The organism is endosymbiont GvMRE of Glomus versiforme, from assembly GCF_003546845.1.
Genome location: NZ_NWVA01000008.1, coordinates 1 through 49,586, shown reverse-complemented (window position 1 = coordinate 49,586; position 49,586 = coordinate 1). Strand labels below are relative to the sequence as shown.

Below are 49,586 nucleotides of genomic sequence, written 5' to 3'. Positions count from 1 at the left end.
CTACTACTTCACACCTTTCTTTAAGAGCAGTTTGTTTTACTTTTCAGAAAAAGTTTTCATGGACTTTTAGTCCTCAGGGTTTGGTTCTTTTAGAATGGTTTTCATCATTATTCATACAGATTTTTTTGTTTTTATATATTTATATTTTTAGGTTTTTATTTTAATTTTTTAGCACTACATTTATAATTTACTTATTAGTCAGTCATTTTCTTCTTTTTCTGCTTGTTGAAGGCTCTCAATACCATTTTTGCTTATATACCTTATCGTGTCACATTAATTAACAAGCCTTCGTGGGTCTCGTAAAATGCGAGACTTGGAGAGGGTTGTTTTTGAGTGGAACGCTAAGTGTTTTTGCTGATGAAAGTAAAAAATTTTTTTATGGATAAATCTTCCCAAATCAAACAAATCTTAACTAAAATTGAAATGCCTAAAATCATTGCTTGTTTAGAAACCAATCCTCAATCAAAAACTCTAAAACAAATTATTCGTTGCTCCCAAAGAGCCTGAGAAAGCAAAGACCCCGAGGAAGTTTTTCGTTTAGCAGTTAGAGTGGCTTATGCCTTGGATACTATTGTCAATAAGGCTGATTATGTTAAAAACGACAAAGACAAAAAATATTGCTTAGAAATTTCTCAAGAGTTATTTAAAGAAACAGTGGGGCAAAAGAAATAGTTGGTGTTTTGCTGATGACAAATTCTAGATTTCTCCTAATTCTTTTATTTTTCCCTCTTTTGCTGGCGTTTTTGCTCGGGTGAGTTATTTATTGAAAATTCTTTGGTAAAAAGCAAATCCAGCAACAAAAACAAAAAAAAGAATGAGTAAAAAAGACCCTAGCCCATATTAAAAACTTTTCTCCTGCTCGCTTGAAAAATAGACGCTGGCAAAATATTAAAAAGAAAAAGAGTAAAAGAAATGTAAAAAATAAAAATCGGTCAAAAAACAAAAAAACCACATAAAAATAATATATAAGGTATTAAAACCAAGGGCGAGCAATCAAATTATATGCCCCTAAAAACAAGTTCTAACATAAATAAAAAACAAAATTCTGGTTTTAAAGATAAGAAAGCTGAAGCCTTGTGGAAAGGTGAATGAGTTTCCGAATATCAAAAAATTAAAAAACCTAGTCGTAAAAAGTTCAGTTCTTTAAAAAATGTTAGTAATCTTAACTACTTATATTTAATTCCCAGCAATCACACCGAAGCATTAAAAGGTAAAAATTCAAGTAAATTAATGAAAGAAATAAAAAAAAGATGTCTTGTTTGCCAAAGATTTATTGAAATAAATTTTCGTTGTGCTTATTGTGGCAATCCTTTTCACGGCTTAGAAGAAAATTGAAACCAAAACAATCCTTGCTATACAGATGAAGCCTTGAGAAAATTTGCCAAAGAAGCGGTAGAATACTTGTTAAAAGACGATTACAAAAAAACTAATCTGAACTATGATAAAAATACTGTCAGAATAGATTACGAAACTAAAATAGAAGATTGAGGTTCATGAAGCTGAGAGGGTCAAACCGAAGAAGAATTCAAAAATAAAAATGTTCTTTGCTTGCCGATAAAAAGTTTGAGGAACAAAAGGGAATGTTTAGACACTGTGGCTCATGAAACTGCTCATGCTTCTTCTCAATGTTGAGATGCTAGAATAAAGCATTGAATTAAACCAAGCAAAAACTATTTATCTGGCCATCATCCAGTTTTTCAAAAAGTCTATCAAGAATATAAGCAAAAACTAAGAAAAAAATTTCCTGATTATAAATGAGATTAAAATTTATGTATATGACATTTATTAAGAATTATCAGTGTTCTTTTTGCCAAAAAAAATTCACCGACCAAGATATTCAGGAAAAGAATTATCAAATGAGTATTGTTGAAAATGTTAAAACTAGTAATGAAAAGTTAAAATGTGTAGGAGAAGGAGAGTTGAAAATAATTCACCGAGAATGTAAGGAAATAAAAAGAGAAGAATGAATCACAGAAGATAGCGAAGTCTTGGATCTTAGAGAGAGAAATACTTTATTGTTATTAAGATCTTACTATACATAAATGAGCATAAACAAAGAAATAATAGACAATTACAAAAGAAATGAAAGATGATTAGACTGGTTTCTAGAAAGACGCAAAACATTTTTACCAGGAGGTGAATTGGGTCGCGGAATACTTAACAAAGAACAAATAGAAGCAATAAAGATTTACTTCACCGAACAAGAACAAAAAATAATTAGTTGGGGGTTGTCTCACATTTACATGCTGGAAAAATTTCGTTGTAATTGCTTGAGGATAGCTCCGAATTTATCTTTAATTGATTTTCAAAAACTCTGCTATTCTTGATGAGGTTCTAATGAAAAAGGTATCAATCACAAAGACTTAGTAAACAAAGGAAGATTAAATTCAGAGCAATGAAAGGAACTAGACAAAATTTTAAAGGAAGAAGAAATCAAGAATAAAGTAAGAACTGCCGAAGACTTTTTTGAAATAAAATTAGAAGAGTGATTATCGCAAGAAGTGTCTGAACCCAAATTAAAAGATTATAAAGAAGAACATGACTTAGAAAAGAGAGCAGAAATTCTAAAAGAGCGAGATGTTGAACTAGAAAAATATCGCAAAGAAAGATTGAGCAAGCTCGAAAAATTTTATAAAAAAAACAAAGATGTTTTTCCCGAACTAAACAAATTTCTAGAAGAAAAAATTGCAGAAGAGAAAGAAGAAGTTAAGAATTGAGAAAAAACTATAAAAGAAACAAACTATTTAGAATGAAGTAAAAGAATAAGCGAGATTCCGACAATGGACAAAAAAAGCAAATAATCATAAGAACCAAAATTAAAAACTATATATAAAAAAGCAAAGCATTTTATATGTATATGCTAAATAAACTTGGTTATCAGCGTTATTTTGCTACTCCACAGCATTATTTAGATATTAGTTTTGCGGGCTTTAACCGAAACTATTAGCCATGAATTAAGCCATTATTTTCAGTTTGTTCAACACCAATTTTTTTCTTTTACTTCTAAGCTCACTATTATTATTATTGAGCATATTTAGAGTTATTATACCAAATTCTAAACGAAAAAAAGAGTTTCCAAAAACCTAGTCAGAAGCGAATATAAGATAAATGTAGAGGGAGAATTAATGAACAACTTTGTTGCCGACGTAAAAAGAGCAATTGAAGAAAAAAACCAAAAAGTTTCAACCTATCTCGAAAAGTCTAAATTAGGAAAAATTTCCCTTTTTCTTTGAACGTCAACCCCAACTGATTTGAGGTTTCATAAGATGGAAAATAATGCTCTTATCAATTTTCCTGACGACAACGAGTTCAATAAATTGCTGCTTACTTACACACTGTTTAAAAAAGTACTTTCAAAAGTAGGAAAAATAGATATAAAATTTGACTATTTAACCTTGTTTTTTGATACTGTGCAGATCGAAGAAGAAAAGAAAACAAAAATTATACAAAAAATCGCTGAAAAAAACATAGTCGACAACTCTTACAAATATGATGATTGCAGTATATCGTTCTTTAATAATGTTATTCAACAAAGCGATCAAGAGTTAGTAAGTAGCGAAAGAGGAGTCTATTCACTGCTAGGAAATCAAACTAACAATTATTCAATTTTAGTATGCTTAATTCCAGAAAAAATCGAAAGTTTTGTAACTAAAAAAATAAAAGACATCGAAGAAGAATTTACTAAAAAATATGAAAAATATGGGTCAATAGATTCTTGGATTATCGATGAACTAAGACTGAATAAAGCATTTGCTCATGCCTTTGAACTCAGTTATAAAGGAAAAATAGCTATACCAAAGCNGACGTAAAAAGAGCAATTGAAGAAAAAAACCAAAAAGTTTCAACCTATCTCGAAAAGTCTAAATTAGGAAAAATTTCCCTTTTTCTTTGAACGTCAACCCCAACTGATTTGAGGTTTCATAAGATGGAAAATAATGCTCTTATCAATTTTCCTGACGACAACGAGTTCAATAAATTGCTGCTTACTTACACACTGTTTAAAAAAGTACTTTCAAAAGTAGGAAAAATAGATATAAAATTTGACTATTTAACCTTGTTTTTTGATACTGTGCAGATCGAAGAAGAAAAGAAAACAAAAATTATACAAAAAATCGCTGAAAAAAACATAGTCGACAACTCTTACAAATATGATGATTGCAGTATATCGTTCTTTAATAATGTTATTCAACAAAGCGATCAAGAGTTAGTAAGTAGCGAAAGAGGAGTCTATTCACTGCTAGGAAATCAAACTAACAATTATTCAATTTTAGTATGCTTAATTCCAGAAAAAATCGAAAGTTTTGTAACTAAAAAAATAAAAGACATCGAAGAAGAATTTACTAAAAAATATGAAAAATATGGGTCAATAGATTCTTGGATTATCGATGAACTAAGACTGAATAAAGCATTTGCTCATGCCTTTGAACTCAGTTATAAAGGAAAAATAGCTATCCCAAAGCAGCCAACCACTTAAATAAAAATGCCGGCGACGCGGGGAACCGAAATAAGCGATTTTCCAAGCTAAGCAATTAGCAAACGAGCAAGAAAAGCAAATAATCATAAAAAATGCTTTAATTATTAAACGAGAAATATGAAAAAAGTCAATTCTTCGTGCCAAGCCCATTTATAAATTCTGGTATCAGCAAACTAATCAGTTGAAAAAGTATTTTTTACTTGATACTTATCAGAGCCACCGAGCCAAAATTATTAATGGTTTAGAAATAGGCAGTATCACCAGTTTTGTTTTAAATCAAGGGAATATTTACCAATTCTACTTAAATAATTACTAATAGGAACTAGTTAACATAGGAACTATTTTTGTTAAAAACAAGTTAAAACTATATATATGACTGAATTAAGACAAGTTGATAATAAGCAATTATTAAAAGAATTACAAAATCGTCTTCATAGTAAGCAGTTATCCGAAAAAGAAATAGCTGTTATATTGGAAGCAGAAGAATGAAAAAAGGCTTATCAATTAGCTGATGCAGATGAAGAAAGGCAAAAAGAAATTGCCGAATGAGATAGAATTCAAGCCGAGGATGAGGATTAATGAGTGAGAAAATAAACAAATTCAAAAGAGGAGAAATCTATTGAGTAAAATTTGATAAGAAAAGTGTCGGCACTGAAATCCGTAAACCTCGCCCAGCAGTGATTGTGAGTAATGATTGACAAAATGAAGTTAGCAAGAGAGTAATTGTTTTGCCATTTTCTACCAAAACTGAAAAAGTTTATTATCCAATTGAATTGCTAATCAAGACTGGGAAAATCATGTGTGACCAGGTGAAATCTATTGACAAGCAAAGACTGGGAAATAAATTAGGAGAATTAGACCCTGAAATTATGCTGAAAGTAGATGAAACTTTGATTAAACTTTTTGCTTTGCAATCTCAATTTAAATTATGAAAATAATTGCTTGCTTATCCCAAAAAGGTGGTGGAGGCAAATCTACTCTTGCCCGCTGTTTAGCAACAGAATTAACTAAACAAAAACAAAATATTTTACTAGTAGATTTAGATATCCAACAAAAAACTAGCCAAGAATGAAGCGAAAGGAGAAAACAACAAAACATTAAGCCTGCTGTCAATTGCCAGTCTTACCCTTTTTTTGACGAAAAATTAACTAAACTTCCCTATGACTATTTAATAATAGATGGTCCTGCTCGCATTAGTGAAGGAACTTTAAATATTGCCAAAGTGGCTAACTTAATAATTCAACCCGTTGGTGCTTCATTAGACGATTTAAATCCAGCGATAAGAGAATTCCATGCCTTAGTTAAAGCCAGGATAAATAAAAATAAACTATCCTTCGTAATTAATCGCATTAGTTCTACGGCAGAGGAAAAAGCCACTAGGAGCTATTTAGAAAAAGCAGGTTATTATGTTTTCTTTGTCTCTCTATCAGAGAAAATAAGTTATCGGGAAGCCCAAAATCAAGGATTAAGTATCAGTGAAGTAAAATATCCTCGTTTGAAAAATCAAGCCCAATTGTTAGTAAAAGAAATAATAAAGAAAATAGGAACTAGTTAACATAGGAACTATTTAAAATAATAATATATGACCCAAAAACAATTAAATTCCCATCTTAACCAAGACTTCATTTGTGATAACTGCCAAAGAAAATTCCACCAAACTACGGCTTATTCACCCCAACTCGGTGGTTTTTTAACGGAAACTTATTGCTCTAATTGTATAGAAACAACCGAGGAAAAACCAAAAAAGCAACCAATTAAAAGAAAAAAAACCAAAGATTTCGGCACCCCTCCCTTAGAAGTTAGTGAAAATTTACGCTCTTTGGAAATAGACAAAAGAACTTTACGGAAGACAGGAAGGACTAAACAATTTAATACTGGGGTAAGTGAAGAGTGATTAAAGAAATTAAAATCTATTGCTTACAAAGAAAGATTACACTATAACGAATTATTAGAAAAAGCCCTTAAATGCTATGAAAAGCATAGAGGAAAATAATTGAACTATTTTTTAGCAAAAAATTTTTCTCTTTCGCGTGCATATATTCATTTTACTTTACTTGCTTCAATTAGGATAAGTAATTGTTTTAGGGCAAACCCTAATTTGAGTTATTTTTCCTTTATATTTGAGTTCAAAGGCACAAAGCAAGTGCTTTGTTTAGTTTTGTTCAAGAATCTATTGGTTCATGCTTTTTATATTTTTTAGTAAGTTAATTAAAAAGGGTATTATGACTAATGATTGGAAAAATATAGATAAAGACTTTACTCCTGAGTTGCAAAAAGAATGAGAAGAAAAAGGATTTAATTATGAGCAAACCGGATGATGAATTGGTGCTGGTTTACAAATAGGTGATGCTAATTTTGCTTATTGACTAAAGGACACCGAGGGCAAAGATATTGAATGAGTATCAAATTACTTAAAATATGGAGACGAGCAAGAGTTAAGAAAAAAATACAAAAGTTATGGGAATAACAAAGAGACTGAGGAAATAAAACAAGAAATTCAGTATCGAAATATTCTTTTAATTGGAAGAACTGGTAATGGTAAATCAGCTTTGGCTAATGTTTTGGCTAACAAAGAAGGCGAGTTTGAAGAATTTTTTAAAGAGGGGCGTGGTAGTACCAGCGAAACGAGAAAAATAAATGATAAATTATTTGAAATAAATGGGATAAAATACCGAATAATTGATACACCAGGACTTGGCGATACGAAATTAACAAAGATTCAAACCTTACAAGAAATAGCCAAAGTGTATGACAAAGTTAAAGACGGACTGAGCCAAATTTTGTTCGTAAATAATGGTAAGTTTACACCAGAAGAAGTAGACACTTACAATACTTTAAAAGAAATCCTTTTTGATGAAAATATTACCAAATATACTACCATTATGCGGACCAATTTTGCTTATTTTGAGGATAAAACAGAATGCGAAAACGATATCCACGCACTACTTACTGAAAACAACAAAGCAATTGTCGAAATGATTGAATCTTGCGACAAGAGAATTATCCATGTTGACAATCCACCATTAAATATTATTGGAAAGAGATCGCGAGAGCAAAATAATCTTAATAAAGAAATCCGTAGCGATTCAAGAAAAATATTAATTAATCACCTAGCAAAATGTGATAAAATTTACAAACCAGAAAGCATCGAAATACTAAATAAGATAGAGCTGAAAGAAAGATATAAAGCCTTTGGCTTATGTGAAGAATGTAGTCAGACCAACACATGGTATCGTTGATGTAAATCGTGCAGTGCCCGCCATTTTACTGAGGAATTTGAAAATTGAAGTGGTGGTAATTCAGCAGTTGATAACTTTATTCAGTGATATCAATTAAATGCCATTAATAAATACGGAGTATTAGAATGAATCCCTTATGAGAAATTTCGGGACATTGAATACTTAGCCGAAGGTGGCTTTGGCAAGATTTACAAAGTAGCTGAGTGAGTTGACAGACAAATTAGTTATTGAAACATGAAAGATAATGATTGAGAAAGAGACAAGTTTTATCCGGATGGAGTTATTTTAAAGATTTTAACTAATTCGCAAAATATAACCGATGACTTTTTGCGGGAGGTGGCCTACTATAAACTTTTCAAGGATGAGTATGACGGAGTGGTCAAATGTTTTGGAATTTCTCAAGACCCGCAAACTAGTGATTATATCATGGTAATGGATTATATAAAAAATGGGGATTTGCGAAAATATTTAACTAATTATTACAAGAAACTAGACTTTTACAATAAACTCGGTCAGTCATATCATTTAGCGAAAGGGCTAAACAATATTCATCGCCAAGGGTTAGTTCATCGAGATTTTCATCCGGGCAATATATTAATTTCTAATAGTGATGTGTGCTTAATCACTGATTTAGGTTTATGTCGACCGGTTGACGAAAAAGACAAAGAAGAAAAAGTTTATGGTGTTCTTCCTTATGTGGCTCCAGAAGTTCTCCAAAGTAAAGCTCATACGCAAGCCGCAGATATTTATTCCTGAGGGATTGTAGTTTATGAATTATTTGCTGGTCGTGCTCCTTATCATGAACGTGCTGACGGGCAATTAGCCTTGAAAATATGCCAAGGACTTCGTCCTAACTTCGCTAATGTGCGGATGCCAAAATTATTAGAGAGTTTAATTAGACAATGCTGAGATGCTGACCCTTCAAAACGTCCTACTGCTAATAAATTATTCAAAATTATAAATATTTGGCTGAATGAAATAAAGAGCAAAAAGGATACTGAATTTTATCGTCAATATCAAGATGTTGAAGAACTAACTTCCCGACCAAATAGGGTTCTTGATTACCAAACTGATTCTCAAGCTATTTATACTAGCCGACTTTTAGATACTGATAATCTTCCCGAGCCCCAAAACAGTCAGGAAATTAACAAGCAATTTTACGAGTTATATACTTCGCAATATGACTTCAATTTAGAAGAAAAAGTTGAGGATTGGGCTGCTATTCATAATGATTTTGATAATGAAGATATCAGAGGCCTTTGGAGCAAAAGATTCATACAACAAGAGATTAAAGAATTATTCAAAGCCACTCCTTCGCTTAATCCTGCCCAAGATTATGAGTTTGTTCTCTGACTCGAAGATACCAAGAAACTAACTCTAAGCAATCCTTTAAGTAATGATAATTTAGAAAGGTTAAGAAATGAATACCAGAGAAGTCAGCAACAATCTCAAATTCTGCAATCACCCACTTACAATATTCCAGGAAACTGACCAGGTAAAAATTCCTAGAGTGAAGAACTATTGCAAAATTTTCTTTTTCACAAAATAGCAAATTGCCAGTTTTTACCCCAAAGCAACGAATCTCACTGGCACCAGCTTTTTTAATTCTACTCGATTATCAACTAGTTTCCTTAACAAAACTAAATATTGTTGCCTATTGGTTTCTAAGGGTAAAATCATTTTCCCGTCAGTTTTTAATTGTTCAACCAGCAAAGAAGGTATTTCTGAAGCTGCCGCAGTAACAATAATTTTGTCAAAAGGAGCAAATTCCTGCCAACCTAGTTTTCCGTCTCCTAGTTTGTATTTAATATTTTGGTAACCTAATTTATTTAATAATTTTTGGGCTTTTTTGCTTAATTCCGGATAAACTTCAATGGTGTATACTTTTTTCGCTAACTGAGCTAAAATTGCTGTTTGAAAACCGCTACCCCGACCTTTGGACTTCTTCGCCAGGTGTGATTGGTTTATGACAACGAGAACAAATCATATAAAATTTTTAAGCAGAGTTGGTTTTTTTTTACGAATAAAAATCATTATATAACTCTAAAACATGCTAAATAATAATGATACCTTTTGAATAGAACTAATTGAAACCAATAACCAGTTAGAGAAATTAAGCACTAAAATAGATGGTAAGCATTATGTCGGTTTCCTAGACTGACGCGAAAGAAAAGAGCTTGACGGCACGGTGAGAAAATGAAAAAGTGCTAACATGAGAGTGTGTAATTGAGAAAAATGTCAAACTTGTAATCCGCAAATAGAGGAAAAAGAGTTGTTTTAAATAATGCTGGTATTTGCCATTATTAATAAACAAACTTTTTCTTTGCTCCTAAAAATTAAATATATGTGGTGCTAAAACTACATATATAAATGAAGCAAAAGCGGTATTTGGTTTNTTTCAAGGATGAGTATGACGGAGTGGTCAAATGTTTTGGAATTTCTCAAGACCCGCAAACTAGTGATTATATCATGGTAATGGATTATATAAAAAATGGGGATTTGCGAAAATATTTAACTAATTATTACAAGAAACTAGACTTTTACAATAAACTCGGTCAGTCATATCATTTAGCGAAAGGGCTAAACAATATTCATCGCCAAGGGTTAGTTCATCGAGATTTTCATCCGGGCAATATATTAATTTCTAATAGTGATGTGTGCTTAATCACTGATTTAGGTTTATGTCGACCGGTTGACGAAAAAGACAAAGAAGAAAAAGTTTATGGTGTTCTTCCTTATGTGGCTCCAGAAGTTCTCCAAAGTAAAGCTCATACGCAAGCCGCAGATATTTATTCCTGAGGGATTGTAGTTTATGAATTATTTGCTGGTCGTGCTCCTTATCATGAACGTGCTGACGGGCAATTAGCCTTGAAAATATGCCAAGGACTTCGTCCTAACTTCGCTAATGTGCGGATGCCAAAATTATTAGAGAGTTTAATTAGACAATGCTGAGATGCTGACCCTTCAAAACGTCCTACTGCTAATAAATTATTCAAAATTATAAATATTTGGCTGAATGAAATAAAGAGCAAAAAGGATACTGAATTTTATCGTCAATATCAAGATGTTGAAGAACTAACTTCCCGACCAAATAGGGTTCTTGATTACCAAACTGATTCTCAAGCTATTTATACTAGCCGACTTTTAGATACTGATAATCTTCCCGAGCCCCAAAACAGTCAGGAAATTAACAAGCAATTTTACGAGTTATATACTTCGCAATATGACTTCAATTTAGAAGAAAAAGTTGAGGATTGGGCTGCTATTCATAATGATTTTGATAATGAAGATATCAGAGGCCTTTGGAGCAAAAGATTCATACAACAAGAGATTAAAGAATTATTCAAAGCCACTCCTTCGCTTAATCCTGCCCAAGATTATGAGTTTGTTCTCTGACTCGAAGATACCAAGAAACTAACTCTAAGCAATCCTTTAAGTAATGATAATTTAGAAAGGTTAAGAAATGAATACCAGAGAAGTCAGCAACAATCTCAAATTCTGCAATCACCCACTTACAATATTCCAGGAAACTGACCAGGTAAAAATTCCTAGAGTGAAGAACTATTGCAAAATTTTCTTTTTCACAAAATAGCAAATTGCCAGTTTTTACCCCAAAGCAACGAATCTCACTGGCACCAGCTTTTTTAATTCTACTCGATTATCAACTAGTTTCCTTAACAAAACTAAATATTGTTGCCTATTGGTTTCTAAGGGTAAAATCATTTTCCCGTCAGTTTTTAATTGTTCAACCAGCAAAGAAGGTATTTCTGAAGCTGCCGCAGTAACAATAATTTTGTCAAAAGGAGCAAATTCCTGCCAACCTAGTTTTCCGTCTCCTAGTTTGTATTTAATATTTTGGTAACCTAATTTATTTAATAATTTTTGGGCTTTTTTGCTTAATTCCGGATAAACTTCAATGGTGTATACTTTTTTCGCTAACTGAGCTAAAATTGCTGTTTGAAAACCGCTACCCCGACCTTTGGACTTCTTCGCCAGGTGTGATTGGTTTATGACAACGAGAACAAATCATATAAAATTTTTAAGCAGAGTTGGTTTTTTTTTACGAATAAAAATCATTATATAACTCTAAAACATGCTAAATAATAATGATACCTTTTGAATAGAACTAATTGAAACCAATAACCAGTTAGAGAAATTAAGCACTAAAATAGATGGTAAGCATTATGTCGGTTTCCTAGACTGACGCGAAAGAAAAGAGCTTGACGGCACGGTGAGAAAATGAAAAAGTGCTAACATGAGAGTGTGTAATTGAGAAAAATGTCAAACTTGTAATCCGCAAATAGAGGAAAAAGAGTTGTTTTAAATAATGCTGGTATTTGCCATTATTAATAAACAAACTTTTTCTTTGCTCCTAAAAATTAAATATATGTGGTGCTAAAACTACATATATAAATGAAGCAAAAGCGGTATTTGGTTTATTTTATCAGTGAAACATTTATTACTGATAAAGGTTATGAAATCTCTTTACGTATGAAACTTTGGCAATACATTGATAAAGTTCGACCTGAGTTTCCCCCGAAGGCTACAAAATGGAATGAATTGCTTTTAATTTAACTAAACCAAATAAAGAATTTGTTTTGTTGGATAATCATCCTGGTAAGTCGCCACATTATCATATCGACGATAAGAAAAAGCAAAAATTCTTTGCTTGAATTTCTCGTCCTGAAACCGAAAAAATGTTTTTAACTTTGGTGCGACAACACTTTGGTGATTTTGATTTTGAATTATAGTTATGAAAAAGTTTATTTTTAAATATGACCCACAAGCTTCCCCTCGTAGGATGTTTCAAGGTTTTTGAGAAGCAGTGGATACCGGCAAAAAACACATTCAACCAAAAAATTTAATGATTGCTAACCGTTTAGAAACCATTTATCGAGTAGCTAGTCAAGCCCGAATGGACTTATTAGCCTGTTTAGTAGCAGAGCAGCCCGCTAATATTCAAGAATTAGCCCAATTGCTTAATCGTGATTATGCTAATGTATGAAGAGATTGCCAAGCCCTAAACAGTTNTAGAAAAACAAATTAGGGAATTGGAACAAGGAAAAAAAAGCAAGAACCAAAAAAGGAAAATATTGTTTTATTGTCTATAAAAATAACTATTATGACACATAATTTTGAAGAATTTAGAAATTGACTTTTGGCTAAAATAGCAGAAAGTGAAGAAAATAAAAACCAAGCAGGAAGATACGAAGAATGATTACAAGTTTTAGAGAACGAAGATAACTGAAAAAAAGCTTGTTTAGGAAAAGCAAGAGAAAATCCACAAAAACCTTTAATTGGTTCCGGAATAGAGAAATTTATTTTTGAATGAATAAAAGAACAAGACCGGAAGACTATTAATTTATTAGCAGAGAAATTAGGAGAAATCCAAGCCCAAGGAGAAAATGTTGATAATTTAACTACTCAAATCCAAGAATTACAACAAAAACTTAACCAACAACAACAAAGCGAAGAAGTTTTTAGAAATAATATTGAAGATTTAACAAATCAACTAGACACTGCCAGGCAAGAATTTCAAGAAAAAATAGATAGACAAAAACAGGAATTGCAAAGTCAAATCAACCAATTAAATCAACAGAATATTTATCAACAAAATCAGCAGACTATTACTAATCTTAATAGTTCCCTAACTATTGCTAATAATACTAACGGTCAATTGCAAACAGAGAATCAATCTCTCCAAACTCAATTAGAGCAAACTAAAAAAGATAAAGAGAAAGTAGAGAAAGAACTAGTAGACTTAAAACAGGAGCACCAAGAATTACAAAACCAAGTCCAAGCCCTAATGGCAGAAATAAGTACTGGTTCGCAGCAAATGGCTTTTATACAGCAGAGGGAATAAACAATCAGCAGCAAGAGCAAAAAACTCACTAATCATAAAATAATTAAGGTTTCCAATAAATAGCCTTTATTTTTAACCAAAAAACCATTATGTAAAAACGCTAAAAAGGTTAACGCCCTTCCAATTAAAAGTGAATTGCTAACGCAGTGATTTGGTGAGTATTCTTTAAAATAATTCTTTTTCTTGGGTTGTTTGCCACTAAAAGGAAAATAGCGGCTGTTTAATAATTGAACTAGTTTCATAATTAATTCATGAGTGATGCCATGTTCTAAATGTTTATCACAGTGAGAACTAATGCAGAAATATTTAATTAAGTGGTCATTGACCATAATTTTTTGGTCTTCTAGCGGATAAAGAAAATAGGTAATTACTTCTTTTTTGGCTTTTTTGGGGCGATGTTTCTTTGCTCGTCATGGAATATAATGTTTTTTAAAGCAACAAAGCCTTTCTGCTTTAAATCAACCCCCTACTCTTATACTTTCTTCACCTCCCCTTATATTTACCTAACAATAACTGCTGAAATTCCCCATTTTCCCGCAAGCATTTATTACAAATCAACTTTTCCTCACCAACTTTATCAGTTCAAAAGCGTATTTGGTTGCGGTTTTTAACTCCTTTATCTTTTTGCTTACCAACTATCACTCCTTCACAAAAACTACACCAAGCAAAATAATTCTTGCTCGCGGTTTTCTTACTTCTCTGATAACTCAGCCCACTCTTAATTACTTGGTCGGTGATTTTCTTTTGCTGTTTTTTAGTCAAACGCTTCTTTTTCCAACCGCACCACAAGCAATTCACCGGCAATTGCTCATAAGCCGCCTTTCCCGGCTTATTCTCTAAACGATAAATCAAACACTTATGACACCGGGGACACAGCCACAAGTTAACTTCTCTATGTGCTAACTCACAGTTCTGTTTACAATAATAGCATAAGTTCAGTTTCGTTGGTCAGCCGCGTTCTTGCCAAAGTTTTTGATAACGAGGGGTTTCTGGGGGTTTTAGGTTCCAAAGTGAACTCACTGGCACCAATCTAATTTCTGGTGAACTGCATCACTGACAAGTAGGATATTTAGTAAATTTTACTACTTTTTTCATACTAAGCTTGCTTATTAGTAAGAGCTAACCAAAAAGATTTGAGCACACTTTCTCAAATTTCTGGTTTTATTTTCCCTAGTCTTTTGAGTAAACGCAGTTTTTTATCAACGGTGTGAATTCGATTAAGCAATATCCGGCTAGTTTCATTTAGTCCGGTTTCTTGATTAGCGATGATTGGGATCTCGAAAAATTGGACTTCTTCGGGAATTACTTCCTGGGTAGTAATAGTCGCCACAATTTTTTCTTCATAAGGATAAAGGCAAACTTTTCTGTGGCGATTGTTACTCAAATATCATTTATCAGAGAAATAAAAAAATTATCAAACTAACCTCTGAGTAATGTTAATTTTACTTCCAATATCCCCTCTTCACATACTCATTAAACAAATACTTCTTTCTAGTAGGCATGTTTTTTAAATAGTTGGCCAAGCATTCTCCACATAAAACTTTTTGTGGAATATTTAAGCCTCAAAAAGCAGGATTATTGCGGTTTTTAATGGTTCCATGCTTACCGGCTCCTTTTATTCTTTTTTCGCATTTTTCGCAGTAAGTATAACCATAATTATCATAGTCATAATAAGGAGTGCGAGGCTTATTACTTGCTTTGCACCTACACTTTTTTATTTTTTCTTCCTTTTCCCGTAAAGAATTAGTAAAAAGTTCATGTAATTCTTTTGCTTCTAGTTCTAAACAAGCACAATTGCTTAAATGTTGCTTGTCTTTAAGCCATTTTGTCGCACAATTAGCATTTACCGGTAAGCAATCATAAGCATCCAATCACTCGCTAATATTAATTCCTCAATGCTTTTGATGCCATTTTTGCTGTTCCGTTCAACTTAATGCTCCTGACGACCTGCCCCCAGTTTTCTTAATTAAACAATCACGGCAAACTAACTTGTTATTCACTAGCAAATCATAGCCGTCTACTTCTTTGCTGCCACACTTGTCGCACCCTGGATAATCACGCAAAAGTTTTAATTGCTGAATGCTGGCTTGCCATTCTTTCGCTTCTCGCTGATAAACTTGTTGGTAGTCGGCATATTCTTTTGCTTCCTCTGCTTCTCGCTGAAAATAACACGGACAACAGTAGCCTTGCCAGTCTCTAACACAGTTAGTCAGCAGTCCACAGGGTTTTCGCTGTCGACAACCCGCACAATAATAGCTTCTAAACTGATGCTTTTGCTTCCGATNTGCATCACTGACAAGTAGGATATTTAGTAAATTTTACTACTTTTTTCATACTAAGCTTGCTTATTAGTAAGAGCTAACCAAAAAGATTTGAGCACACTTTCTCAAATTTCTGGCTTTACTTTGCCTAGTCTTTTGAGTAAACGCAACTTTTTATCAACGGTGTGAATTCGATTAAGCAATATCCGGCTAGTTTCATTTAGTCCGGTTTCTTGATTAGCGATGATTGGGATCTCGAAAAATTGGACTTCTTCGGGAATTACTTCCTGGGTAGTAATAGTCGCCACAATTTTTTCTTCATAAGGATAAAGGCAAACTTTTCTGTGGCGATTGTTACTCAAATATCATTTATCAGAGAAATAAAAAAATTATCAAACTAACCTCTGAGTAATGTTAATTTTACTTCCAATATCCCCTCTTCACATACTCATTAAACAAATACTTCTTTCTAGTAGGCATGTTTTTTAAATAGTTGGCCAAGCATTCTCCACATAAAACTTTTTGTGGAATATTTAAGCCTCAAAAAGCAGGATTATTGCGGTTTTTAATGGTTCCATGCTTACCGGCTCCTTTTATTCTTTTTTCGCATTTTTCGCAGTAAGTATAACCATAATTATCATAGTCATAATAAGGAGTGCGAGGCTTATTACTTGCTTTGCACCTACACTTTTTTATTTTTTCTTCCTTTTCCCGTAAAGAATTAGTAAAAAGTTCATGTAATTCTTTTGCTTCTAGTTCTAAACAAGCACAATTGCTTAAATGTTGCTTGTCTTTAAGCCATTTTGTCGCACAATTAGCATTTACCGGTAAGCAATCATAAGCATCCAATCACTCGCTAATATTAATTCCTCAATGCTTTTGATGCCATTTTTGCTGTTCCGTTCAACTTAATGCTCCTGACGACCTGCCCCCAGTTTTCTTAATTAAACAATCACGGCAAACTAACTTGTTATTCACTAGCAAATCATAGCCGTCTACTTCTTTGCTGCCACACTTGTCGCACCCTGGATAATCACGCAAAAGTTTTAATTGCTGAATGCTGGCTTGCCATTCTTTCGCTTCTCGCTGATAAACTTGTTGGTAGTCGGCATATTCTTTTGCTTCCTCTGCTTCTCGCTGAAAATAACACGGACAACAGTAGCCTTGCCAGTCTCTAACACAGTTAGTCAGCAGTCCACAGGGTTTTCGCTGTCGACAACCCGCACAATAATAGCTTCTAAACTGATGCTTTTGCTTCCGATATTCTTTTCAATTCCATTCAGACATTGCTAATATAAAAATGTTTTTATAACCAGTAGGAGACTAAAATATCTTTATGGAGGTTAAAGCCTTGCTTAAATATTATCGCCAAGACGAGTTTTTAATGAGTTCAGGCAAGAAAATATTTATTGAAATTAAGTTGTGAAAGTTAGCAACCGATAAGCCTGAATTTCCCGAGGGTTATAAGTTTAAATGAATGGCTTTCAATCGTGATAATCCGCGGGAGATGATTCGATTTGACAATCATCGTGGCAAAGGTCCCCATTACCATGAAAATGGCACCGAGGTCTTTTTTATCTGAAAGTCTCGCCAGCATACTCAACAAATGTTTTACCAAATGATTATTAAAAAATTTGGTAATTTTATCCAAAAATTATAAATATGAAAGGGCGAACAAAAAATGAAGTTTTTATCTTCCGCTATGATCCAAATAGTTCTTTTGAGGGAATGTTTAAGGAGTTTTGAGCCGCAGTAGACGGAAAATCCCATTCCGTAGAGCCGCATATTGTTCGTTCTAGCAGCATTGAAGCTCTTTCAACTAATATGACTAAAAATCGTTTACGATTATTTGCTACTTTGGTCGAAAAAAAACCAACCAACTTGACTGAATTAGCTAATTTACTCCAAAAAGACTATGCTTTGGTGCGACGTGATGCTCACATTTTAGAGGGTATGGGCTTGATTAAATTAGAAAAAGTTAGCAAAGAAGCCTCCAATAAGCAAGGCAGTAAAGTTAAGTTTAATGAAATTAAGCCCATTGCTCTTTACCAGCGAATTATCTTTGATTTTCCGGTTTTTGAGGATAAAGTTTCGGCAGAAAAAACATTCTCAGACGGTCGTCGTTTGCGGGTTCCTGTTTAGTTAAGAATTTTTGCTTGCTGTTTTTTAGAAAGTTTTTTCGCTTTTTCTTTTCAGCACTTTTTTAAACTCACCAGAGTTAAAAACAAAACAACTTCTTTGACCTACTTTTCAAGGAGGATTAAAAACAATATTGCTTAACTTTAATGTTAATTTTACTTGTCAAGCATTTCCATAGCAAAAATAAGGACATATATGTATTTTTACCTCCCCCTATTGCGTAATTAAAAAAAAGTAACAAAAAAAATTTTCCTTAAAAAGCCTCTTTTTGCCTTAAATTGAAAGGATTTTAACCCTTTTTCTCACATTTTTCGCAACAATTTGCTCTTGGCAAGCAAAAGTTTGGACGGACAATTAATGATTTCACTTTTTATAAAAAAAATAATAAAATTTAATTACTTATTTAATTAATTGACCGGCGAAAGTTGGGAGGATTTGCCGACTAAAAGGAAACAAAAACGAGAAAAAACGAGGAGAAAAGAGGTCAGAAATTTCAATTTACTGTCCAAAAATGGGGGAAAAGCAAGGAAAAACAGCTGCAATTTTTCATTTTTGGGGAAATGTGGGGGAATTTTCTTTGGTTCTTTCTTTTAAAGGTCTATTTTTAATAGCAATTTTTGTTTAATAAATAAACTGCATTCTTAATCATTATGCCTCTATGCATTAAAAATAACTATATGACTGGACGCAACATAAATATTTATTTTCAAGAGGAAACCTACAACAAACTTCGTCAAACAATCGGAGCAAGGAAAATTAGCCATTTTGTCAACGTTACCATCGAGGAAAAACTACAAAAAATTCAACGACAAGCAAAAGAAACCTTAAAACAAAAAAAGATTGCTGGTTATCAAAGAGCAATGAAGAACAAAACACTACAAAAAGAGTTAGAAATTTACGATGAAGTAGTTGGAGATGGTCTAGAACAAAATGAATAAATCACTACTTTTTTCCCCGGAAGACAAGGCTTTTCCTAAACGCGGAGAGATTTGATTAACCGACTTCAACCGCTTAAAAGAAAAAGAAATTAACAAAATTCGTCCCTCTTTGGTAATTAGTGATAATATTCAAAATGAACTTGATCGGTGGATAGTAGTGGTGGCTATGACTACCGAAGATAGCGAAGACCTCCAACCATCGGAAGTTTTTATTAAAAATACTCCGAAAACAGGAATAGATCATCCCAGCAAACTTCAATTTCATTATCCTCGCACCATCGATAAAAAATTACGTTTGATAAAGCGTTTAGGAATAACTAGCAGAGAAATAATGACCCAAGCCAAAGCGGCTTGAGAAATGGCTTTTGCTGTGGAGGATTGATAAAAAAATTTAGCTAAGAAGAAAATTACCAGGAAATTTGTTGAGAGAACAAAAGTAAGTAATCAAAAAGCAAACTAGTCCGATAATTTAATAACTCACTTGAAGAAAAAGCATCCCCTTTCCCTCGACAAATATCATAAAGTTTTTTTTCAGTAATGTTTAATTTTTGAAAGGTGGGGTAGCTGGTTGAATAACTTGGGCTTGTGATTGATTTTGTTGGCTCTCTAATTCACCTTTAAGTCGTTGGTTTTCTCGTTCAAATTCAGCAATCTTGCCCTGTAATTCAGAAATTTGTTGGTCTTTTTCTTCTTTTAATCCTTTAATTGTGCTAATAAGAGTATATTCAGAACCATTATGTTCAACTTCTTCTTCCACTAAATCATAGTTAACTCAATTTTGGGCTAAAAGAGCATCCATTTCGCTTTCTAATTTAACCAACAATTTTTGCCATTCCGTCTTTTCTTTTTCGTGAGCGATTTGTCGTTGATTAATAACTTCATAATCACTTTCACTGATATTTATCTTGTCAAACTCTTGATTTTCTAAATTCTGAACTGTCCGCCTAGTCTTTTCAATTAATTGGTCTAATTGAACTACTTGTTTTTCTGAAGAGTTAATTTTTGTTCTTAGTCAACGAGCAAAATGAAGAGCCTCAGTAACTCCTTCTAGTCCTTGGCCAAAAATGTTTTTTAGGAAATGATTAAAAGTAATCACTGCTTCTCGCTTCTCAGTTGGTTCTTTTCTTAACTCTTTTTGTAAATCTTCATAAAGTCATTTTTCCATCTGCTCCCTAACTTCACGAGCTTCAACTAAATTGCGATAATATTCAATTTCATCATCTTGACGGGCTTCCCAAGCAATATAAGGAGCGGTTGCAAGAAAAGTAATTGCTTTAATAATTTGGGCCTTCATGATATTATGTTTTAATGCTTTTTTACAGTGATCTCCATTATGTGTTTTTTAAAATTAACTTTTGTTGTTTTTTCAATAAGTAATTCCTTGCCTAACTTCTTGTAAAGCACGACTGGTCAATTCCTCGTTGCTTAAATATTTTTTTAATTGTTGAACAATTAGTTCATTTTTCTTTTTTTCTTCTTCTAAGCTTGTTTGTAATTGGTCGATTTTTTGATCTTTTTGCTGATTAATGGTGATTTGATTTGCTAAACTCTCGCTAACTCAACGAAGTTTTCTTTGCTCTTCTTGATTTGCTCAAGCAGGAACAACTTTATACCGCCCATTCTGCTTTTTCAAGTCATCAATAATTCGATCTTTGACCTGGACTTGATTTGCGTAAACTTGCTGATTAACTCGAATTTGTCTTTGTAAATTTTCGACTTCTCTCTTCAAATTGGTTATATTGACTTGATTTTCTTGAACAACCCTTTGAAACTCAGCCTCTTTTGCCCTTAACTGAACTTCACTTTGATTTTGAGAAGATTGAGAATTAGCAAGTTGGCACTGAAGCTGCTGAATTTTGCTTTGCAGCTGGTCAAATTCTTGAGTCTTTTCTCAAAGTTGAGTTTGCAATTCAGAAAGCATTCGAACCTCAGTCTGATTTAAGTTTCGACACTCCTTAACCAATTCAACAAAATTCTCAGGAGGATTATGAAAATATCCAAGATAGAGTGACTGTCAACAATTTGTTTCATAATCTAAACTAAAATAATTTCTAGTTCCTTCTAATTCTAAGAATCTTTTAGCTCTTTCAGGAAAAAAAGACGCACCAACAATTACACCTTTCACCATCTCTTCGAATATTTTTTTTAACTGATCAGAAATTATAATTTCCATGTTGTTTCTTTGTCTTCTTTCCAATAAACCTTCTCATTCTTCTACTAATTCATTAATCTTCACCTGTGTTTCAGGTGAAGTAGTTTCATAAGAAAAATTTCCTTTATCTCTTATTCTTTTTGCCAATTCAAATTTATTATTGGGAAAACCTATTACCTCTTCCCCCTGTCAAATTCTGATTACCAACCTTGCTCAGTTTCCGAGGGAAGGAGAATTATAATGATTGATTGCTCCTTGTGCCATAGTAAGCGGATAAAGTTGAGCGTCTCTTTGAGCAAGTTCTAAAAATTTTTGCTCGATTTCTTGAATTCTAGGATTAGTCATTATTTACCTCCAACCTATTCGCTTCTTTCTTGATCATTAATAATTTTTCTTGTCGCAAATTTCGATGATTATATTTTAAGTTTTGATTTTCAGCAAAAGCACAATCGCTAATTTTGTCTTGTAAATTATGATCTTTTTTTGCCCTATTTATCAGACTCTGTCGTTTCACACTATTCATATATTTATAATTATTATTTTATTTTATTTCTTATTAATCAATAAATAAAAACACCAATAATGCCCATTCCGAGAGTAATTCCTGCTATTATTCAAATTGCGTTTGGTTTTTCAATCGGTTTTTTCTCATTTTTACTTAGTGATTGAGTATTCACAGATAACTGTTTGGATTCAATTATTTTATTTCTCTTTTCTTGAATAAAGTTTTTCATATGCTTCACAATTGCTTGACTGCTAGTCAACTCATTCATTTCAGAACGTAAACTTTGGCACTCTTCTGCAGATGCAACTCCCCTTAAACCCTTATCAATAATCTCTTCGCTAGCAAATTTCTTAACTTCTTCGACTGATTTAAATACTTTGCCTTCTCCTAACGTTTTTAATAAACTAAGAATTATGTCGATTTTTTCTTCAATTTTTTCCTCTTTTCCTATGACTGTATCAACTTTATTATCTAAATTATCAATACGATTTTTGAGAGCTTTAATTTCTTCTTTTAGTGATTCAGCATCATTATTATCATTCTTAACTGCTGGAAAAGAATCACCAGTTGAGTCAGGTTTTTCTGTAGAAGTTGGTAAATTTGTACCATCTTTTGAAAAGCTATCAGTTGATGAAGCAGGAAAATTAGAAGAAAAATTGTTTTTTCGCTCATTACTATCATCAAAATCAGTTGAACCAGAACTTGAAAAAGGCGAACCACCCGGAGAACCACCTATACTAGTCTCGCTACTACTACTACTGCCATTAACAGAATTAGTTGAGGAAGAGTTATTGTTTACATTTTGAGAATTTGGTTGGTAACTTTCTCTGTTGTCGCTGGATTGATAACTTTGCTGATTATTATTAAATGTTGAACCAGTAAAAGGTTGTTGTTGTTGTTGTTGTTGCGTTCCTTGTTCTTTTGCAACGGTGATTAAACGGATTAAGCGGTCTCGTTCGGCGTTAATGGCCGTTTCCACTGTGCCGTTGTTAATGGCGTCGGCTCAGTTAGCACGCTCTAAGACTGTATCTTTGTCTCGACCGTTAACTCGTCCGCCTATTTCGTTAGTGTTTCAAGTATTGTTAACCTCATTAATGGCCGCAACTTGAGCCTTTTCTAGATTAGTTTCTCCAATCCAATCAACTTCTACTCAAACATCATTGCTTTCATCAATTTTATCTTTAATAAATTCTCTTAACCTTAACTTGGCACCAGCTTCATAAACAATCCCTATTTTTTGCTCACCAATAATTTCTTTAAGGAATTCAAAAGAAAGTTTATCTCTAAATTTATTTTCATCTAATATTTCTTTGCTTTCTTTAAAAATAGTTGCTATTTCCTTTCATATTTTATCAGTATAAAGATTGTCGTTTCATTTTAAACTACCGATTTTTACTTCACTAAAACCACCTAATATTTTCTTTTTTTTTGAGATTTTTTTGCTTATATCAACCCAACTCTTAAATTTTTCAAAAATATCTTGGCTAGCAAAATGATTATTATCAATTAACTTCTTGGCATTTTTGATTTTATAGATTAGACTATTCGGATCGTTTTCGTCTCCCCAGGGATTATCAATAGACAATTTATCTAATTGCCTGGTCTTAACATTTTTGAGAAGTTTTTTGATTGTCGCCAGCTTAACAATCTTTATTTTTTTATTTAGATCAACTTTTTCTTTATTAGCATACTTTATTATTTCACTTAATTTATATTTTTTTTCTTTATTAGCAACAGAACTCATCGCTGAATCGCCAATAATTACAGGAACATTTGTTGCTGAAGTTTCAGGTTTTTCCTCATCATTTATTAAATTTGAATTAGGCAAAAAATTCTTTTTTTTTGCTTTGTCTCTTTGTTCGTCGACCAATGAACCATCTTTTGTGGAAGTTTCAGATGAAGAAAAGTCAAAATAATTATTATTTCTAATGTCTGGAAGAATTAGCGAATTATTACTTACATCTCCCTTACTTTCAATTGTTTGGCGATGATTACTTTCCCCTAATAGTTCTTTTAATTCATAATCTTCATCATTAAACAGTTTGATCGTTAGCAAGTCTTTTTCATTAGTAAAGCATGAATCTTTTTCTATTTTTAATCTATAAAGATGTTCGTTTTTTAAATTTTCAACTGGTGAGCCATCAAACCAGAATAATTCCCTGTTAACTTCGAATTGAAGATATTTAATCTTTAGCTCTCTAAGAAGAAGTTTTTGTAAGTCCCCACTAGGATAAATTTCATAAACAATAATACCTTCTTGACTGCTTAGTTGAAAACGCTTTTTTACCCGAAAATCAAATACTACTTTTTTGACTAAATTGTTTTCTTGTAAATTATTATCTTTATTTTGTTGTTGTTCCGTTTCTCTATTTCCCTTATTTGCTTTGTTTTTGTTTTTGTTAGTCTCATCAGAAAAGTTACTAAAAGTATTTTGAGTTTTTAATAATTCTCTTTCTTCTTCGATAGAAAATTTAAAGTCTTCTTTGTCGTCTAGACTTCAATCATTAAATTCTTTATCTTGCCGGTATCTTTCTAACAAAGCACGGGTAGCGGCTATTACATAAACTCCACAATCATAACCATTATTTTGCTGAGGCATCTTTTCTACTTTAAGATGATTTTCAATTTCTCCAGCTGAAATGCCCAGTTTAGCAAATATTTCTTTACAAAGAGGTTTAAAATAGGGAAAACTGGAATTACCATATGAATCATAATAGTGAAGAGTCTTTTTACTCTTTTCATAAACAAACAAAGACCAATGATTATTCTCTTTATTGGCAGGAAGAAAAACTAACTCATTTTCATTTAATCTTTTGTTGATTAAAGTATCGATTTTTCGTTCTTTCTCCTCTCGACTATTTCCACTTGCTAAATCTCCTAAATAAAGTGGATCCAATAAAAATACATTTCTTAATTCTCTGTTTTCCTTGAAGGAATCATAGGCTTTTTTTATGTCATCACCCATTAATCATCTATTATTCTCATTATTTGGTAAAGTTGAAACTGTTCTGCCTAGAAATGGAGTTGAATTGTTTATTTGTTCACTTTTTTCATTTTCAAAAGAGGGAATTTTTGGAATTGGTAACTTATTTACCGCGATAGTTTCCTGGATTTCTTTTTTTTCTCTGCAAGAAATTTCCTTTCTTAATATTGCTTTCTTACTTTCAGTTAATTTCTCAGCAGAGCTAACTTCTAATAATTCTTGGGTTTCAGAAGGCAAATCAGTAAAATCTTTTCCTAACTCTTTACTAATTTCCTGCTTAACCAAATCAACAAAACTAGTTAAAAGCTCTTGGGATTCTCGATCATTGTTTCCTCGACCTCTTTTTACACTGCTTAAATAATAAAAAATTTTATCAATTACTGTAGCTCGAATATCTTCCACCTCTAACTTACTATTTGCCCCGTTAATTTTTCTAGAATAATTTATCGGATCTTCACAGAAAACAACTTCACGGGCTCTTGTTAACTCTTTATCTTTGACAAAGACAGCATTGATAATTAGATTATCTAAATATTCAATGATTTTTTGCTTGTCTTCTTTATTAACATTAGAGGAAAATTTAGAAGATTCTGTTGATTTTTCTCCTAGCAGTTCTTCCTCTACTTCTGAATTCTCAGCATTAACTAATTTTAATTTACTAAATAAAGAACCCATTTCGTTTTCTTTTTCTCCAAGAACCTTCTCGATTACTTTTTGATTAACTGCTACATTCTTAGTTTTATTAACTGTTTTAATCATTAATTCTACTTCAATTTCGTAACTTTCTTTTTCTTTCAATGAACTAAGGAAGCCACTAAAATCAGTTAAATATTTATTAATCTTTTCTTTATCTTTGGAATTAAGAAGATCATTACCTTCCTCTATTCATTTATTTATTTTCTCTAATAATTTACTTTTTACTTTTTGTACTTCTTCTATTCTATCTAAAACTTCCCCAAAAAGATTTCATGATTTCTCCTTTAATTCTTTTATCTTTTCTTTGTCTTCCTCCAGCACTATTTCAATCAACAACTTATCAATTTTTCTAATGCAATTGACTTTTCCAGGCTCACTTAATTCCTCCTTGGTCAATTTTGGCTTAGCAGATAATAATTTTTCTTCAGCAGATTTCCTAGCACCGCCATCTAATCCTAACTCTTCAATTTTTTCTCAAAAAACTCGTCTTCAACCATTAGCTTCTCCGATAATTTTTAAATAATCTCTGACACGCTTAATTGCTTCATGCTGATAAATTTCACTAATACTTAAGCAAAAATCTTCTATTTTCATCAATTCATTTTCTTTTCAAAGTCTCGAATAATCCTCGTACTTTCAAATCTTTCCATAGTCAATTATTTCCTCCCAAGTTAAGTCACTAGATTTTAACTCTTCTTCCAAAACAAACTTGATCTTTCCCGCAAATTCCTTATTAACTCTAGATTTGCTCATTCTCCTCCATTGTTTCAAGTTTGAATAAAATCTTAAATAATCTGAATCTATTATCTTATCCTCTTCATCTAATTCCTCTAAACAAAGATCATATTTCATACTTTCTGCTTCATTTCTTAAAACTTTACGAGCATTCTCTAATTTTTTAAATAGTTCAGTATCACCTCCTGATTTATCAGGGTGATATTTAAGGGCAAGTTTTTTATACTGTTTTTCAATTTGCTCAGATGTAGCTCCTTCGGGAAGTTCGAGGGTATCATAAAACTCCTTTTTGTTATTTCTATTAGCTTCTTTAATAAGCCTTTTTTTATTATTATATATTTTTAAAAGAAAATTAACAAAACGCTCTCTCATTTTTTTTTCTGTTCACTCACCTTTTTTCTTCAACCAATTTACTCAATAATCCACTTTTTTTTCATCAGAAAGTTCTTCATACGGAAGATCATCTTTATTGCTTATTTCAAGGTTAATAAGTTCAGTTAAAAGTGGAAAATTAAAACTTTCCCTTATCTTTTTACGTAATAATTCTATTCTTTTATTGAGCAATAACTCTTCTTTTGAGTCATAAAGTTCTTGAGGATTACCTGTTTTTATTTCTCGCAATCTTTTTAAATATTCTTCTTGTTCATTATCGGATAAGGGGCTTTCCAACTTTTCTTTAACCTCTTCAAAAGTTTCCTTTTTATATTTAGTGCTTCTGATAGGATTTCCAATTTTGTTTTTTATTCAATCATCAATAAATGAAGAGTCTTTTTTTAGACCATAAAATAAATATAAATAGTTAAGTCAATTTCTAAATATTTCACTTTGTTCTGAAGAAGAATAAAATAATATTTCTTCAGTATTTGATCCATCCCTACTAATTATTTTTTTCACTTTTTCTACATTAGAGAAGATTGAAGAGACTGAATTTCTTAAACTTGCTAAATAATTGTATTTTTCTTGAAAAACTTCGAATCCTAGTTCTTCCTTGTACCTTTTTTCAAATTCGCCAAAAAACGAACTTCTTTCTTTTAAAGCCCAATTTTTTACTTCTTTTAAATCCATTAAGTCATTTAGATTTTTCGAGAGCGGATTTTCTTCTAATATTTCCTCTTTAAATTTTTCAATTTCTTCTTCAGAAACTCCAAAATTAACTTTGCAATTTATAGAAAAATCGGCAATCAATAACTCATAGGCTTCTTGAAACTCTTGGAATTTTTTTCGGCTTGCTGCCAAATTATCTTTTTCGGAATGATATTGAAAAAATAATTTTCGGTAAGCCCTCTTAATTTCAATTTCAGAAACACTCTTATTTTTGTCTAAGCCAAGTATTTTAAAGGCTTTGTTTTTTTCTTCTATTTTCATACCATTTATTTCTCCCCAATAAATTCCTGCTTATCAATAAAAAACTAACAAGCAGATTAAATCGTTTTATACTAACTGTTCCCCGGTGGAAAAGTAGTACGTGCCTCCATCTTTTCTCACTGAGTTTGACTATTTTCTAATTTAATTATTTCGGTTTGAAGTTGGCAAAGTTCTTCAACTTCCTCCTCACCAAGTTTGTCAACTAATTTACCTTTAATCTTTTGCAATCTATCTTGAGCTTGAGAGCAATGCTTCTGATTAGCACTTTTAGAAAAAATTAAAGCATTAAAACTTTCTTGATTACCTAAAAGTGTTTCTAGAAGAAATTCCTGGCTATCTCCTAATTTTCTCTTAGCCATAATCCTTAATGTTTCTAATTCATTCATTTTTGTTTGTAATTGGGTTTGAATAGTCTCTTGCAACCCACGTTTTTTAATCTTTGCTAATTCCTTACTTAACTCTTGGGCTTTTGTTCTTTCTTTACTTAATTCATTTTCAGTTTTTCTTTTTTCTTGAATAATCCTTTCTGACTCTCTGATACTAATTCTTTCGTTTTCTATTTTAGTTTTTTCAAATTGAAGGTTTTCAAGTCGAACTTGTAAGTTTTCAACAAGATTCTCCGCTTCCTCTTTTTTTTGGCGAAGTTTTTCATGCTTTTCAGGATTAAATCATTCATTCTCCATCCTGCTTTTTTCGAGCTGAATAACATTGAATCGTTCTCGCAATTGATCCATTTCTTTTTTAGAATTAACCAATTCTCTTCTTACCCCCTCGATTTCTTCTCTTTCCTTTTGTATATCTTTCTCAAGAACACTTATTTTCTCATCACTTTTTTCCTTTTTAGATTGAAGAATGCCGAATTTTTTTTGTAAATCAGAAAGTTCATTCTTGACAGTAAGCCAATTCTGATTAACTTTGTTGATAAGTTCTTTTTTTTCCTGTAGATCTTCTTTAAGCACACCTAAACTTTCATTATTATTTTCTCTTTCTTCTCAAAGTTCCTTAATGAATCAGGATGGTATAACTTCTTCAATTTCACAACTTCCATTATTAATACTCTGAACAATGTTAGAATCATCTTTTTCTAATTCCCCAGTAAAGGAAAATTGATAAATGTTTTTCCTAAATGAGTCTTTTCAATTAGTGTCTTCAAAAAAATTAGGAGAAAAAGACAAATTTTCTTCATTGCAGCCCACAACTACTCTAAATTTCTCACTATTAATTTCTTCATTTTCAATTTCTATACCTTCCCATTCGAGGATATATGTTTTTTTTGCATTCTCATTAGTCATAATATTATTATTTTTATATAATTCTTTTAATAATTTTAATTTGTTTTCTAATTCGTCAATTTCTCCAGTAAAGAAATCTAACACTTCTACCCTTTTATTAAGAGTGATTATTTCCTCACTTTGCCTAGTTAATTCACTTTGCAACTCTTCTAAATTATTTCCCAATAATTTTACCCTTTCTTTATGTCGCTCTTTTTCTCCCCAAACTCCTTTTATAAAATCACCAGTAGTAACGTCCTCAATCTGAAATTCCCCCTCTTTGATAGACTTAATAATATTAGATTCGTCTTTCTCTAGTTCTCCGGAAGACGAAAACTTATAAATTCTCCCCCTTTGAAAAAAATTTTTATATTTCGTGCTTGGAAAAAAGTCAGAATAAAAAAGCAAACTTTTTTCTTCACTTCCTGTAATAACTTTAAACAACTCACAATAGCCTGAATCATTGATATCTATTCCTTCTCACTCCAAGATGATAACTCTCGCTTCATTGTTATTATCATTAATTAACTCGTTTCGTAAACTATCTATCAGATGAATAAACTTTTGTTTTTCTTCTTGGGAAATCTCATTTGAAGTTCCAATTTTGGCTTTTAAGAAATTAACCCCATGTTTTAGTTGAAAATTCTCTTGTTTATATTTGAATTCTTTTCTTTCCAATCACCTTTTAGCTAAATTTACATTCTCTAATTCAATTTGGTAATTTTCTAAGTCTTTTTTTTGCTTAGATAAATTGCTTTCTATTTTTTGAATTTCAGTTGCTTTCTTTTGATTTTCTTTTACTAAACCTTTAACTTTATCATAATTTGCCTTATAAAGTTCCATTTGTTTTTTTAACGAAACAATATGGGATCGCAAATGGGGATATTTATTGGCTGGCTCTTTTTCCGCATTAACTAAATTATCATAAAAACTATTCCAATCAGTTCCGCCAACATAAATATCACCATCGTCTCCTCCTAGCAAACTAAAAAATCTGTTTCTTTTTGAATTAAGTTTTTCCACAGCAAATAATTTACTACCTCATGTTTTATCCCATAATTTTTTCTCTTCTTTATTAAAGTTATTCATTCTTAATTCTTCAATTTGATCCTTAAGGTCTTGTATGTGAATTTCATAGTCAATTTTAATTTGATTCTCAAGGTTTTGCGTCTTAATTTCATGGTCAACATTCAAACTACTAACAATTTTCCACGCTTCACCACTATTAAAATAAGATAATTCACGAAGATTTTCTAAACCATCTAAATCTTCTAGAGGATTGTTAAAGCAGAATAATGTTTTTAACTTTTCATTCTGGCTAACTTTCAATTCTTTTAACCGATTATTAGAACAAATTAAACTTTCTAAGTTAACTAATTCGCTAATTTCAAGTTTATTAATCTCATTATCATAAACATCAACTTCTTTTATCTGGGGACAACCATTAATGATTAAACCAGTTATTTTCTTGTTACCTGAGAAAGAAATTTTTTGCAAATTAGGAAAATCTTGGATAACTAAATCTCCTTCTAACTCTTCTCCATAAGCATTATTAATTTCTGTAATTTGTGTTCTTTCATTAAGTGGAAATTTTTCGTTTAATCATTCTTGGGCACTTTTCATATTTTTCAAATTTGTATTTATATTTTTATTACTGCTAGTATAAATTTTATTTATTATTTTTAATTTGTTGAGCAATTCTTGAAAACTGGGCTGTAACCTTTCTGAGCACCAACTACTACTATAGCGATCAAAAGCAGTTTGAGCAATGCTTAATTTTTCCTCTCAAGAAATGTTTTCTTTTAAAAAACCAAAACGACTTTCAAGATATCAACCAGCATAATTTTTTTTTGCCTTCTTTCATCATCCGTCGATTAACTCTTTTTCTTTCCTCATCATCACTTGATTCGTTTCAGAATTTTTCGTCCTCACCTGCTGCTCTTCATTTCGGCAATCTTGACAACGAACTTTTTCTCCAAGATAATAAACAAATTGAACTTCTTTCTGGCATTTATCACATTTTAACATAACTTTATTATTAAGCATATTTTTATAGTAAAAAAAATTTTTATGTTGCTTTTTTTAGTTTTTATACTTATTATGTATACGTGTACGCATCTCATAATTAGAACTAACCTAAACAAGAAAATTTTTATTGAAATAAAAAGCCAAAAAAGTTAAACAAAAATTATTTAAGTCGCAATTATTTTTTTGTCAATGGTCATTAAAAATAAATTATACTTTGACGAAAACTAACGAAAATTTATCAAATACAGAATCACCAGAGAATTTTTTCCCAGAAAGGGAGAATTACGCCCTTAAACCCAAAAATAAATCCCGTAGGTGAAAATACACTAAACCAGATATTCAAAAACAATGTTTAATTTGTGATAAGCAATTTAAAGTAAAATACAATCTAGCCCGTCAACAATACAGCCAAAAAAACAATTGAGGCTATTGAACCCAAAAAGAAAGTAATCAGCATAAATATCTCTGTGATGCTTGTTTAGTTAAAATCTTAAATGGCAAAAGATTTGATGCTTTTGATTGAATTCCTGCTAATAAGGCGGCTAATTTTAGGTCTTATTTAGCCAGGGGTGATTTTAAATTTAGTTAAAATCTCTTATATGAATAATGACGCACAACAACATTTAAACCAAATCACCCGTAAAGGACGCATTTATTACCTAGATATCAGCAATAGAGACCTAGCAGGAAACGCAGATTTAAGCGAATTCACCACTCTCCAAAGTTTCAATGTGGCAAATAATCATTTTGAGAACCTTGATTTTTTAAATAGTTTACCCAATAAAGATAAATTACAAAGCCTTAATCTTTTTGGTAATCAAATCCAAGAAATAGATTTTGCCAAGTTATTTACTGATTTTCCTAATTTAAAGCGAATCAATATCAGCAAAAATCCGGCTAGTGCGAAAAACTTAAACAACCTAACCAGCGAGCAGTTTAGCAAAATCATTGAAGGTATTAAAACCAAACAAATCCAACTTAATTGCTGAAAAGGCACTGTGCTAATGGATTTATTGGTTCATGCCAAAGAATTAGTTGGCAGAGGCAATACTAATCAACAAACCCAAGCTCATATGTCTTACTTGCAAGAAATAGTTAGTCAGCCGCAAAAAACAGAAGTTAAGGAAAAAACGACAGATAATAACCAAATTTCGCCCAAAAATTCCCATGTCAACACTTATCTATTAGTTGGCGGCTTAATTCTTTTTGGTTTAGCAGTATTAGGAATTGGCTACTGGCTAGGAAAAAGAAAAAATGCCACTAAAAACTTCCTTGCCAAGTAAAATATTAGTATAATCTTTTAACCAAAAAACCATTATGTGAGGGCTACGCCCATCTCTACGGGTCAAGGGTTTAACAAGAGTTAGTGAGAGTTTGTAAAAGCGTTTGCTAACTGAAAAAAAATCGTTAAATAAATACTGGGAAAGTATATTTTTATTTTTAAATATATGCTTTCTAATTTACAAGTTTTAAAGCAAATTCGCCAAAGAATTCAAACTATCCCAAACCAGCACGGAGAATTTAAACGTAAAGAACACTATTGTTGTTATCTTTTGTGCCAAAAAGCCGGTTTAAGAGTAAGTGAAGCAGTGAATTTCAATCTAAATCAAAAAACCCATAAAGGCTTATATAGTATCAAAACCAAAGGCAAGAAAAATCGTTATGTTTATGTTCCCAAAAAAGTCATTAGTGAACTTAAAAAATGTGAATGAAAACCCCAGCAAACTAATCGCTTCAACTTTTACCATTTCCTAAAAAGCATTAAAAAATCCCTAGAAATCCCTGCTAATACTGAACTAACTCCCCACACTTTGCGGAGAAGTTTTGCCACCTATCACGCAGAAGCAGGATTACCTTTACCATTACTCCAAAAACTTTTAGGCCACCAAAGCATTAGAACTACCGCTTTATATTGGATGAATATTTATGCCGAAGATGATGGAAACAACGACACTGAAAGCATTCTAGCAGGAAAACAATGACTAGAAAAATCCAAGCCGCCGCAACCTGAACCCGAAGAACCTATTAAAGTTAATTTAGACCAACCACCCATTCTATTTACACCAAATTTGCCACCATTCAGCCCAACCCAAACAGAGCCTTTAACCAAAATTCACCAACTAAAAAACCAATTAACCCAAATCCACCGAGAAAACAACAATTTAAAAGCAGAGAATAGTGATTTACAGCAGGATTTAAACAATTTAAGCGAACAAAACATTAACTTATGCCAGGAGTTAACTCAAACAACAGCCGAAAAACAGCAAATTCAGCAAAAATTAACTACTGCTAAGGAAACTATTAGCCAACTAACCCAAGATTTAGCCAACGAAAGAGAGAAAAGTGCTGTCACCGAGAATAATTTACTCACAGAAAAGCAAATCAACCAATCTCTCCAAGAGACTAACGCTAATTTAACGCAAAAAAATCAGGCTGACAAGCAAACTATCACCACCCTCCAAAATGCTTATCAAATCGCACTGAAAGATAAAGAAACCACTCAAAAACAGTTAAACCAACTCCTCATTGAAATCAAAAAAGCCGCCCAGCAGTTTCACCAATGGCAAAAACTCAACTATTACCAACAACCAGAAAGAGAACACCAAACATTAGAAGCAAAAATAATTCACCCACCACCATGAAAGAAAACTTAACTAACTGCTTTTATTGCCAGAATCTAAAAAACCTGCTTTCTGTCAGCAAAGGAAAATGTGCTTTTTGTGGTGTAGAAAGCAATCCACTTTATTTAGTTGCTTATCAGTCTCAACCCACTTTTTTCTGCTGTGGCTGTGCTTGATGACAGTTTCCTAGGAGTGAAAAAGAAAAAGCCGCAGAAAGCAAATGATATCAGGAATGGAAAAAAAATCTTTAAAATAACTTTATTTCTCTTTCCTAGCCAAATATATTTTTTTTCCTTTTGAACAATCAGAATCAAAGCATAAACGGTAAATTTTTCCTCCTAACTCAATTCCTTTTTTCGAGCAAGATTGACAAAAAGAGAGATAAGAACCTTTACTTTTTAGTTGGTATACATCTTTTGAAATTACTTTTTGACATTTATGGCAGGAGTATTTAGGCATTTATTTTTTGCCTCCTCAACTTTTCTTCTTTACAATCAACACAATAAGTAGGATAATCATTTAAATAATCTAAACTAGGAGCAGGAGAGAAAACTATACTTTTTTTAAATTTCTTTTGACATTTATCACAAATAAAGTTTACTTTTCAGAATTGGTTTAATTGAATTGGTTTTTTTGGTTTATTCTTTGAAAGCATGCTTTTCTTATAAACTTCCAATGCCTCCTCTAAAACTTCAATCATTAAGCATTCTTTTTCTGTCGCTAATTTCTTTAACTCTCTATGAAATTCAGGCTTCGCTTTTAAAGACAGTGGTTTCGTCCTGCCTGTAATTCTTTTATCACTTGGGGCTAATTCTGGGGCTTGTAAGTTTTGACTAGCTTCTTGGGGTGCTTCTCCCAAAACCTCTAAACTTCGTAATCTTTTAACTTTTTCTCACTTATTCATAAATATATTTTACAGATACCGCTTTATTTATGCCGCTTTCTATAAATAATCTAGCAGGCTATCAATTAACTTCTGGGCTTGCTGGGCTAGTTTCTTATATTTAACTTCGGTGATGGTCTTTCCTTCATTCTGGATTTGTTTATAGGAGGCTTTTTCCATTAGGTAGTAAGGAGAACAAGCATAACCAGTTTTTTTTAAGTAAGCTTGGATTACTTGGCTTTCAGTTTGATTAGAAAGACGCATAGGGATGAATAATAACTTTTTTTTGTCTATTCCNTAGCAGGAAACGCAGATTTAAGCGAATTCACCACTCTCCAAAGTTTCAATGTGGCAAATAATCATTTTGAGAACCTTGATTTTTTAAATAGTTTACCCAATAAAGATAAATTACAAAGCCTTAATCTTTTTGGTAATCAAATCCAAGAAATAGATTTTGCCAAGTTATTTACTGATTTTCCTAATTTAAAGCGAATCAATATCAGCAAAAATCCGGCTAGTGCGAAAAACTTAAACAACCTAACCAGCGAGCAGTTTAGCAAAATCATTGAAGGTATTAAAACCAAACAAATCCAACTTAATTGCTGAAAAGGCACTGTGCTAATGGATTTATTGGTTCATGCCAAAGAATTAGTTGGCAGAGGCAATACTAATCAACAAACCCAAGCTCATATGTCTTACTTGCAAGAAATAGTTAGTCAGCCGCAAAAAACAGAAGTTAAGGAAAAAACGACAGATAATAACCAAATTTCGCCCAAAAATTCCCATGTCAACACTTATCTATTAGTTGGCGGCTTAATTCTTTTTGGTTTAGCAGTATTAGGAATTGGCTACTGGCTAGGAAAAAGAAAAAATGCCACTAAAAACTTCCTTGCCAAGTAAAATATTAGTATAATCTTTTAACCAAAAAACCATTATGTGAGGGCTACGCCCATCTCTACGGGTCAAGGGTTTAACAAGAGTTAGTGAGAGTTTGTAAAAGCGTTTGCTAACTGAAAAAAAATCGTTAAATAAATACTGGGAAAGTATATTTTTATTTTTAAATATATGCTTTCTAATTTACAAGTTTTAAAGCAAATTCGCCAAAGAATTCAAACTATCCCAAACCAGCACGGAGAATTTAAACGTAAAGAACACTATTGTTGTTATCTTTTGTGCCAAAAAGCCGGTTTAAGAGTAAGTGAAGCAGTGAATTTCAATCTAAATCAAAAAACCCATAAAGGCTTATATAGTATCAAAACCAAAGGCAAGAAAAATCGTTATGTTTATGTTCCCAAAAAAGTCATTAGTGAACTTAAAAAATGTGAATGAAAACCCCAGCAAACTAATCGCTTCAACTTTTACCATTTCCTAAAAAGCATTAAAAAATCCCTAGAAATCCCTGCTAATACTGAACTAACTCCCCACACTTTGCGGAGAAGTTTTGCCACCTATCACGCAGAAGCAGGATTACCTTTACCATTACTCCAAAAACTTTTAGGCCACCAAAGCATTAGAACTACCGCTTTATATTGGATGAATATTTATGCCGAAGATGATGGAAACAACGACACTGAAAGCATTCTAGCAGGAAAACAATGACTAGAAAAATCCAAGCCGCCGCAACCTGAACCCGAAGAACCTATTAAAGTTAATTTAGACCAACCACCCATTCTATTTACACCAAATTTGCCACCATTCAGCCCAACCCAAACAGAGCCTTTAACCAAAATTCACCAACTAAAAAACCAATTAACCCAAATCCACCGAGAAAACAACAATTTAAAAGCAGAGAATAGTGATTTACAGCAGGATTTAAACAATTTAAGCGAACAAAACATTAACTTATGCCAGGAGTTAACTCAAACAACAGCCGAAAAACAGCAAATTCAGCAAAAATTAACTACTGCTAAGGAAACTATTAGCCAACTAACCCAAGATTTAGCCAACGAAAGAGAGAAAAGTGCTGTCACCGAGAATAATTTACTCACAGAAAAGCAAATCAACCAATCTCTCCAAGAGACTAACGCTAATTTAACGCAAAAAAATCAGGCTGACAAGCAAACTATCACCACCCTCCAAAATGCTTATCAAATCGCACTGAAAGATAAAGAAACCACTCAAAAACAGTTAAACCAACTCCTCATTGAAATCAAAAAAGCCGCCCAGCAGTTTCACCAATGGCAAAAACTCAACTATTACCAACAACCAGAAAGAGAACACCAAACATTAGAAGCAAAAATAATTCACCCACCACCATGAAAGAAAACTTAACTAACTGCTTTTATTGCCAGAATCTAAAAAACCTGCTTTCTGTCAGCAAAGGAAAATGTGCTTTTTGTGGTGTAGAAAGCAATCCACTTTATTTAGTTGCTTATCAGTCTCAACCCACTTTTTTCTGCTGTGGCTGTGCTTGATGACAGTTTCCTAGGAGTGAAAAAGAAAAAGCCGCAGAAAGCAAATGATATCAGGAATGGAAAAAAAATCTTTAAAATAACTTTATTTCTCTTTCCTAGCCAAATATATTTTTTTTCCTTTTGAACAATCAGAATCAAAGCATAAACGGTAAATTTTTCCTCCTAACTCAATTCCTTTTTTCGAGCAAGATTGACAAAAAGAGAGATAAGAACCTTTACTTTTTAGTTGGTATACATCTTTTGAAATTACTTTTTGACATTTATGGCAGGAGTATTTAGGCATTTATTTTTTGCCTCCTCAACTTTTCTTCTTTACAATCAACACAATAAGTAGGATAATCATTTAAATAATCTAAACTAGGAGCAGGAGAGAAAACTATACTTTTTTTAAATTTCTTTTGACATTTATCACAAATAAAGTTTACTTTTCAGAATTGGTTTAATTGAATTGGTTTTTTTGGTTTATTCTTTGAAAGCATGCTTTTCTTATAAACTTCCAATGCCTCCTCTAAAACTTCAATCATTAAGCATTCTTTTTCTGTCGCTAATTTCTTTAACTCTCTATGAAATTCAGGCTTCGCTTTTAAAGACAGTGGTTTCGTCCTGCCTGTAATTCTTTTATCACTTGGGGCTAATTCTGGGGCTTGTAAGTTTTGACTAGCTTCTTGGGGTGCTTCTCCCAAAACCTCTAAACTTCGTAATCTTTTAACTTTTTCTCACTTATTCATAAATATATTTTACAGATACCGCTTTATTTATGCCGCTTTCTATAAATAATCTAGCAGGCTATCAATTAACTTCTGGGCTTGCTGGGCTAGTTTCTTATATTTAACTTCGGTGATGGTCTTTCCTTCATTCTGGATTTGTTTATAGGAGGCTTTTTCCATTAGGTAGTAAGGAGAACAAGCATAACCAGTTTTTTTTAAGTAAGCTTGGATTACTTGGCTTTCAGTTTGATTAGAAAGACGCATAGGGATGAATAATAACTTTTTTTTGTCTATTNAGAGAGAGAGAGAGAGAGAGAGAGAGAGATTTGGAAAAAGATAAAGTTTAAGGTTTATTCTTTAATTTCTAACAAAGTATCAAATAACTATTCCTATGATTGTTACAACTCCTATGCTTCCTAATATTCAGGGGAGATAGTTAGTTTTTTGCGGTTTGTTTCTTGTAATATGTGATTGTCACCTTAATTTTTTTCACGCTTTTTATTCTAGGAATTTTTTTGCTTCATTTCTTTTTTGCTGATACTCCGCTAAAGCCTTTTCCAAGATTTCAATCATTAAACAATTTTCTTCCATTGCCATTCTTTTTAACTCTCTATGGAATTCAGGCTTCGCTTTTAAAGACAGTGGTTTCGTCCTGCCTGTAATTCTTTTATCACTTGGGGCTAATTCTGGGGCTTGTAAGTTTTGACTAGCTTCTTGGGGTGCTTCTCCCAAAACCTCTAAACTTCGTAATCTTTTAACTTTTTCTCACTTATTCATAAATATATTTTACAGATACCGCTTTATTTATGCCGCTTTCTATAAATAATCTAGCAGGCTATCAATTAACTTCTGGGCTTGCTGGGCTAGTTTCTTATATTTAACTTCGGTGATGGTCTTTCCTTCATTCTGGATTTGTTTATAGGAGGCTTTTTCCATTAGGTAGTAAGGAGAACAAGCATAACCAGTTTTTTTTAAGTAAGCTTGGATTACTTGGCTTTCAGTTTGATTAGAAAGACGCATAGGGATGAATAATAACTTTTTTTTGTCTATTCCTTCCTCTTTTAGAGCATTAAATTCTTTGACCGCAGGAATTAAATCTGCTCGGCTGGCTCCGGTTGGTTGGATTATTAAATTAGCATGCTTGGCTATTTCCAAAGTTCCTTGACTAGTGCGAGCAGGAGCATCAATGACAATTAAATCGTATTGTTTAGCCAAAGGTCAAACTTCTTTTACGGAATTAAACACTTGACAATCAATTTTACCTTTTATTCTGCTTCATTCATAACTAGTTCCTTGCTGACTATCACAATCAGCTAACAAAACTTTAATTTTTTGCTTTTGGGCTTCTATGGCTAAGGCTTGGGCGAGGGTAGATTTTCCTACGCCTCCTTTTTGGGAGATGAATGCGACTATCACCATATTAATTTAATTTTACCGCTACCGACATATTTATACCGCTTTCTGTTTTTTTGGTTATTTAGAAACTAACCCAACTTCCTACCTGTAAATACAATTCACAGAGATTTCCAAACTTGGGCTCAAATCTTACTATCTACTTTTCCTTTTCGTTCAATTAAGCGTAATCCTTTATCAATGGCATGTAAACGATGGAGGAGTATCTTGCTTTTTCGGTCTAAACCGTTTTGAGAAGTAGATTCAATCAAAACTTCAAAGGGCTCAACTACTGTTAATTCCTCTTCCTTGCTAGTAATTAAAGCTACAATTGCTTGCTTATCAAATTCATTTTGTCAATTATTGCTCATTATTAGAACAGGACGTATTTTGTTAGCCTCTTTTTGCTTTTGACGATTAAAATCTACCAACCAGATTTCACCTTGTTTAGGAACTTTTTCACTCATTAGTCAATATCCTCAATAATTTCTTCTCAGATTTTTTCTTCTTCACGAAGGGTCTTGCTACGGGCTGACCTTTTATAACTAGCGATTAATTGCTTTTGAAATTCTTTTTTCTCTTGCATAACTTTATTTGCTAGTTCATCTAATTCTCTCTCTGCTACACTTTCCATAAATTTGCTAATCTTACCAGCTCCGACTTCTTTTTTTAGTCGTTGATATAAACTAGGAGCAACTCTAATACTTAAAACTTGTTTTCGACTTTCCATATATTAAATTTTAATTTTTAGTAATCAAGTAATACATAAAAATAAATTATAGAATTAGTAATAATCCTATTCAACAATTAAACCTTTTGCTATACCACCAAACACCATATTTAATAGTATAGCACAGGGCTTAATTCATTTACCCTGTTGCTTGTTATCAACAGCACAAGCAAATATGGAAGTTAGGTAGTTCAAAGACGACTTAAATAATTAAGGTTCGCTCGTAAACTAGTTAGTTTTTCACAACTAACTAGGAACTAACCAATCCGGTTTGGATACCTAAGTTCTAGGCACGAAAGACTAACAGTTAACCTCATAATATGTGAAATAAAAAAGTTAAGTGTTAACTACCGATGACTAACTTCCAACTTGCTATAAATGAAAATTGACCTAACAATAAACACTTATAATTTATTTTTAGCAATTTCGAAAGCAAGTTGAGTAGAAAGAAAGGCATTTTTTTCACCAAAAATTATTCATTTTTGAAATGTTATTTACTTTGTAAATAAAAATCATTTAGCCCTTTACCATTTAGGCTTTTTTTCTTTTATTTAATTTTCTTTTTTTGTAAAACAGCAAGGGTCATAGGAAACAAACCAAGACACCTTAACAAATACTTAAAAAAAACTTAAGTCAAAAAAACAAAAAAGAAATTCTAACAAGAGTTAATTAAGGCTTATGAAAGACCAGTTTTCTTGAATTGATTTAGACTAATATATCGATTTTCCCGTGATGAAAGATGACTTTGTTACAAAAAATTTATTATGCTTGGGTATATAATAATTCCAACTCTATTTATCCTAGGTTTAATCATCTACTTCTTTTCCCGAGTTAATAATTTCGCCAGTCAGTTCAAATCCCAAGGAGGATTAGCGAGTAAACTAATTGACAAAGAGATAGAAAACTGAAAAAACCGAGGACTAAATGGTAAAGAGGCTGGTCAATCTTATAATAATGGTTGAACGAATCCTGAAAATCCAAGAATACAGTACGGAAAAGTAACTTTTTATTCTAACTATCAACAGTCTGACAGTAACTTTAATCCAGCAAAAGTCAGTAAATTTGAGCTAGATAAATATTATAAAATACTATCGGATATCGTTCAAGACAACAATCCGAATCTAAACTATACTTACCAAATTGATAAAATCGATTACACGCAGTTGCCATTATGAAGACAAAGGAGTAACCTCATTAGCGTTCAAAGCCAAAGAAAATATGACTTGATTTTGCAAAATATCCAACAGGCTAAAACTATTGCCGAAGTAAATGAAGAAACTTTTCGTATTAAGACTTTAAACAATGACTATTTGCCGAGCAATAAAAAGAAGATAAATTTAATTAAAACGCAAAATAATCGGCTAAATGACTTTCTTAACGAAGAACAACGCCAGGTCGTCAGTTTAATATTCCAAAAAAAGAATATTTTCTTTACCGGTTCAGCTGGTACTGGTAAAAGTTTTTTGCTGCAGAGAATAATTATTGCTTTAGAGAATTTACAAGGAAAAGAAAAAGTTGCGGTCACTGCCACAACGGGAATTGCTGCAATAAACATTGGTGGAGTTACTCTTCATTCTTTTTCTGGAATAGGATTTGATGAAGCAGCAACTGCCGAAGAATTAGTAAATAAAATTGAAAGACAAAAATCAAAGAACTGAATTAGAAACTGAAGAACTATTAACACCCTGATAATTGATGAAGTTTCAATGCTGAATGGTAAATTGTTTGATAAATTAGAATATATTGCCCGAAAAATTCGTCGGAATAATCTGTCTTTTGGTGGCTTACAACTTATTTTGACTGGAGATTTTTTTCAATTACCACCAATTAAATCTAATAACTGTTTTGAAGCAAACAAATGAAAAGATTGTTTACAACACACAATTCAACTAGTTAAGATTTATCGTCAAGAAGAACCAGAGTTAATTGATTTACTCAATGAATTAAGATTTGGTCAACTTTCCAGTAAGTCATGAGAAACTTTAAAAAAGTTAGAAACAGAACCTAATTGACCAAATGATGGAATCAGACCAACTCAACTAATGGCGACCAACCGAGAAATAAACGAAGTTAATTCTCAACAACTAAATAAGATTAATTCTTCTTCACAATTTTATCAAGCAATTGACTTTGAAGATAAAAGATACAGTGGTCGTTTAGAAGAATTAGATAGGAATTTTATTGCTCCTAAACAACTAGAATTAAAAGTTGGTGCTCAAGTCATGCTTGTCAAGAACTTATCTGAAAAATTGGTTAATGGCTGCCAAGGAATAGTGACGGGTTTTCGTTATGTAATTAATTCAAAGTTGAATAACAAATATTGTCCTGTGGTTAAATTTACCAATGGAATAAAAGAAGTCATTAAAGAAGAAGAATGAACCATTGAAACTCCAATTTATCGTCTTGTTCGAGCTAGTCGAACCCAAATACCTTTGGTTTTGTCTTGAGCAATTACCATTCATAAAAGCCAAGGACAAAGCATTGAAAGGCTAAAAATCAATCTCAACCGAGTTTTTGAAAAAGGACAAGTTTATGTGGCTTTATCTCGTGCTTGTTCCCTTAAATATTTACAGGTTATCGGATTTAATGCCAGCAAGTTAATTTGCGATGAAAAAGTAAAGAAATTTTATCAAGACTTAATTACATTTGATAATATTTAAATTACTTAAGTAATACTTTTTTTTATCGTCAAGAAAAAAAGGATTCTACAGAATTATAAGTTTTAATGGCACAATTACCACAAAATTTCCCTTGAATTCTGGCTAATCAGTCACTGCCTTCTAATTTTAACACCGCCTCGTTTTTTTATGGCATTGCTAGCAAGAATAATCGTATTCAGCACCGGTTTTTTGGGAAATTAAACATTTTTTTCATATACCATCTTCCTTAAACTAAAAATTTCTTCTTACAGTGTTTAATTAATAAAACCAAATTTTTATTTTTTTTCACTTTTCTTTTCAATGTAGGTTCGTAAGCATTTATTTTTGCCACATTTATTGCGAGTAGATAGTTTAAACTCTCTTTTAACTTTCTCTTTCACTGAAAAAGATGAATGAATTAAAGACCCTATTAGTGGTAAATGGAAAAATAAATAAAGTTTTTTTTAGTTATTTTTCTAGAATACTATCTAAAAAGAGATATTATGAAAAAAATAATAACTCCACCAATTTTAAAAAAAAAATTGATAAGGAGTAAAAGATAAATATGGTAAATGCCCAACAATGACTAGACAAAAATTATCCCCAAGAACAGAGAAAAGAAATAAAAGAATTAAATATTCATTATAAAAGTTTAGAAGGCTCTTTAGATTTAAGGGATTTTATTAATTTAGAGAAACTTTACTGCTCCAGCAACCAACTCTCCTCCCTGGATGTCTCAACCAATACTGCTTTGACAGACCTTCTCTGCTCCAGCAACCAACTCTCCTCCCTGGATGTCTCAACCAATACTGCTTTGAAAGAACTTTACTGCTACAACAACCAACTTTCTTCTTTGGATGTCTCAACCAATACTGCTTTAACATACCTTCTCTGCTCCGACAACCAACTTTCTTCTTTGGATGTCTCAACCAATACTGCTTTGACAAGACTTGACTGCTACAACAACCCCTTAACCAATTTAAATTGCCAACAAAATAGCAAATTAGAAACCCTTTATATCTCTGACACTGATATAGATAGTGGTTTAGAATATTTACCTGATAGTATTAAATATTTTTCTTGTTCAGTAGATAAAAAACCAAATGCTAAAGTAAAAACCATCTATAACCTCTTTGCTAACGACCAAGGAGTAGTAGAAGCAGACCAATATGGATACATCAAAAACTTCTCCCAAAAATTTAAAGAAATCAAGCAAAAAGCCAAATCCCAAGCCCACCTCCTCCTCCAAACAGAATTCCAAGCCAAAGATAACTTAATCAACCAACTCCAGACTGACAAAACCAACCTAGATAACCAACTCACCTCTCTAAAAAAAACTAATGAACAACAAAAACAAGAATTTAATCAAAAAATAACTAATTTCCAGCAAGAAGCTGTTCACTTAAAAACTGAAAACCAACAAAATCAGAACAAAACCACCGAATTAGAAGAAAAAATTAAAACTACTCAAAAAGAGAAAGAGCAAGCTGAGCAAAGAGCTGATGAAGCACTAAGAAAATTAAAGAGTGACCTAGAAACCCAAAAAAACCAATCAGAGCAAACAAAACAGACCTTACAAAATCAAGTTAGCCAACTCCAAACTGATAAAAATGCTTTAATTAGCCAAATTTCTCAAAAAGAAGAATCTTTAAAAGATAAAGAAACTCAACTTGAAACCAAAGAAATTACTTTGAATAATCTCCAAAAACAATCTGAACAACTAACTGCTAAGAATGAAGAACTAATCCAGAATCAAGCAGAGTCTAAAACCAAAATCGATCAATTGGAAAGTTTACTAGAAAAAAATAAAGAAACAAGTCAACAAGAACTAAAATCCACTACCGAAAACTATCAAGCAAAACTTGCTCAGGAACAAAAACAATCCCAATCTATCCAAACTAACTTAGAACAACAAATCAAAGAAAATCAAGAAAATATTATTAGCCTACAATCGCAACTTCAAACTAAAGAAGATAGACTAGAACAAGCTCAAGAAAAGATTAGAAAATTACAAAGCCAACTGGGAACTAATGAAGTAGAAAAAGGCAATTTGCAGAACGATATTGAAGATAAAAAAGCAGAAATTGCTCGCAAGGATGCCAAAATTACCAAACTTGAAGAAACAAGACAAGAATTGTGAGAAAAAATTAAAAAGCTTAATGAAGAGTTAGAAAAACTAAAAGAAAACGCTGAAGAAAATGAAAGTAAAATAAGGAAATTGGAACGAAAAAAAGGAAACTTAAAAGAAGATTTAGAAGACACAGAAAAGAAACTAAAAACCGCCCAAAAAGAAAAACAAGACTTACAAGAACAAGTTTCTCAATTACAACAAAAAGCCAACCCAGATGGCACTAAATTACCAACTATCTCTGAATCCGAGAAAGAAGAAACCAAAGCTTTTTTAAATAATTATATAACCATGATTAAACTACGAATCAAAGATTGCGAAGAAATAATCGACTGCGAAGATTTCAATCAAGAAGAAAAACAACCATACCAAGAAGAAAAACAAGAATACGAAACTCAAATAGTTCAAATTCAACCATTTATTAATAAAATAAACTGAGGAGGTAAAAAATAATATGAAAAACATTTGAAAAGAAAAATATCAAGAAAGTTTAACAAAATTGGCAGATCTTGAAGAAACAATTAAACAGTTAACCAAAAAAAATGAACAATTAGAAATTGATTTATTATCTAGAATCTCCACGACAGATTCACCAAATCAACCCAAAAATGAAACTAGTCAATCATTAAATAAACTATTTAATTCTGATAAAGGACTAAAAAAATTTGAAGAGCAAACAGATGATTTAAAAAAGCAGATTTTTACTGAACAAAAAAAACTATTTAGTTTGCCAAGTGATAGCAAAACATATCAAGATCTAATCGAAAAAATAGCAAAATTAGAAAAAGAGTTACAAGATAGCAAGCAGAAAATAGAAAAACTACAAAAAGAAATTAAAGTTTCAGAGCAGCAGCTTGGTGCTAATTGTGAAGACCTCCAAGCACAAATTGAAAAGCAAAAAAACATCCTAGAAGCAACCAAAACAGCAGTTAAAGATTCTTCTTTTATAAAAGCTATTATTCGTATTATTGGTAGTTACGAAGAGAATCTAGAAGAACTTTTAGAAGCTCAAACTGAAATTACCAAATTCAACAGTAGTTTTGCCACTAAAAGAAAAAAAACGATACTTAAAAATTACTCCGATAATAAACAATTAAACACTCTTTGCGAAGAACAGGCTAAACTTACCGAATTAGAAATGCAATTGGAGCATGCCCAAAAAAACTCTAAACTTATCAGTACCACTCATCACTGAAAAGGTGAGCCACAGTCTGCCGTGATGATTGCCTCAAGCATGCCACCTCAATTGCTAATTGGTGAAATTGATAAAACAGCTAAACTTGCAGAAGATGACCAGTATGATAAAGAAAAAGTTTATCACAAAACTTACCCAAAAGATTCTTTCCGAAAATACATCGAAAAAACTATTAAAAAAAACGGAACATTATCATTGGAAAGCTTACCTACCAGACTTTATAACATTAAAACAAAATACTTAGAAAACTTTAAATATAAGAAAGTAGAAGACGAGAACTATCAAGTAAAAAAAGATGAGAAAGGCAAAGATATCGAACCAAACAAGGATATAAAGAGTTATGCACTTTTGTCTTACGTATGGGGAAGAAAAAAATCTAAAGATGATTTGTTAAGTCCAGGGGGCGAGAAATCATTAGTTAAAGCTTGTGCAGCATGTCAATTTCTTGGCGTTGATTATCTGTGAATCGACCAATTATGTATTAATCAAAAAAGCATTGCGGAAAAAAACTATGAAGTTCCCCAAATGCAACAATATTATGGCAACTCTATGGTCACGCTAATTGCTATCCAAACGGAAGTCGAGAAAAATGATTTTAAAATAGGAAGTGACGAGCATAAAGAACTCAAAGATGTTGACCTTTTACACATATTAGAAATGATAACTAGATCTAAGTGATTCACCCGCTCCTGAACCTATCAAGAGGGATTTTTATCAAGAAATACCATTTTTATGTTTGATGATTACTTGATAGATGGAAGATATTTAGCTCAAGTTTGAGCACTTAACCAACCATCATGTTACGCTAATTATACTAGTCTTGGTGATCTAAATTCGGCAAAGATTGCTACTCCTGTTGGCTGAACGTATTGCGAAAAAGGATATAATTCAGAAGACAAAGTCACTTTAAGATTAGATGAAGCTTTACGAACAATAAAGAAACGCGAAAATTGATGGCATTTATTCCGTCTTAAGTTTATTGCCCTATGGTAGCAAGGTAAAACCCAACTACAAAGAGTGAGGAGAGCAGTACACTAAGAAAGACCTTCAAGAAGCATTGCTTAATGTTATGAAAACGGCAGTAGAAAATGGTTACGGAGAACCTTTAGCTTGACATGGACAAGGAAGTAGCGAAAAAGGATTGTGTTGATTACCGAAAATAGAAATTGAAAATGATTCTGAGAGTAGCAAGATCCATGGCTCTACTAGCATGGAAGGAGGAATAAATATAACTTGTGGTAAAAAAGACTTAGATTTTAAGTTAACTGAAAATAATAGTATTGAAATAAATGCTTCAGTATATGATATAGAAGTTGTCAAACCTAGTTTAGCTCGAATAGATAAAGGTCTCTTGATAGAAAGCGGTGTATACATGAAAGATATTGAAATAGAAATAGAAAACAATGGACGCAAAACTATTACTTTATTAGGAACAAAAGATACCCTTGGTGAGTTAAATAACAATCATAAACTATTAATACCCAACCAACAACAGTGAAAAAGCAACAAGCCTTTTGCTATCTTGGTAGAAAGAACCAGTGATGGTTACCATCGCTTAGGCTTAGTAGAACTTTTAATCGATTCAGGAGAAGCTGATTCCTTGTTTAGCAAAGGAAATGAAATGGTGAAGATTGGAGCTGTTTCACAATTAGAATCCCAAGCACCAAAATCAGTCGAGAATATTATTTCTCCCCAATACGAAGCCAAAATCCAAGTCCCTCCTAAAAACAATTCATCATGATAAATGCCCAAGAATGATTAAACCAAAATTATCCTAACCAAAATCAAACTATTTCTATAGATGCTAAAAATAAAGATTTAGTAGGCAATTTAATTATTAAAGACTTTCCTAACTTAGAAAAAATTGAAGTTGGTAACAATAAAAATCTTACTACTATTGAACTTAGTAATTTGCCTAAATTGAATTACTTTCAGACCAATAATTGTCAACTTACTAGCATAACTATCAACAATTGTCCTAACATTGCTTATTTTAATGCTGGTAATAACTTGCTTACTAACACTAAATTTCTCAATAATTTAGGTTCTGAAAAGCTAAATCATTTAAGCATTCACAGTAATAACTTTGAAAAACAAGGATTAGGTTTTGCTAGTAAATTTACTAATCTAGAAGAACTTTATATTGATAATTCTAACGAGGAAAAATTTGACCAAAAAATATGCAATCGTTTTTATGGTTCTCTGGAACCCTTACAAAGCTTAAAAAAATTACAATGACTAGGCCTTGCTAAAACAGATATCGACTCAGGTCTTGAATATTTACCAATAAGCATTAAAAAAATTGGTTGTAAAAAAGATTGAAGCCCAAGCGATAATAGTGGCTGTGCTAAAATTTGTCGAGAATTAGAAAAGGCTGCCCAAATTGAAGGAGTAACCGAGAGATTAATTCAAGAAGAAAAAAACGAGCCATTGTCTGCCCGAGGAAAGGCAACTTGATACCGACTTGCTCCTTGACGACAAGCTTGGAACTTACTAGGTGAAGAAGAATTTAGAAAGCAAATTTCTCAGCAGAGTGCGCAAGCTTGGCTAGATAAGTACTATCCCAAACAAGCAAGTAAAGAGCAAGAAAAAAGAGAAAATATTTCTTTTTTAAACAACATTAGTGGCAAAAATTTAACCGGTCATTTAGATTTAAGCGATTTTGCGAATTTGGAAGGATTAAATTGTTCTTGAAACCAACTTACTAGTTTGAATTTAAGTAAATGCAAAAATCTAACTAAACTTAATTGTTCAGGTAACAAATTTACTAGCACTGATTTTTTAAGTGAAATACCTAATAAGGAAAAATTAAGAAAATTAAAATTAAGCAACAATGAACTTAAAGAGAATTTAAACTTTTTAGCCTCCTTTACAGAGTTAGTGGAATTAGATATTAGAGATTGCCCCTTTTATGGAAGTTTAGAACCTCTTCAAAAATTGAATAATTTAGAGCGGGTTTTAATTGGCAATACTCACGTTAGCGAAGGATTGGAACATTTGCCAAATAACTGTAAAGAAATTTATTGTGATACTTCTGACTATAAGTATAAATCAATGGAAATTGTTAAAGAACTTGGTAAATTTTTAAAAGGGAGATATTATGATGTCTCTAAGTGGAAAGAGGATAAGCAAAATAAAACTGTTGCTGTAGTTATTCCCCTGGAAAGATTATTTGTCATTAGAAGTAATATCAAAAAATTTCTTAATAAGTGAGGAAAAGATGCCGAGGACGATTGATATGAGAGAAATAAAAAGAAATTTTTTAATTACTGAAAAAAACCACAACTATTAGAAAACAGAATAACTGAACTAAGTAATTTACAGGCTCCAGAAGAGTTTAATAGCTACTGGTATACTGGTGGTATTAAATGAGTTGCTCGAGCTGGTGCGGTAACCGGTGGTATTTTGTCCTTAACTGAGTATCCAGAATTAGGAGGAGCTCTTGCAGCAACTTTCCCTTTTGTAGAAGTAGTGGCTTCCCAAATAGAACAAAATCTTTATGATGATAAGGAAAAAAAATGAAATGAATTTCTTGCTGATTCAGGAGAATTTTTAGATAATTATCATGAATTACTGGGAATAATGGAACAGATTAAAAAAAATGAATTGGGAAAAGTAAATCAAGCCCTCAATTCTTTAAGAGACCAGACTAAAGCATTTTTGGAGAAATATGATGAGGATGATAACGGAGTCATCGATATTTCAGAATTAATAGAAAAGAGAAAGGAACTAGGAACAGATTTAAGTAAAGAAAAGGCTGAAGAAGAAAACAGTCAATTAGGTGATATTGTATTAGCAATAAAGGGTCTTGAAAGAGAAGTAACTGCTTATCGGCAGGGCTCTGAGACAGGAGAAGTAAGTCAGCCAGGAAATCAGGAAGTTGAATCTCAACAGCATGAGGTAGTTGAAATACAAAGTTTTGAACAACAAGCTCAAATCATTCAAAAAGAACCTTTTGGTATTCCTGGTTCTAGTAAGAAATAAACCCTGAGTTCTTAATTTAGACTTTATTCCTGATAAAATGTTTTCTTAAAAGATAGTCGTAAATTAAACATCCCTACTACTTGATTTAGTAAAAAGAATTACATATTTTCCACCTAATGGTCTCTTTTGTTAACTATAAAGAGATTAGTTGCTCATTTGCTTATAATTATCGTTCAATTATGTTGGCTATATCAGTTAAAAGGTAAAATATACTTATATGACTGAGTTAAAGAAAATAAACAAT

General features: G+C 32.0%; 56 protein-coding genes. 34 read left to right on the top strand and 22 right to left on the bottom strand.

Going from position 1 to position 49,586, the window contains the following annotated elements; all coding sequences use genetic code 4:
• Nucleotides 1–378: 378 nt before the first annotated feature.
• From GvMRE_RS10655 to GvMRE_RS10600, 12 genes are all read left to right on the top strand, one after another.
• Nucleotides 379–672, top strand: coding sequence for a hypothetical protein (locus GvMRE_RS10655; RefSeq protein WP_147411205.1), 294 nt, complete (start codon nucleotides 379–381; stop codon nucleotides 670–672).
• Between the two features lie 14 nt (nucleotides 673–686).
• Complete coding sequence (locus GvMRE_RS10650; RefSeq protein WP_147411203.1) at nucleotides 687–956, top strand: hypothetical protein; 270 nt, start codon at nucleotides 687–689, stop codon at nucleotides 954–956.
• Between the two features lie 46 nt (nucleotides 957–1,002).
• The gene (locus GvMRE_RS10645; RefSeq protein WP_147411201.1) at nucleotides 1,003–1,764 is read left to right on the top strand and encodes a hypothetical protein; all 762 of its coding nucleotides are present in this window, start codon (nucleotides 1,003–1,005) and stop codon (nucleotides 1,762–1,764) included.
• An 11-nt stretch (nucleotides 1,765–1,775) separates the two neighbouring features.
• Nucleotides 1,776–2,042 carry a hypothetical protein gene (locus tag GvMRE_RS10640; RefSeq protein WP_147411199.1) on the top strand — a complete coding sequence of 89 codons (267 nt, stop codon included), beginning with the start codon at nucleotides 1,776–1,778 and terminating at the stop codon, nucleotides 2,040–2,042.
• On the top strand, nucleotides 2,043–2,801 hold the full coding sequence (locus GvMRE_RS10635; RefSeq protein ID WP_147411197.1) for a hypothetical protein: 759 nt from the start codon (nucleotides 2,043–2,045) through the stop codon (nucleotides 2,799–2,801).
• A gap of 1,124 nt (nucleotides 2,802–3,925) precedes the next feature.
• On the top strand, nucleotides 3,926–4,474 hold the full coding sequence (locus GvMRE_RS10625; protein ID WP_147411194.1) for a hypothetical protein: 549 nt from the start codon (nucleotides 3,926–3,928) through the stop codon (nucleotides 4,472–4,474).
• Nucleotides 4,475–4,655: 181 nt separating this feature from the next.
• A complete protein-coding gene (locus tag GvMRE_RS14425) occupies nucleotides 4,656–4,790 on the top strand; it encodes a hypothetical protein (protein WP_281267974.1) in 135 nt (44 codons plus the stop codon).
• 56 nt (nucleotides 4,791–4,846) lie between these two features.
• Nucleotides 4,847–5,053 (top strand): hypothetical protein, encoded by a 207-nt coding sequence (locus tag GvMRE_RS10620; RefSeq protein ID WP_147411193.1) that lies wholly within the window; start codon nucleotides 4,847–4,849, stop codon nucleotides 5,051–5,053.
• Nucleotides 5,053–5,412 carry a type II toxin-antitoxin system PemK/MazF family toxin gene (locus GvMRE_RS10615; protein ID WP_147411191.1) on the top strand — a complete coding sequence of 120 codons (360 nt, stop codon included), beginning with the start codon at nucleotides 5,053–5,055 and terminating at the stop codon, nucleotides 5,410–5,412. Before GvMRE_RS10620 ends, GvMRE_RS10615 begins: the two co-directional genes overlap by 1 nt.
• A complete protein-coding gene (locus GvMRE_RS10610; RefSeq protein ID WP_147411189.1) occupies nucleotides 5,403–6,029 on the top strand; it encodes a ParA family protein in 627 nt (208 codons plus the stop codon). The genes GvMRE_RS10615 and GvMRE_RS10610 overlap by 10 nt, the downstream gene beginning before the upstream one ends.
• Before the next feature lie 27 nt (nucleotides 6,030–6,056).
• Complete coding sequence (locus tag GvMRE_RS10605) at nucleotides 6,057–6,467, top strand: hypothetical protein (protein WP_147411187.1); 411 nt, start codon at nucleotides 6,057–6,059, stop codon at nucleotides 6,465–6,467.
• Between the two features lie 229 nt (nucleotides 6,468–6,696).
• Complete coding sequence (locus tag GvMRE_RS10600; protein ID WP_172575372.1) at nucleotides 6,697–9,222, top strand: protein kinase; 2,526 nt, start codon at nucleotides 6,697–6,699, stop codon at nucleotides 9,220–9,222.
• Between the two features lie 54 nt (nucleotides 9,223–9,276).
• Here the strand turns inward: GvMRE_RS10600 and GvMRE_RS10595 are convergent, their stop codons facing one another.
• Nucleotides 9,277–9,747, bottom strand: coding sequence for a protein-L-isoaspartate O-methyltransferase family protein (locus tag GvMRE_RS10595; protein WP_147411181.1), 471 nt, complete (start codon nucleotides 9,745–9,747; stop codon nucleotides 9,277–9,279).
• A 16-nt stretch (nucleotides 9,748–9,763) separates the two neighbouring features.
• On the opposite strand from GvMRE_RS10595, the gene GvMRE_RS10590 reads away from it, so the two are divergent.
• Both GvMRE_RS10590 and GvMRE_RS10585 read left to right on the top strand, forming a co-directional pair.
• Entirely contained in the window at nucleotides 9,764–9,994 is a 231-nt protein-coding gene (locus GvMRE_RS10590; protein ID WP_147410942.1) for a hypothetical protein, read from the top strand.
• 89 nt (nucleotides 9,995–10,083) lie between these two features.
• Nucleotides 10,084–11,265, top strand: coding sequence for a protein kinase (locus tag GvMRE_RS10585; RefSeq protein ID WP_147411183.1), 1,182 nt, complete (start codon nucleotides 10,084–10,086; stop codon nucleotides 11,263–11,265).
• 54 nt (nucleotides 11,266–11,319) lie between these two features.
• On the opposite strand, the gene GvMRE_RS10580 is transcribed toward GvMRE_RS10585, so the two are convergent.
• Complete coding sequence (locus tag GvMRE_RS10580) at nucleotides 11,320–11,790, bottom strand: protein-L-isoaspartate O-methyltransferase family protein (protein ID WP_147411181.1); 471 nt, start codon at nucleotides 11,788–11,790, stop codon at nucleotides 11,320–11,322.
• Between the two features lie 16 nt (nucleotides 11,791–11,806).
• Between GvMRE_RS10580 and GvMRE_RS10575 the strand changes: the two genes are divergently transcribed.
• The 4 genes from GvMRE_RS10575 (at nucleotide 11,807) to GvMRE_RS10560 (ending at nucleotide 13,576) form a co-directional block, all read left to right on the top strand.
• Nucleotides 11,807–12,037: a hypothetical protein gene (locus GvMRE_RS10575; RefSeq protein WP_147410942.1), complete on the top strand. Its 231-nt coding sequence runs from the start codon at nucleotides 11,807–11,809 to the stop codon at nucleotides 12,035–12,037.
• Between the two features lie 226 nt (nucleotides 12,038–12,263).
• Nucleotides 12,264–12,464: a hypothetical protein gene (locus GvMRE_RS10570; RefSeq protein ID WP_147410944.1), complete on the top strand. Its 201-nt coding sequence runs from the start codon at nucleotides 12,264–12,266 to the stop codon at nucleotides 12,462–12,464.
• A 2-nt stretch (nucleotides 12,465–12,466) separates the two neighbouring features.
• Nucleotides 12,467–12,760 carry an HVO_A0114 family putative DNA-binding protein gene (locus tag GvMRE_RS14640; RefSeq protein ID WP_147411179.1) on the top strand — a complete coding sequence of 98 codons (294 nt, stop codon included), beginning with the start codon at nucleotides 12,467–12,469 and terminating at the stop codon, nucleotides 12,758–12,760.
• A 75-nt stretch (nucleotides 12,761–12,835) separates the two neighbouring features.
• A complete protein-coding gene (locus tag GvMRE_RS10560) occupies nucleotides 12,836–13,576 on the top strand; it encodes a hypothetical protein (RefSeq protein ID WP_147410979.1) in 741 nt (246 codons plus the stop codon).
• 453 nt (nucleotides 13,577–14,029) lie between these two features.
• On the opposite strand, the gene GvMRE_RS10555 is transcribed toward GvMRE_RS10560, so the two are convergent.
• From GvMRE_RS10555 to GvMRE_RS10535, 5 genes are all read right to left on the bottom strand, one after another.
• Nucleotides 14,030–14,671 (bottom strand): hypothetical protein, encoded by a 642-nt coding sequence (locus GvMRE_RS10555; RefSeq protein WP_147411177.1) that lies wholly within the window; start codon nucleotides 14,669–14,671, stop codon nucleotides 14,030–14,032.
• A 1-nt stretch (nucleotide 14,672) separates the two neighbouring features.
• Nucleotides 14,673–14,960 (bottom strand): type II toxin-antitoxin system PemK/MazF family toxin, encoded by a 288-nt coding sequence (locus GvMRE_RS10550; RefSeq protein ID WP_147411175.1) that lies wholly within the window; start codon nucleotides 14,958–14,960, stop codon nucleotides 14,673–14,675.
• Nucleotides 14,961–15,018: 58 nt separating this feature from the next.
• Complete coding sequence (locus tag GvMRE_RS10545) at nucleotides 15,019–15,639, bottom strand: hypothetical protein (RefSeq protein ID WP_147411173.1); 621 nt, start codon at nucleotides 15,637–15,639, stop codon at nucleotides 15,019–15,021.
• Nucleotides 15,640–15,911: 272 nt separating this feature from the next.
• Nucleotides 15,912–16,199: a type II toxin-antitoxin system PemK/MazF family toxin gene (locus GvMRE_RS10540; protein ID WP_147411171.1), complete on the bottom strand. Its 288-nt coding sequence runs from the start codon at nucleotides 16,197–16,199 to the stop codon at nucleotides 15,912–15,914.
• Between the two features lie 58 nt (nucleotides 16,200–16,257).
• On the bottom strand, nucleotides 16,258–17,124 hold the full coding sequence (locus tag GvMRE_RS10535) for a hypothetical protein (RefSeq protein ID WP_147411170.1): 867 nt from the start codon (nucleotides 17,122–17,124) through the stop codon (nucleotides 16,258–16,260).
• A 49-nt stretch (nucleotides 17,125–17,173) separates the two neighbouring features.
• On the opposite strand from GvMRE_RS10535, the gene GvMRE_RS10530 reads away from it, so the two are divergent.
• The 4 genes from GvMRE_RS10530 (at nucleotide 17,174) to GvMRE_RS10515 (ending at nucleotide 19,299) form a co-directional block, all read left to right on the top strand.
• Nucleotides 17,174–17,497, top strand: a complete 324-nt coding sequence (locus GvMRE_RS10530; protein WP_147411168.1) for a hypothetical protein — start codon at nucleotides 17,174–17,176, stop codon at nucleotides 17,495–17,497.
• 2 nt (nucleotides 17,498–17,499) lie between these two features.
• Entirely contained in the window at nucleotides 17,500–17,979 is a 480-nt protein-coding gene (locus GvMRE_RS10525) for an HVO_A0114 family putative DNA-binding protein (protein ID WP_147411166.1), read from the top strand.
• Between the two features lie 674 nt (nucleotides 17,980–18,653).
• The gene (locus GvMRE_RS10520) at nucleotides 18,654–18,914 is read left to right on the top strand and encodes a hypothetical protein (RefSeq protein WP_147411164.1); all 261 of its coding nucleotides are present in this window, start codon (nucleotides 18,654–18,656) and stop codon (nucleotides 18,912–18,914) included.
• Nucleotides 18,907–19,299: a type II toxin-antitoxin system PemK/MazF family toxin gene (locus GvMRE_RS10515; RefSeq protein ID WP_147411162.1), complete on the top strand. Its 393-nt coding sequence runs from the start codon at nucleotides 18,907–18,909 to the stop codon at nucleotides 19,297–19,299. Before GvMRE_RS10520 ends, GvMRE_RS10515 begins: the two co-directional genes overlap by 8 nt.
• A 156-nt stretch (nucleotides 19,300–19,455) precedes the next feature.
• Here GvMRE_RS10515 and GvMRE_RS10510 read toward each other — a convergent pair whose 3' ends face one another.
• From GvMRE_RS10510 to GvMRE_RS10490, 5 genes are all read right to left on the bottom strand, one after another.
• Nucleotides 19,456–20,208, bottom strand: a complete 753-nt coding sequence (locus GvMRE_RS10510) for a hypothetical protein (RefSeq protein ID WP_147411160.1) — start codon at nucleotides 20,206–20,208, stop codon at nucleotides 19,456–19,458.
• A gap of 54 nt (nucleotides 20,209–20,262) precedes the next feature.
• Complete coding sequence (locus tag GvMRE_RS10505) at nucleotides 20,263–21,411, bottom strand: hypothetical protein (protein WP_147411158.1); 1,149 nt, start codon at nucleotides 21,409–21,411, stop codon at nucleotides 20,263–20,265.
• Entirely contained in the window at nucleotides 21,404–21,589 is a 186-nt protein-coding gene (locus GvMRE_RS10500) for a hypothetical protein (RefSeq protein WP_147411156.1), read from the bottom strand. The genes GvMRE_RS10505 and GvMRE_RS10500 overlap by 8 nt, the downstream gene beginning before the upstream one ends.
• 13 nt (nucleotides 21,590–21,602) lie before the next feature.
• Nucleotides 21,603–27,350, bottom strand: coding sequence for a DnaJ domain-containing protein (locus tag GvMRE_RS10495; RefSeq protein WP_147411154.1), 5,748 nt, complete (start codon nucleotides 27,348–27,350; stop codon nucleotides 21,603–21,605).
• A 71-nt stretch (nucleotides 27,351–27,421) separates the two neighbouring features.
• Nucleotides 27,422–30,667: a leucine-rich repeat domain-containing protein gene (locus GvMRE_RS10490; protein WP_147411153.1), complete on the bottom strand. Its 3,246-nt coding sequence runs from the start codon at nucleotides 30,665–30,667 to the stop codon at nucleotides 27,422–27,424.
• A 196-nt stretch (nucleotides 30,668–30,863) separates the two neighbouring features.
• Between GvMRE_RS10490 and GvMRE_RS10485 the strand changes: the two genes are divergently transcribed.
• The 4 genes from GvMRE_RS10485 to GvMRE_RS10470 all read left to right on the top strand — a co-directional run bounded on the left by GvMRE_RS10485 (nucleotide 30,864) and on the right by GvMRE_RS10470 (nucleotide 33,521).
• On the top strand, nucleotides 30,864–31,238 hold the full coding sequence (locus tag GvMRE_RS10485) for a hypothetical protein (RefSeq protein ID WP_147411152.1): 375 nt from the start codon (nucleotides 30,864–30,866) through the stop codon (nucleotides 31,236–31,238).
• 10 nt (nucleotides 31,239–31,248) lie between these two features.
• Entirely contained in the window at nucleotides 31,249–31,932 is a 684-nt protein-coding gene (locus GvMRE_RS10480) for a leucine-rich repeat domain-containing protein (protein ID WP_147411151.1), read from the top strand.
• A gap of 165 nt (nucleotides 31,933–32,097) precedes the next feature.
• Entirely contained in the window at nucleotides 32,098–33,303 is a 1,206-nt protein-coding gene (locus GvMRE_RS10475; protein ID WP_147411149.1) for a tyrosine-type recombinase/integrase, read from the top strand.
• Nucleotides 33,288–33,521 (top strand): hypothetical protein, encoded by a 234-nt coding sequence (locus GvMRE_RS10470; RefSeq protein ID WP_147411148.1) that lies wholly within the window; start codon nucleotides 33,288–33,290, stop codon nucleotides 33,519–33,521. Before GvMRE_RS10475 ends, GvMRE_RS10470 begins: the two co-directional genes overlap by 16 nt.
• A 7-nt stretch (nucleotides 33,522–33,528) precedes the next feature.
• Here GvMRE_RS10470 and GvMRE_RS10465 read toward each other — a convergent pair whose 3' ends face one another.
• The 3 genes from GvMRE_RS10465 to GvMRE_RS10455 are packed head-to-tail and all read right to left on the bottom strand — an operon-like array spanning nucleotide 33,529 to nucleotide 34,417.
• Nucleotides 33,529–33,729 (bottom strand): hypothetical protein, encoded by a 201-nt coding sequence (locus GvMRE_RS10465; protein ID WP_147411147.1) that lies wholly within the window; start codon nucleotides 33,727–33,729, stop codon nucleotides 33,529–33,531.
• On the bottom strand, nucleotides 33,722–34,174 hold the full coding sequence (locus tag GvMRE_RS10460; protein ID WP_147411145.1) for a hypothetical protein: 453 nt from the start codon (nucleotides 34,172–34,174) through the stop codon (nucleotides 33,722–33,724). Before GvMRE_RS10460 ends, GvMRE_RS10465 begins: the two co-directional genes overlap by 8 nt.
• Nucleotides 34,175–34,213: 39 nt before the next feature.
• Nucleotides 34,214–34,417, bottom strand: a complete 204-nt coding sequence (locus tag GvMRE_RS10455) for a hypothetical protein (RefSeq protein ID WP_147411143.1) — start codon at nucleotides 34,415–34,417, stop codon at nucleotides 34,214–34,216.
• A gap of 84 nt (nucleotides 34,418–34,501) precedes the next feature.
• Here GvMRE_RS10455 and GvMRE_RS10450 point away from each other — a divergent pair, with 84 nt between their 5' ends.
• The 3 genes from GvMRE_RS10450 to GvMRE_RS10440 all read left to right on the top strand — a co-directional run bounded on the left by GvMRE_RS10450 (nucleotide 34,502) and on the right by GvMRE_RS10440 (nucleotide 36,642).
• Complete coding sequence (locus GvMRE_RS10450) at nucleotides 34,502–35,053, top strand: leucine-rich repeat domain-containing protein (RefSeq protein ID WP_172575371.1); 552 nt, start codon at nucleotides 34,502–34,504, stop codon at nucleotides 35,051–35,053.
• A 165-nt stretch (nucleotides 35,054–35,218) separates the two neighbouring features.
• Complete coding sequence (locus GvMRE_RS10445) at nucleotides 35,219–36,424, top strand: tyrosine-type recombinase/integrase (RefSeq protein WP_147411149.1); 1,206 nt, start codon at nucleotides 35,219–35,221, stop codon at nucleotides 36,422–36,424.
• Nucleotides 36,409–36,642: a hypothetical protein gene (locus tag GvMRE_RS10440; protein ID WP_147411148.1), complete on the top strand. Its 234-nt coding sequence runs from the start codon at nucleotides 36,409–36,411 to the stop codon at nucleotides 36,640–36,642. Before GvMRE_RS10445 ends, GvMRE_RS10440 begins: the two co-directional genes overlap by 16 nt.
• 7 nt (nucleotides 36,643–36,649) lie before the next feature.
• On the opposite strand, the gene GvMRE_RS10435 is transcribed toward GvMRE_RS10440, so the two are convergent.
• The 7 genes from GvMRE_RS10435 to GvMRE_RS10405 form a co-directional block, all read right to left on the bottom strand.
• On the bottom strand, nucleotides 36,650–36,850 hold the full coding sequence (locus GvMRE_RS10435) for a hypothetical protein (RefSeq protein WP_147411147.1): 201 nt from the start codon (nucleotides 36,848–36,850) through the stop codon (nucleotides 36,650–36,652).
• Entirely contained in the window at nucleotides 36,843–37,295 is a 453-nt protein-coding gene (locus tag GvMRE_RS10430; protein WP_147411145.1) for a hypothetical protein, read from the bottom strand. The genes GvMRE_RS10435 and GvMRE_RS10430 overlap by 8 nt, the downstream gene beginning before the upstream one ends.
• Before the next feature lie 39 nt (nucleotides 37,296–37,334).
• Nucleotides 37,335–37,538, bottom strand: coding sequence for a hypothetical protein (locus tag GvMRE_RS10425; RefSeq protein WP_147411143.1), 204 nt, complete (start codon nucleotides 37,536–37,538; stop codon nucleotides 37,335–37,337).
• Nucleotides 37,539–37,772: 234 nt separating this feature from the next.
• Nucleotides 37,773–38,051 carry a hypothetical protein gene (locus tag GvMRE_RS10420; RefSeq protein WP_147411141.1) on the bottom strand — a complete coding sequence of 93 codons (279 nt, stop codon included), beginning with the start codon at nucleotides 38,049–38,051 and terminating at the stop codon, nucleotides 37,773–37,775.
• 39 nt (nucleotides 38,052–38,090) lie between these two features.
• A complete protein-coding gene (locus GvMRE_RS10415) occupies nucleotides 38,091–38,693 on the bottom strand; it encodes a ParA family protein (protein ID WP_147411139.1) in 603 nt (200 codons plus the stop codon).
• Between the two features lie 65 nt (nucleotides 38,694–38,758).
• Nucleotides 38,759–39,133 (bottom strand): type II toxin-antitoxin system PemK/MazF family toxin, encoded by a 375-nt coding sequence (locus GvMRE_RS10410; protein ID WP_147411206.1) that lies wholly within the window; start codon nucleotides 39,131–39,133, stop codon nucleotides 38,759–38,761.
• Nucleotides 39,133–39,396, bottom strand: coding sequence for a hypothetical protein (locus GvMRE_RS10405; protein WP_147411137.1), 264 nt, complete (start codon nucleotides 39,394–39,396; stop codon nucleotides 39,133–39,135). The genes GvMRE_RS10410 and GvMRE_RS10405 overlap by 1 nt, the downstream gene beginning before the upstream one ends.
• 764 nt (nucleotides 39,397–40,160) lie before the next feature.
• Here GvMRE_RS10405 and GvMRE_RS10400 point away from each other — a divergent pair.
• The 5 genes from GvMRE_RS10400 to GvMRE_RS10380 all read left to right on the top strand — a co-directional run bounded on the left by GvMRE_RS10400 (nucleotide 40,161) and on the right by GvMRE_RS10380 (nucleotide 49,342).
• Nucleotides 40,161–42,056, top strand: coding sequence for a DEAD/DEAH box helicase (locus tag GvMRE_RS10400; protein WP_147411136.1), 1,896 nt, complete (start codon nucleotides 40,161–40,163; stop codon nucleotides 42,054–42,056).
• A 544-nt stretch (nucleotides 42,057–42,600) separates the two neighbouring features.
• On the top strand, nucleotides 42,601–44,616 hold the full coding sequence (locus GvMRE_RS10395; protein ID WP_147411134.1) for a hypothetical protein: 2,016 nt from the start codon (nucleotides 42,601–42,603) through the stop codon (nucleotides 44,614–44,616).
• Nucleotide 44,617: 1 nt separating this feature from the next.
• Nucleotides 44,618–46,351 (top strand): HET domain-containing protein, encoded by a 1,734-nt coding sequence (locus tag GvMRE_RS10390; protein WP_147411132.1) that lies wholly within the window; start codon nucleotides 44,618–44,620, stop codon nucleotides 46,349–46,351.
• Nucleotides 46,338–47,102, top strand: coding sequence for a hypothetical protein (locus GvMRE_RS10385; RefSeq protein ID WP_147411130.1), 765 nt, complete (start codon nucleotides 46,338–46,340; stop codon nucleotides 47,100–47,102). The genes GvMRE_RS10390 and GvMRE_RS10385 overlap by 14 nt, the downstream gene beginning before the upstream one ends.
• The gene (locus tag GvMRE_RS10380) at nucleotides 47,096–49,342 is read left to right on the top strand and encodes a hypothetical protein (protein ID WP_147411129.1); all 2,247 of its coding nucleotides are present in this window, start codon (nucleotides 47,096–47,098) and stop codon (nucleotides 49,340–49,342) included. The genes GvMRE_RS10385 and GvMRE_RS10380 overlap by 7 nt, the downstream gene beginning before the upstream one ends.
• Nucleotides 49,343–49,586: the final 244 nt, after the last annotated feature.